A 41,788-nucleotide genomic window follows, 5' to 3' on the forward strand; every position below is an offset into this window, starting at 1 on the left:
CTCAATCTCACCAAATAAACTGTCTATTTTTAGAGGCCGTTTATCTTTATAATGGAAGCGTTGCTTATCACGTTGTTGCATAATTTCTTCGTCATATTCCTCTAGTATGCAGGTCATCACACTTGAGAAGGTTTCCTGTAACTTCCTCCAAACTAGCTGTTCAAGTTCTTTTAAAGTTGGGTATTCTGTGTTATTCTTTTGCATAGGGTTTCTCCTTTGAATCGGGTTTTTGTCGACTATGATTCTACCAAGGAGAGACCCTTTTTTCATGCATTTTGCTTAAACCCTACCGCGCTTTCGCTTGGTGGCCTGCTCAACCAGGTAATGAACTTCCATTACCTGGTTGATCAGGTTATTTCTTCTCCCACAATCATTTTACTCATACCGTAACCAGTCATTTGTTAGTTCTTATTGATCGAGCTTAATTTTAGTGATTCATTATGGTACGTGAAATTATTAATAAAAAAAGAGAAAATGGCCGTCCACTTTCTCAAAACATTGGAGGTACGTGAGGTTTATCAACAATAGGTGTATTGTGTATATACGGTGGAGCTGGACGCAGACGGGGAATACGGCCAAATGCTCCTGGCTCAGCGACATACGTAAATTCAGACAAGCTGTCCATGCTCGGACCGCTCGCCCACCTTCCTGTACTACTTTCATGCCCTTCTGATAAATTGAAAAACGTATGCGCTACTTCTTGCTTTTCGAGGTGAGTTGGGAACGTGCTCGGTACGACGATATTCTCCTTTTCCTCAAGCTCACATATGGCTGCATACCATTGATTTTGATGCATGCGATCCCTCGCGATTAAGAACGATAGCATATCTCGAACTCCAGGATCTGTCGTCATTTCATACAAACGAACCGCCTGCAACCGTCCTTGCGATTCTGCCGTCAAATTCATTCGAAAATCGGCTAATAAATTCCCGCTCGCAATAATATAATCAGCCGTCCATCGGTTGCCTACACTATCGGCTGGCATCGCACCGAGACCTGATACGATCGCATGCTGGGGATTCATTCCTCCTAGGACAGCACCAATAACTGGGTTTTTTGCTGCTGCTTCTTGATCTCCTACAGGAGCCCCATCCAATAAACGAGCGATCATCGTCGCAAGCATTTCCACATGAGCTAGTTCTTCTGTTCCCGTATCCATTAATAAATCTCGATACTTCCCATCCCCTCTCGTGTTCCACCCTTGAAACAAGTATTGCAAGGCGACGGAAATTTCACCGAATTGTCCACCGAGAATTTCTTGAAGCTTTTTAGCATAGACCGGATCAGGTCTTTCTGGCTTCGCATGATACTGCAAATGCTTCACATGATAAAACACGTTACCGCCTCCCAGTTATCATCTTTACCTTTCAGCCTATTCCTTCCCAGCCCGTCTTTATGTCAATTTTCGTCTATTTTTCTCTCGGCTAATTCATTTCCCCATACAGAAAAGCTCGAATGCACATAACGTAAAGAGACACTGTAATGGAGGAGGGAATGTAAATGGATTTAAAACCCATGCTAGAAGTTGTCGTTGATCGGGTGTTAAAAAAACACGGAGTCACAGTACAAAATGTTCAGATCGACGAGCAGGAAAAAGCGAAAATTCGCCAGCTTTTGAAACAAGTCGAGTCTGATGTTGAAACCTTTTTGGCCAACCAACAAAAACGAATAAATAAAACAAACGATAACGACCAAGCTCCAGAAAAATAAGCAAAACAGCTAAAATTCAACGAAATCATCATGACAGTTTGTCCAAACGATTTTCCATTTCGTTCATACATTATCGTAGAAGGAAGAAAGGGGGAATAACATTGGGTAGAAGAAAGCATTACGATTTGCGGCCAGTCGGGCAAGATAAAGTTGCAAACGGCTGGTGTGCTCTCGATCCAAAAGCGAAACATCCATTATGCGATGGCCCAACTAATGACTTTACTCAAGAAGCAACTCAACAAAATAAAATGTTTCAGCTTAGCGATGAGTTGATCGTGATTAAAGATTCCTGTGACGTAAATGTCACAACTACTGATACCAAAGCAGCGGTAAACCTTCAAGCAGCATTACAAGCCGCACTCGTAATACTCATCTCGCTTGCGGTTGGTGATTCGCCACAAACAGAGACCATTGCTCAAGAATTGCTACAAACTTCTCGTACAAAACAACTTTCATTCCAAAAAGTAATTGTTGGGAACTCTCGTAATGTTGATGTACAGACAACTGACACTCAAGCGGTGATTAACATTCAAATTTTATTACAACTGTTAATTGTGCTTGCGATTCGATTAGATATTTTATAAGTGAAAAACAGGCGGATCTTAATGGATTCGCCTGTTTTTTCAATGATTAAAGAACGCGGATATCAAATGATGAATAATTTCGGGCACGTTTTTTGAAAGGCAGCTTTCTTATACATATTGCCTGAGGATTGCGGCATGTTAACAAACATACATATTTCCTTTGAAAGGAGACTTTCCTATGGCGAATAAACACCATGTATATTGGTATCGTCACCATATCGTGAACATCATCATGATTGTTGACTCCAAGACTTCCGATTGGATTCTCATCGATACAGGTCTGTTTTACTCAGAGGCCTTTATTTTAAAAAAGATTCGTCGTGTTTTGGGAGAGCTTATTCCCCCAAAAGCCATTATTCTGACCCATGGCCATTTTGACCACGTTGGGGCTCTTCGTCCATTGCTACAGCGCTTTCCTAATGTTCCTGTTTATGCCCACGAACTTGAGCTCCCTTTCCTTACCGGACAAAGACACTACGTGAAACCTGACCCGTCCGTTCCCGGAGGGCTGATGGCAAAGCTCGCCTGGCTATATCCATATCATGCCTATGACTTTTCTCGCATTATTTGCCCGCTACCGGATGATGGTACACTGCCATTCTTTACGGATTGGCGATGGATCCATACACCAGGTCATACAGAAGGACACGTTTCCCTCTTTCGCCCCAGCGATCGATTTCTCATCGCTGGAGATGCGTTTACGACCGTTAAACAAGAGTCTCTCCTTTCCGTTTTGGCCCAGAAAAAAGAAATTCACGGTCCGCCTGCTTACTTCACACCTGACTGGGAGTTAGCAAAAACGTCAGTGGAGACCCTTCAGAAGCTCGAGCCTGCCTTTGCTGTGACCGGACATGGACAAATGATGGAAGGAAGCTCTTTGCATTCTGGGTTAAAACGGTTAATCAGCCAGTTTGAACAAGTGGCCGTTCCAGACCATGGAAGATATGTTCCTGAATAGTTTACTTACTCTTTTGCTTTCTTTTGCAAAAAAGAGAATACCACTCGATCAATTGTTTGAGTTCCTGTGCCCATCCGCCCTTCTAAATTCTCAGTGGCAATAAATTGCTGGAGGGCATCTCGCCAATGCTGAGTTAACGACAGGTAGCCCAATGAATGAAGGGATGATTTAATAATAGAAATCCGATCGTCAGTTAATGGTAATTGATCTTGTTCTTTAGGCTTGGCGAAATAAAGCTGCTGCAATTCAAATATTCTTTTCAGCTCTTGTATCGGCTCAGGATGATCGTCTACGCGTAAATCAATCAATCGGTCATTAAACCCACAATAGCCTCCTTTTTCCTTCACAATGAGGAGCGCAGCCGACTGTTTTCCTCGTCGATCCCCTCCTGCGCACTGCCCTGCCTCCAATGTAAGAAGGAGGCGTTCCGCCAGCGATCCAGTCGTCTGAACAAACTTCTGGGCCATTGTTTTCACGGTCTCCTCGCTCACGAGGAGATTCCCTTGCACCGCAAAACAGGGGCCTGTCATACTTCCAGCCCATTCGTAGCATCCTTGACCTGTAAAACTCGCCGCTCGTCCTTTTGCATCAACGATTCCAACTTGCCTAAGATGTCGATCTGCATCTTCATTGATTAACAGTGCCAACGTTTCCTCAGCCGTTTTACCACGGGCTAAAAAATCAAGCCCTTTAGATCCATAGCTCGTATTTGCATAGGATTGAGTGGCAATAGCCCCTACGCCTGCCTTCGCCCAAGGCACGATGGCACCTACGCCTAAAAACTTCGATTGTACGGCTATCCCCAGTTCATCCGATTTAGGGTCATAGCCGACAATGGAAAAAGTAGATACAGACTGTTCCTTTCTACTCGTGTTCACGCCATCCCTCCATTCACCATGCCTAAGAAAAGTAAGATTTTAACTTCTTCAATACGGGTGCCGACCGTTCAATTTGTTCCATCGAAACACTGTAGGATAGCCTGAAGTGACCAGCCCGCCCAAAACCAATACCAGGTACAACAAGGAGCTGGAACTCTTCGGCTGCCACTTGACAAAACTTCGTATCATCAGCAATCGGTGACTTCGGAAAAATAAAGAATCCACCTTTCGGATAGACGAACTCAAACCCAGCATCTTCGAGGACTTGAACCATGGCATCGCGACGCTTTTTGTATTCGTGCTGCTCCTGTGTCAACGTGTCCATTTTGCTTATCATACGTTGCACAGTGACGGTGGCATTTCCAAAACCGAGCGTGCGATTCGCAAAAACGAAGGCTGCCATATATTGCTCGACACTAGGAAAATCAGGTCTAATCGCGAGATATCCTAGCCGCTCCCCAGCCAAGCCTAGATCCTTACTGAAAGAAGAAATATAAAATAGGCGCTCAATTGCCGCAAAAGGATTTGGCACGTTACCATCGTAAATCAATTGACTATATGGATCATCATAAAGAACATGGATTTCCGTTCCCCATTCTTGCTCTTTTGCAACTAAATATTGATTTAATCGCTCTAGGTCAGATTGAGGGATTAGCTGCCCCGTAGGGTTGTGGGGGTTGTTCAAGATGATCGCCTTAGTTTTCGGCGAAATCGCCTTTTCCAGTTCATTAAAATCAAAGGTGAAGTCTTCTGCTAGCGGACAGTAAACAGCAACACCATTCGCATTTCCTACATAGAATTTATATTCGGCAAAATACGGGGTAAATATAATCACTTCATCCCCCGGATTCATAATACTTTTTAAAGCAACATTTAAAGCTCCAGCTGCACCTGACGTCATTGTCACGGTTTGGGCGGTTATGTTTGTGTTAAAACGACCATTCATATGCTCTGCCACTTTTTGTCTGGCTTCTGGTAATCCTTGATTCGGTATGTAACTATGACCACCTGGGATCGGAGCATTGGCATACGCCCGAAGTTGCTCAAAATAAGAAGCAGGCGGATCAATAATTGGATTCCCGAGTGAAAAATCAAAAACATTTTCCGTTCCATGGATCGATTTAAGGCGTTGACCTTCCTCAAACATTTTTCGAATCCATGAACTTTGTGTTAAATTTTGTTCGATCTCTTTTGCGATCATGTAAGCACTCCCTTTACTTATCCTTTCATTCATTATAACGTGACTCCCTTAGAGTGTCATTGTTCATACCGAGCAACAAAAAAGATTTCAAAACAGTAAAAAAGCAATTGAATACGGACAAAGCGCTCATGTATAATGAAAAATGGAGATTGTTAAAATCCTATTTTCTGTTAAACTAAAAGTATAGTAGCTTGTCTTCTAAAAGTAATTCTCTCATCACCGAGTTCCTCATCGACTATTTCACTCATAAAAAAGGACCAAGTATGGCAGTACTTGGTCAATACCCAGCTAGCTTGATTTTCAGTCGGGACTGACCTTTTAGTCGTCGCCTTCACAAATTGAAATAACACCTCATCCTACAGGCAAAACAGTGAAGGTTACTTCTTTTTGTTAAAAAAGACGACTATACTGAGAACAAACGTCAACGTCGCAAGCAAAATCGAGTTGACTTGCACGACGATGCTTAACGTTTCATAAACGGTCATTGAACCACCCCCTTCTAGGAAGTGGTCAGTCCCTGCGCTTTCAACCTAACTGTTAATTAAATTTTAACAGAAATTTCCGACCTTTACTACGCAGCAACACTGAAAGAATGCCATTTAACTGAAAATAATGAAAATTACCTAAATTTTCATATCCTTCATTTAATCTTCCACGATCATGCATAAAAATGAACTCTCTTTCTGTCGAACCGATAATGAATTAGCCCTACTATAATGAAATTTTTTCCTATGTACGAGCCTTACGACTGATATTGTACCACAAAAAATCAGCCCCTTCATTATGAAGGAGCTGTCTCATTAACGGCTAGTCTATGGTAAGATCATCAAAAAAAGCGGGCATATTTACCTTCCATTCCATTCGTTCGCTTTCCACCAAATTGGTTTACATAGCCCAATAAAATAAGGAGACCAATCAAAGGAGTACGTTCTGGTGCCTCAATTTCCAATCCTATAAAGCCTTTACTTTTTGCCACTTCCTCAGCGGCATGAATAATGGATAAAACCAGTTCTCGATTCGTCCAATCAATGACATCTGCTACTGAATAGCTGATGCAAAGTGTCTGTCTCGCACTTGCTTTAAAATGCACTGTTCCCTTTTCAAGTGTAACCGCAACACATGATCGTTCCTCTTCGATGTTCGTTGCTTCATTTGGAATTAAGCGTATGATGGGTTCTATATCTTTTCTAAAAATAGGAATAAACATATCATCACCTTTATACCTTTCTATCTTTAAAGCGAACCATATGTATTATTTAAATTCGTCATGTTTTGTCTCCATCCTCCTAAAATCGACAATCAATTTATTTAAATATAAATATATTGCTTTATCTATTGTAGCAACTCTTATTTGTTATGCCAACTTGTAGCAACTCTTATTTGTTATGCCAACAAAATTTTAATTCCCCCCCTTTTTTCACGGAATGTATTTTTATTCAATTTCGTGTTTTTTTCATTTACACATATTTCACTGTCATTGCTGCAAACTAACGATACAAACCATACTTCCCGAGGTGAAAGCAGCAAATGAATTTATCAATTCAACAAAAAAATACGATTTGTGTCATTATTTTACTTATTTTAATGTTACTCCCTGTTTGGGCAGCAATGGTGTCTCCTCTTGATTTCCAAGGTGCCTTGAAGCTATTCCCATTAGACTTCTCATTGTTCTTTGCCTTTTTAATGGGCGGAATCATCGTAAATTACACATTACGATCATCCAAGTTTATGATCGTCATTATGATTGTCGCTGCAATTGGACTTGCCGTTATTGCCTACGGCTTTATCGTTTAACACCTTTAATTACCACTGATTTTTGGGCGACCAAACATGGGTTTCAGCTTGTAGAGGCTTTAAGATACAACGGCCAAACCATCATGCACCCTTTTTCTACAATAAGTTCCATTTATCCCCCGTTGCAAGTAAAGAGCGCGGAAAAGAATAAAAGACAGGGGGGACGACCTCTCATCTCGCTTTTTCCAATACCATCTCTCTGTTATCAGCTTCCCCTAGTCAATCGAGTGCTACTAATAGGAATTATCGATAACATCGATGATCACTTCAACTTCTGGAACGGCTTTCATAAACGTATGTACAAGGGCCGATGATGCCGTAACTACTAGGAAAAGATCTGTCCTCATGACCCGTAATTGTTTGTTATCTTGAGAATCTTTTCATTCAAGAAAACTCATGTCCCATCCCTCTAGTTTTCGTTCTAGCCAGACAGCATAAGCATATGGAACGCACAAGCCATCCATGAAAATGTTCTACTTAAGGACTACAATAAGATTCTCACCCATTCTGACTTGCATCCTCTCACTTTATTTATCACAATCATCCCTTCTTTAAATAAAAGCACTCCCTCCTTCTTTTTCAGCTTATACTAAAACATATTAAAGAAAAAGAGGAGGAAGTTCATATGACTTTTTCACCTGCAGAAAAAGAAGTTACGCAAACAAAGACATCAATTATCCATATTGCTAGTTAAAAAGACGCGAATCTTGATTGGAATAAATCTTCCATTAACCTTATCCTCCCCCACTCATTTGAAGAGTTTCCTAATTTTTATCGGTTGGAAAATAATTAACAGCTGTTTTTTGTTCTTAGTAATAGATTAGGATGGTATGATTAAAGTCAGTATTTACTCATCGATCATAAACAATCGAACAATTGGCGCCTATGGCTCAATCACTTGTATTCTCTTAATACATATAAAAACCAATCGCTTCTCGCACCTCTTGAATCGTTTGCTGTGCTGACACTTTCGCTTTCTCTTTGCCCATTAATAACAAATCGTGGATATCTGCATCAGTCAATTGCTCGTAGGTTTGGCGAATAGGTGCTACTGTCCGTTCAATGGAGGTTGCAAGCATTTGTTTACATGCTACACAACCGATTTCGGCTGTTTGGCATCCTGTTTGAATGGATTGCTGCTCCTCTGGCTCTGAGAAGTATTCATGAAGATGGAACACGTTGCAGCCCGTTCTCGTCGGATGACCAGGTTTTACTTTATGGGTACGAAGCGGATCTGAATAAGCCCGTTTTACTTTTTGCTCGATCACCTCTTTTGGATCTTTAAGGGAAATCGTCGTCCCTTTCCCATCAGACTTGCTCATTTTCCCTTCACCTGTTAGTGATGGGACTCGGGCGCTTTGGTTTTCTACAGGTTTTGGTTCTGGAAATAACGGACCATAGTGAGCCGAAAATCGCCGAACAATCGCACGTGCCATTTCTAAATGAACGAGTTGATCCTCTCCTACAGAGACGAGCTCTCCTTTATGAATCAAAATATCGGCAGCCATAAGGACTGGGTACCCCGAGAGACCATAATGGACGTGATCAGGGTGTTTTTTCGCTTTTTCCTTAAATGTGGGACAACGGAGAAGTTCTCCTAACGGCATGACCATCCCTAAGTAGGTGGCTAACTCTGTTATTTCTGCGGCAATAACCGATTGAGTGTAAAAAGTCGCCTTATGAGGATCGAGTCCAGCAGCTACCTATAACTTGGCTGCATCAATCGTTCGTTTCGCTAAGGATGTTTCATCAGAATGAGTCGTGAGTGAATGAATATCAACAATAAAAAAATGAGCATCCGTTGTTTCTTGTAAATCGATGATGTCGCGCATCGCACCAATGTAATTACCGATATGCACATCTCCTGTTGGTCTAATTCCTGATGTAAGGATAGGTTTGCTAATCATAAAAAGTCCTCCTGTTTCGAAAGGTTAATTGATTGAAGATCATCAACAAATCGCTTTCCCACCAACCGTCTTCCATAGTCGTCACCTCTTCCTTTATATTTACATTTAGTTCTGACAAGGTGTAGGACCACCAAAAAAGCTCCCCCATCCTTAGAAAAGGACGGGAGAGCCCGCGGTACCACCTTCATTGGTCAATAAATAACCCTGCTTCCTTGTCATCACAACTCGAGAACAAGTGTCTCATGTAACGACGAGACCTATCGCCAAAGCCTACTAAGGATCCATTCCCGTTCGGTTTGGATGCTCCGAAGCCCATTCTGCATCGTTTCTGTACTGATTTCCACCGACCATCAGCTCTCTAGAACAGGATACGATTCATACTCTTCTTCATCATTGCAAACATATGCATTCTCGAACTACCTTCATTCTATACTGGGGACCTCGTCAAAGCAATCGTTTTTTCCTTTTAGGAATGAAGGTGATCTCGATACGTATCAAGGACGAGGCGCCCTTTTGAATCAAGAACGGCATAAAAGACGTCTTGTATTCCGTACCCCCGCCTAAGAATTTCTTGTTTTAACCACTCTTCAGACAGGTCATTTTCCAATAGATTTTCTTTATTTACCTCACCATCGATGATGAGCTCGATCGGGCGATGCCGTTTCGCTACAGGAATGTTAAGGTCCTTTCTTGTCACTGGCAAGTATTCAGGTTTTTTTAATACCGTTACCGTTCCATCAGTTTCAAGGATGGCGGTTTCAACTTCCTGCCAATCAAAGATTTCCTTTTCGCGGAGCGCTTGTTTAAACATATCAATTGAGAAGTTTTCCTTTTTTAAATTGTGCTCTAATAGCTTCCCATCCTGAATGAGAAGGGTTGGTGTACCGTCTAACCATTTACGAATCGCCCGGCTTTTCCAACTTAAACGAGTAGTGAAAAAGCCTAAAACCGCAATTAATAAGAGAGAGGTTGTCATCAGCCAAAAGTTTAACGATGAATTAAACGCAAGATTGGCTGCGATCGCCCCAAGCATGACCATCGTAATAAAATCATGATTTGTCATCTGGGCCATCGAATGCTTCCCTAGTATACGATTCATAATTAGTAAAAAGCCAAACGACCAAATCGTGCGGAGTATGGTTTGAACGAGCTCCTGAACCACGGTGCAAACATCCCCTTAATCATTTATTCAAATGATTCCCATTACTTGTATTTTTATTCTAATGGTAAACAGGGGCACTTCTTTATAAAATGCCAGATTGTTCATTTTCCGTTTTCAAACGCTTGCTCTTCTCTCGTCTTTTCTTATAAAGCGTTAAAAGTGTAACGAGTAGGAGCAGAGCTAGCACCGCAATCATTCCGTAGGTTTCAATAAAATTTCCAACATAGCTGATCGATTCATGGAAGGAATAGCCGATCAAAAAATAAACCGAGCTCCAAATTACTTGTGAGGGAGCGGCGGCGACTAAAAACTGGTGAAATCGATAGTTTGATAGCCCAACCGAAAATGGAGTGGCATGGCGAAGGAATGGTAAATAGTAACCGAAAGCTACAGCCCAAAGGCCGTATCGGTTAAGAAAAGCCTCCCCCTTCTCCACCCGAACGACAAAGAGACGGGTATCTTTTAATTTTTGCAAGGAAGGTTTGCCCCCCCACTGACCAAAACCATACAGTAAAATTCCATGGGCGATTACACTAGCGATGATCGTGAAATAGGTTGGGATTGGCTCTAACATCGAAGTAGTGGAAAGGAAGCCTCCTGTCATTAGAAGTATTTCATTGGGGACAGGAAAAAGAAACAAACCGATCAAAAAAAAGACGAAAATGGCACAATAACTCCATTCTTGTACAAGGACATTGATCGTCTGAATATCCAACTTACCTAGCCCCCTCCCTTTGACTTTTGTAGTTGTAAAATAGTATACCATGAAAAAGTTGAAAAAGTTTGAAATCTTTTTTTGCTTTATTCACGTTTTTCTTACTGCTAAAACTTAAGCCGCCTTTCATTTTGACCAAAGGCGGCTCGCTCATTATGTATTAGAAAAGTACTCTTTGAAATAACCAGCGACTTTTCCCGTATTATCAACAATAAAATAAAATTCTTCCGTTTCATTTTTGACTTCATACGTTTTTCCTGGCGTTAATACTCCACTCACTTTAAATTTCTTTGCGTCCGTATGTACGCATGTAACGGTCTTCAATGTTTCTTTTGTCGTCCACGTTTCATGAATCACATCGTTCACTCCCCTTAAATACACTTAACTCCATATCCATTATATAACGAATGGGCCAATAAAGAAAACTCACTCGGCGCACCAGTTAGTAAAACTAGCTTGCCACCAAAATCCTTTAACCTAAGCTGTTATTTAACAAAAAGCCCTAGAGATTCAACTCTAGAGCTTTTCATAGAACCATTAACTATCTAAGAGCAACGATTCTGGATCTTCTAGCATTTCTTTGACTCGTACGAGGAAGCTTACCGCTTCTTTCCCATCTACAATTCGATGATCGTAGGAAAGGGCAATGTACATCATCGGACGATTTTCAAAGTTTTCTTCGTCAATTGCCACAGGGCGCCATTGAATCTTATGCATTCCTAAGATCCCCACTTGAGGCGCATTTAAAATCGGTGTTGACCAAAGAGAGCCAAACACGCCGCCATTAGTGATCGTAAACGTTCCTCCTTGCAATTCTGAAAGGGAGAGCTTATTCTCACGTGCTTTCTTTCCAAGGTGCATGATTTCTCTTTCTATGCCTGCGAAACCGAGGCGATCTGCATCGCGGACAACAGGAACAACAAGGCCCTCGTCTGTCGATACGGCGATGCCGATGTCATAATATTTTTTCAGTAAGATTTCATCTCCTTGGATCTCGGCGTTAAGAAGCGGGAACTCTTTTAATGCGCCGATAACTGCTTTTGTAAAGAAAGACATGAATCCGAGCTTCACATCATGCTTCTCAAAAAATTGGTCTTTGCGGCGCTTTCTAAGTTCCATTACCGCCGACATATCTACCTCATTAAACGTTGTAAGCATGGCTGCTGTTTGCTGTGCTTCGACAAGACGCTTGGCGATCGTTTGACGGCGACGGGACATTTTTATTCGCTCCACTGGCTTTCCTGGTGATTCAACGTTAGCTGCGGCAGGAGCCGCTTTTTTCTCAGGTGCCTTCGCCGGAGCAGAAGCTGCTGGTTTCTCTTCATATGAAGCCACATCCTGCTTGCGCAAACGTCCTAACGGGTCAGCTGTTGGCACAGCTTCCAAATCAATCCCTTTCTCCCGCGCAAGCTTTCGTGCCGCTGGTGACGCGACCGGACGATTCCCAGGGGCAGGGGCTGCTTCCTCAGAAGCTACACGAGAAACCTTCTTCTCTTCTTTCGGAGCCTCTGCTTGTTCGGTTGAAGCCGTAGGAGAGTCGCCTTCCGCTAGAACGGCGATCACTTCTCCTACCTCGACTGTGTCACCTTCTTCTCTTTTTAGTTCTTGAATGACACCCGAGTGCTCTGCCGTAATTTCTACATTGACTTTATCTGTTTCAAGCTCTGCAATGTATTCCCCTTGGGATACGTGGTCCCCAACCTTTTTCAACCATTGCGCGATGGTTCCTTCTGTAATCGATTCTGCTAGTTCCGGTACTTTAATTTCAATCACGATGATGGCCTCCCTTTGCGTTATCGAGTCAAAGTTTCTGTTACGATGCGTTCTTGTTCTTGTTTATGAATGATAGGGTCGCCTTCCGCTGGACTTGAGCGATACGTGCGGCCTTCGTAGCGAACATTGATTCCGTTAGGAGCAGCACGGCGAATTTTCGACTGAACAAACGGCCAAGCTCCCATATTTCGTGGTTCTTCTTGCGACCAAACGATTTCCTTTACGTTCGGATAGCGGGCAAAGATTTCTTGTAGCGGCTCTTTCGGGAATGGATATAACTGTTCAACGCGAACGATGTGCACCCAATCCCAATCTTTATCCGCCTCTTTTTCAATCCGATCTTGCAAATCAATGGCAATCTTTCCACTACAAAGAACAATCCGTTCTACCTTCTCATGGCTTTCCCCTAAATTTGGTTGCTCCAAAACGGTTTTAAATCTTCCTGTCGTCAGCTCTTCCACGGAAGAGGCAACCTTTTGGTTTCGCAACAAGCTTTTTGGCGTCATCATTATGAGTGGGCGCACAGAATCTGTATTTAATATCGCTGCTTGGCGGCGAAGAATGTGGAAGTATTGCGCTGCTGACGTACAGTTTGCAATCGTCCAGTTATTCTCTGCTGCTAAGACGAGGAACCGCTCGAGCCTTGCACTTGAATGCTCAGGTCCTTGCCCTTCGTAGCCATGTGGAAGCAAGCAGACTAGACCTGATTTTTGTCCCCATTTTGCTCGGCCGGCAGACACCCATTGGTCAAACATAACTTGGGCTCCGTTCGCAAAGTCGCCGAATTGAGCTTCCCAGAGTACGAGCGTCTCCGGAGCAAATACGTTATAGCCATATTCAAAGCCGACAATCGCCATTTCACTTAACGGGCTATTGTGGACCGCAAACGAGGCATTCGCATGACGGAATGATTGTAAAGGCGAGTGCACATCGTTTGTGCGAGAATCATGCAATACAAGGTGACGGTGGGCGAATGTTCCACGTTCAGAGTCTTGACCCGTCAAACGAATTGGCGTGCCGTCATGTAAAATCGTCGCAAAAGCGAGAGTCTCAGCTAATGCCCAGTCGACCTTTCCATCACCATCAAAAACGTTCAGGCGCCGCTTTAAAATTTTCTCTAGCTTTGGATTCACCGAGAAGCTCTCTGGCCATTCGAGCAATTCATTATTGATCGCCTTTAACGTTTCACTCTGAACTCCTGTATCGAGTTTCGGAAGGCCATTCACCACTTCGACTGGAGGCGTATCTGGTAGATGTTCATCTGTGCGATTTCTTAACGTCTCCTCGTATACGCTTTGCAGTTTGTCTTGCACCTCATCATCAAGCTGCTTGACTGTTTGCTCGTCGATCAAACCTTTTTTAACTAGCTGCTTGCTATAAAGCTCGCGAACAGTCGGATGCTTGCGAATGATTTGATATACCCCAGGCTGTGTCACAGCCGGCTCATCCATTTCATTGTGTCCGAAGCGGCGATATCCAATTAAATCAATCAAGAAATCCTTCTTGAAGCGTTTCCGGTATTGGAAAGCAAGATGGACAGCTGCCAAACAGGCTTCCGGGTCATCGGCATTAACGTGTACAATCGGAATCTCAAACCCCTTGGCAGGATCACTCGAATATAGTGTTGAACGTGAATCGAATGTTTCTGTCGTAAACCCGATGTTGTTGTTCGCAATGATATGCAACGATCCACCTGTTTGATAACCGGTTAAGCGGCTAAGGTTCAATGTTTCTGTTACAACACCTTGACCAGGGAACGCGGCATCTCCATGAATTAAAATCGAGTAGGCTTTCATGATATCCTGCTCAGGAGCACCAGGTGATGTCCGATCCTCTTGGGCCGCTCGGGCGTACCCTTCAACGATTGGGCTTACGAACTCTAAGTGACTTGGGTTGTTCGCAAGCGTTAACCTTGCTTCGGCAGTATTTTCATCGCGAATTTGCCTGTCAGCTCCAAGGTGATATTTCACATCTCCCGTCCAGCCATAGTTAATTCCAATCGAGCCTTCCGATGGGAATAAATCTTTATTTAGCGAGTGTAAAAACTCAGCGAAAATCATTTCATATGGTTTGTTTAATACGTGTGCAAGGACATTCAAACGGCCGCGATGGGCCATGCCAATCATCACGTTTGTCGTTCCTTCATGAACAGCTTCTCGAACAACTTCATCTAGCATTGGCACTAAGGTATCTAAACCCTCGATCGAAAACCGTTTTTGTCCAACGAATGTCCGATGCAAAAACTTTTCGAATCCTTCTACATCAGTTAAGCGCTTAAGTAAGGATTTTCGTTGTTCAGTCGATAAGTTTGGTAAGTAGAGCCCAGATTCAATCATACGATTCAACCATTTGCGCTCTTCTTCATCGGTAACGTGTACAAATTCAAAAGCAATCGTCTTTGTATAAACTTCTTTTAAATGATTGATCGCATCTAACCCATTCTTAACATGGGCAGGTGCATATGGACAGAGTAAGTCCACAGGTACGGAGCGAATGTCACTTTCTGTTAAGCCAAAACGATCCAAATCGAACATATCTTCCCTGCGCTGCTCTTTGAGAATTGGTTGAATATCCGCTGCTAAATGACCGAACGCACGAATATGATCAGCTAATTTCACTGCACCCACGAACTTCTTAATGACGTCTGGGTCAGTGATTGATGCTGCTGTAAACGTTGATTGCGTACGCTCTGGTGCTGTTGCCGGCGGTGGTCCCCATTTTTCAAATGCTTCTCTCAATTCATCATCGACCGCATTGGGATCCTTTTGGTACTCTTCATAAAGCTCTACTGCTACACCAAGGTTAGGACCATAAAATCCTTGCCAAGGCTCTTCCGACGTGTGCTCCTTGCTGGACATGAAAAAACCCCCTACTTTCTAGTCAGTCAAAAACTATCAAAGGTTTGTTTTATAACGCTTTCATCAAGTATTTTAACATGTTTGTCACATTTGCTCAAAGGTAATCTGAATTTACGATTTTTCGCATAATTACGCGGGAAACTATTGGTCTATTAAGGTTTTTAAGTAGCAACGCGTTGCCGAATCAAGGCAAAACGACAAACTTAATTTAAGTCTTTAAATTCTGAAAATAAAGTCTTTTTTACTTCCTTTCATTTTCTTCCCTTGCATCCCTCTTCTTTTCATAGTATGGTGTGCTTAGTTTCAATGGGAAAGGTGATGATGATGACCGCTACTGTAGACCAGCAAAACAACCAGATCCTCTCACCTCTTTGCTCAAACTGTCCAGAACCTTATTTCAAGAAAGCTCATCCAGATCTTCCGAATGCCGGTTGTTGTAGTTATAGCCCGACCTTTTCCTTATTCGAGCTATGGAAAATGGTTCAGAAAGATGAGCGCTTTGTCCGAAGGTTATTCGAACTCCCGACAGCTGAGGTGCTGGAAACAGAGGTAAAAGTACATGCCCACGTTCATGAAGGATACTCTGATCGTGATGACCTTTCCAGTCTTTCGCCGATTGAGCAAAGCGATTTAATTGAACGGTACTCTGTCTGTGTTTTTTTACGTAACGGCAAAGGCTGCATGCTGGATGCTAGCTTTAAAAATGCCGTTTGTCGCTCCTTCATCTGTCCTTCTGTTGAAGCGACCTTATCCAACGAATTACTACACGAGATCCAAGCTGCGATTCATGCCATTCAGCACGAAGCAAAGCAATTCCATACAACGTGTAAACAAGTTTTACAAGAGCTCGGGCTCTCCTTAAAAAAAGACCATGATGAAGTGATTCGATTTTTAAAACAATATTACCCAGAGCCAGACCTTCATGAAAAAAGGAGCTGATCTAGGCTCCTTTTTTACTACGTATATTACGCATTTTTCTTCGTTTTGGCGTTTGTTCGCTTGCGTGGCGTTTTCTTTGCCCCTGCTTTTTTTGTTTTATCGATCGACGCTTGGAGCGCCTCCATCAAGTCGGTTACATTAGAAGCTGCTGGTTCTTTCTCCTTCGCTGTTACTGTCTGTTTTCCTGCCTTTTTGTTTTCAATCATTTCCATCAGTGCTTGTCGGTAGTCATCCTCATACTTATCAGGGTCAAACGTTGTCGTCAGTTGATCAATAAGCAAAAGGGCTGTATCGACTTCCTTTTTCGTTACGTCTACCTTCTCAGGTACATTCGGCACTTGATCTACGGCTCTCACTTCATCGGGAAAATGGATCGTTTCCATAAGAAGCGTATTTTTGTATACACGAATAACAGCCAGATGCTCTTTGGCACGAATGATGATTTTTGCAACACCGATTTTTTCCGACTCCGCTAGGGCTTCTCGTAATAACGTATAGGCTTTGCCCCCGCCATCTCCTGGAGACATGTAATAGCTCTTATCAAAGTAGATCGGGTCTATTTCCTGTAGTTTGACAAAGTCAATGATTTCTACCGCCTTATCTTCCTGCTCTTTTTTTAAAGAGGCAAGCTCCTCCTCATCAAGCTCAACGAACTTATTTTTCGCGTATTCATAAGCTTTCACAATATCATTTGGCTCCACTTCAGCATCACAGTTGGGGCAAACCTTTAAATAATTAATCGGGGTCTTACATTCTTTGTGAAGCTGTCTTAAACGAACATCTTTATTTTCTGTTGCAGCATGCAATTTGATGGGGATATTCACAAGGCCAAAACTGATCGTTCCCTTCCACATCGTGTGAATCGTCATCACCTTCTTTCCTTCTTCCCTAGCCTTCATAATGTGTGATGAAACCGGATTGATTATGTAACGGAAGTTTTTCTGAAACAGCATGTATCGGCCTCATTAAAAAATAAAAAACGGGTATTCGGATTTCATGGTGGAAAAGGGCTTATAAATCACCCTTCTCCAAATTCTTAATAAGTGTGGAAAAATCGACACCAAAGTTGTCTGTAATGTCGTGATCATTCACTTCATACCAATTGAAAGTATCGTATAACATAGCTTTATTGAAAGCACTTGAATTAAATCGTGGCTTACGCTTTTTATGGAGCTTCTCATTGAAAAGGATTTTGGCTCGTAAGGCATCAAACGAGTAACCTCTACCCATTCGCTCTACCTGCCTAATAATGCTGTTAATTGACTCCGTATAAGCATTAGTGAGCCTTTTATCAAAGTAGTTGAATATTTCGACATGCCAGTTGTCTACGGCTCTCACGAGGTCTTTATATGCGTCTTTAGAGTTGCTGGACATACAACGGTGTCTCCATTGACTATAACGAAGATGACCTTCATCTGGATCAGGAGTATCCCATATCCAGTAAAACTCTTCTTTGAGTTCATAGGCTTCTTTTAAAGCAGGAAGATTACCTAACCAAGTATCTAAGAGGAATGATTCACGTTCATTTAGATCGTGTTTACGCTTTAGAAGGATAAACCTTTCACGCATAAGGGTACGTCTTTCTTTTTGGCTCATATGGGCTTTCAAAGACTTTCTGACGTTATCTAAGGCTTGATTAGCCATTCTAACTACATGAAACTTATCTACGACAACTTTAGCGTGTGGAAGGATAGTGTTCACTGCGTCTTTGTAGGGCTTCCACATATCCATTGTGACGTACTCAATGTAAGTCCTGTCACTGATTTCTGAAAGACGTTGGATGACTGTTTCCTTGTTACGGTTAGGCTTGATGTCATAAATAGTCCTGCGTTCAATATTAGTCAATACAAGCCGAGGTCTACGGATAATATGTATCTCGTCTATCCCAAGCCACTTAGGAGTTTCAAACTGGTATTCACGTTCTTTGAGTGCCACATAGTCCTTAAAAACGTTCCTAATGGTTTTCTCGTCAACACCAACGCTTTCTGCGACTTCTACAAAGGTCTTAGACATGGATTGCTCTTGAATGGACTTTAAAAGCCTTTTGGTCATACTACGCTTTTCATCTACAGATATTAGGCGTTCCCAGAAGGTAGATCCGCATTCACGACACTTGTATCGTCTACGGTTCAATTGTAAGCCCACTCGCTTTAAACGAATGGGCAAATCCATAATTAGTTGATTTCTTGAACTGTGTTTGTACAACTTGTCAAAACCACATTCAGGACAACGTTCAGGTGGTCCGACTGCTTCAACTTTAAACATCATATCGGTTTCATTTTCTTGTGGCGGTTCTATTGTTTTAATGTATGGTAGGGATAATAAGTCTGACATATTATTCATCCTTTATTACTCTGCGGTGTTAAGGTATCAATTATAGATTTGATGTCGAAATCATCAGTGTTAAATTATTTTTGTGACCACAAATGCACTTAGAAAATCCCTTAAAGCATTAGCTGGTTCACTTGAATAGGGAGTTGTAAAAAAGTTCCCTTAGCCTGCACAACAAGATAATTTCGAAATATCTTTATCGAACGTAAGTGCAGCTAATTTTAGCCCTTCAGCCATTGTTAAATATGGTGCTAGGGTTTCTGTTAAATCTTCTATCGTTAAGCCAAATTTAACAGCTAATGATGCTGCATAGATGACATCTCCTGCATTCTCAGATACAATATGAACCCCTAATACTTTTAGTGTTTCTGCATCTGCTACTAGTTTAAATACACCGGTTGTTTCACGGTTTACAATTGCTCTTGGAACAGCATCTAAAGGTAATACAGATGTCTTCACATCATACCCTTTCTCTTTTGCTTGTTCTTCTGTTAAACCAACCGTTGCAACCGTCGGATTCGTAAACGTAACAGCAGGAACTACCGATAAATCTATTTTTTTGTTTAATCCACCAATAGCATTATCAGTAATAATTCCACCTTCATAGGCTGCTACATATACAAATTGTGGTCCTAAAGTCACATCTCCTGCTGCATAAATCTTTTCATTACTTGTTTGACCAAAATCATTGATCAGGATTTCATTATTTTTTCCAGTTTCAACACCTGCTGCACTTAAATTTAAAGAATCCGTATTTGGTTTTCTTCCAGTGGCAACAAGTAACTGATCTGATTCAATGACTTCTCTACTGCCATTTACTGTTACGTAAACCCTTTTTATCTCTCCACTTTGTTCAACACGCTCAAAAGTTGCCCCTTTGACAAGGTTTATACCCTGTTCAATTAACGCTTTTTCAACTGACTCTGAAATCTCAGGATCATACTCCTTTAAAAGTCGCTCACTTCTTTGCATAAGCGTTATTTCTGAACCTAAATGATGAAATAGTTGTCCAAGCTCCATTCCAATGTATCCTGAACCAATTACAGTTAATCGTTTTGGTATTTTCTTTAACTCAAGAAGTGTTGTACTAGTTAAATAGTCCATTTTTTCAAGTCCTGAAATTTGGGGCAACGAAGGCGATGCACCTGTTGCAATTAAAAAGCGTTTTGCAGATAACTTTGCCCCATTGACCTCAACCGTACTAGCATCAACGAATTTTGCTTCACCTTTAATTAAATCAAAATTATATTCATCAATTAAATCCATATATTTTTGATTCCGAAGTTCGCTCACCAATTTATCCTTTTGCGTGATTAAACTAGCTAAATCCACTTCTCCAGCGGATGTTTGTAAACCTATAAACGGATTGTCTTTTGATAAATGATTGATTTCCCCTGCCCTAAGAAGAGTTTTTGACGGAACACAGCCAATATTCACACAGGTTCCCCCAACCGTTCCACGCTCAATCATTCCAACTTTTGCACCGTATTCTATAGCTTTAATTGCCGAAGAAAAGGCAGCAGCACCAGAACCAATAATAAGAAGGTCATAATTGTCTTCATTAATTAACGCCACGTTTTCTAGTGATGATACTTCTTCAATTTCTCCGGCTTGGTAATTTGCTTCATCAATCGCCTTTATTGCACTTTCAACCTCAATATCATCGGGCAGTTCAAATACTGCTTCACCACGACGATAACTAGACTCAATATTTTTAGCACCTATCTTTTCAAGTGCTGATTCTACGTGTTTTTCACAACTCGTACAAGTCATTCCTGAAATGTTTACCTTAAATTTATTCATAAAAAAGCTCCTTTCGTTAATTAATCTCTCATGTTAATGTTTCTATTATTGGACACGAATGTAATTGCTTTTCATCTGGACATCGTTGTTTTAAGTCGTCTAACATAGTTTCAATTCGTTTTAAATCCTCTATTTGTTTTTGCACTTCCTTTTGTTTTTTAGAAACAAATTCGAACATATCTTGACAACGAACTTCATCTTTATCTACAACACCAAGTAATTTATAAATCTCGCTTAAAGAAAAACCAAGTTCCTGTATTCGTTTAATAAACCCAACACGCTTAACGTCATCATATGAATATATCCGATAACCAGCTTCCGTTCGGTGAGGTTCTTGTAATAAATTTTTTCGCTCGTAATATCTGATCGTTTCTTTATTAACTCCACATTTATCTGCAAACTCACTAATGCGATAAATCATCTTATTTCACCCCATGAATATTATAAACCGTGTACCATAGTACACGGTCAAGTGAATTGGACTATTTTATTTTTTTCCCAAAGTATCACTCGTATGTGATTGATACTTTTATATAATACTATTGATTATCCTAACATCCCACCAGAAAATCCGATTTAAACACCAGTTGTTTTTAAACTATTAAGAAAGTAATTCCACTATATATTCCGAAGACCCTAAAAAACTAAAGGTGTGAGGTGACGATTTAGTGAAACCAATGCTTTTACAGACGACGACCGATTTACCGACAGGCGATAACTGGCGCTATGAAGTGAAGTACGATGGGTTTCGTACGATCCTCTTTTGGACAAAGGAGACGATTCGCCTTGAGAGCAGAAATGAACGACTTTTGACCGATCAGTTTCCTGAAATACACGATTTTTGCCAACGAATTTCCAATAAAGTGGAAGCCTGGCTCCCTATAACGATTGATGGTGAGCTTGTCCATCTTGTTAGCCCGTACCGAGCCCACTTTGCCCCGATTCAGACGCGATCGTTTATGCGTAAGCACGAAACGATTGCAGCTAGTAGCATTAAGACACCTGCTACTTTATTGGCGTTTGACATCCTTGAACTAAAAGGAAAAACGCTTGTAGACTTACCGTATGATGAACGAAAAAAACAACTTAAGGCCCTCCTAAAGGCGATCGATGTTCCGTTAGAACCAACGATCCAATCGAATGCGTGCTTGCAAATGATCCCAGCACAAACCGATGGTCAAGCCCTTTGGCAAGCCGTAGAGCTCCATCACGGGGAAGGAGTCGTCGCTAAGGATAGGTTCTCCGATTGGACAGAAGGAAAACGCACAAATCGCTGGTTAAAAAAGAAGAATTTTCGACAGGTGACCGTTTTTTTAACGGCCTATGATCCTGTGAACGGCTATTTTCATTTTGCTGTCTATCGGGATGGAACTAGCCTAGAGGTTGGAAATGTCACCCACGGTTTTGAGGATCACGAACGAGAAACACTCATTGCTTTTATGAAACAAAATGGAATGAAAAAAGGGAAAAGATATGTCCTTGAACCGTCCGTTTGCTTTGATGTAGATTGCATCGATTTTGATGGGAAACATTTGCGCGAACCGATGTTCCATCGATTCAGACTCGATGTCAAACCTGCACAATGCACGTGGAAATCGCTGCAAAGACAGCTAGCCCCGCTGCCTCCACAAGTTGAGATAACTCATCCAGATAAGCCGCTTTGGCCGAGACAAATGATTCAAAAGATCGATTATCTTTACTATTTGCAGGAGGTTGCGCCTGCGATGTTACCTTTTTTAAAAGATCGACCATTGACCGTCATCCGTTACCCTCACGGTGTACGAAGCAACACAGAGCGCGAGGCATTCTATCAAAAGAACTGCCCCGATTATGCCCCGTCGTTTGTTAAAACGGTTCGTTTAGACGAAATCCGTTATATTGTATGCAATGATATTCAAACATTAGTTTGGCTCGGAAACCAGCTTGCACTTGAATTTCATATCCCTTATCACCCCGTTCCTTACACAAAGCCGAGTGAGATTGTTTTTGACTTAGACCCACCATCAATTAGTCAGTTTTCACTTGCTGTTAAGGCGGCTCAACTAATGAAAAACATGTTCGATGCCCTTAAATTACAATCATTTGTGAAAACATCGGGAGGAAAAGGGTTACAGCTCTACTTGCCACTCCCAGACAACACGTTCACCTATGACGATACTCGATTATTTTCGAAAACGGTTTGCGAGTTGCTTTGCAGCCAATTCCCTGAAGATTTCACGACCGAACGATTAAAAAAACACCGAGGACAGCGGCTCTATTTAGATTACTTACAGCACGATGAAGGAAAAACGATCGTCGCCCCCTTTTCTCCCCGAGGCAATGAAGGAGGATTTATCGCGACCCCTTTACGTTGGGAAGAAGTGACTAACACCTTATCTCCCGATCAATTTCCGATGAAAGCTGTCCTAGAGCGGTACCGAAACGGCATTCAGCCTTTTGCAACCTTTGCCGAGGCAAAGAAAACTCAGCCTTTTGCCGACGTTTTAAAAAAATTCAAACGTTAATCGCTCGCAAAATGTTTCATCATGCGAGCGATTATTAAGTTTACATAATGAAATTATGGTTTATTAATTTTAACAGGAACATTCGTTCTACATCTTTTGCTGTATGATGTCCAAGACGAATTTCGTAAGCAGCCTCGTTCTTGCTGACGATGAGCGAAAGAAAAAAACTTAATACACTAGCATTGTAACGATGAGTTCACAGCTCACAGTCCTTACAATGAAAGGTGGATAAACGATGAATGATACAAAAGTAGTGATGATAACTGGAGCATCAAAAGGGCTAGGAAAAGCATTAGCGCTCACATTTGCGAGAAACCATTGGTCCTTAGCCTTGTGTGCAAGAAATGAGCAGGCGCTAGAAGCTGTTAAACAAGAGGCGTTAGAATCCGGAGCTGAATCGGTTCTCGCCATCCAAGCAGATGGTGCAGTAGAAAAGGATATGGATCGATTCGTCTCTTTAACGGAATCAACGTTCGGACACATTGACGTACTCATTGTCAATGCCTCCATTTTCGGCCCTGGGCCGGCATGGCTTCTCGATTATGATCTCTCTTCATTCCAAGACGTTTTGCTGACGAATGTCCTCCATTCGTTTATGATTACGAAACGTGTGCTACCAGGCATGCTTCAACGAAAGAAAGGAACCATTTTACATGTCACATCAGAGGCAGGAAAAACAGGCTTTGCCGAATGGGGGGCTTACGGGATTAGCAAATTTGCGCTGGAAGGCTTAGCTGAGACATGGGCTAATGAGCTAACGGAGACGGATATTGCTCTTAGCTGGATCGACCCTGGTGAAATGGATACAGACATGCACGCCATCGCTGTTCCTGATTGCGATTACCCTCTTGCAAAACCAGAAGATGTAGCAAATGTATTTTTCGCGATTGCTAGCCGAAAGCGAGAGGAAGTTCACGGCAAACGTTTTGAGGCGCAGGCATTGATGACAAAAGGAGGGGTAAGCTTATGAATCACGCACCGACGTTCTCCATCCCTGATCATCTAAACGCAAGTGAACCGATTGAACGGCAAGGGAAACAGCGAAGTGATGTGAGAATGCTCGTTCTCGATCGAGACTCTCACCGAACATTCCATGAGCCTTTTACGGCAATTGCGAACTATTTACAACAGGGGGATATCCTCGTCTTAAATCGAAGCCGTTCGATCCCTTCCCGATTAATCGGGTCGCTACACGGGGAAACCATTGAGCTCCGGCTGTCCCATGAACGGAGGGACGGCCTATGGGATGGATTAATTCTTAGTTCTAGTGAGCTACACGCCGGTGATAGGATCTTTTTATCTTCAAGTCTTTCGGCCACACTTATAGAGAAAGATGAACATACCCCATTATGGAGGGTGGCGTTTAGTAAAAGAGGCGCTCAACTACTTGAATATGTTTATCGTTATGGAGAGCCGATCGGCTACGAGTATATTAAGAGCTCCCTTTCGATCCAAGACTATCAAACCGTCTACAGCTCCGCTCCTGGTTCTGTGGAAATGTGCTCTGCGGGAAGACCGTTTACGTGGCAGCTGCTAGCGCGCTTAAAACAAAAAGGTGTCCGCATCGCCTTTTTAGAGCTTCATACTGGGTTAAGTTATTATGAAAACGACGTGTGGCCAGATCCTGCACACCATCCTGAACATTACCATATCCCGAAGGAAACAATCGAGGAGCTAAAGAAAGGAAAACGTATAATTGCCGTCGGAACAACGGTCGTCCGAGCATTAGAAACATACGCCCAAACAAATCGTTCACAAGGAACAACGACGCTATCCATTGATGCTGGCTATGAACTGCAGTTAGCAACTGGCCTATTGACAGGATTTCATGAGCCTCAGGCTAGCCACCTTCATATGCTAGCAGCCTTCGTCCAAGAACAAGAGCTATTTCGCGTGTACGAACAGGCGATCAGGCAAGGCTATCAATGGCATGAATTTGTGGACGTGAACTTCATTCTCCCGCTAGGAGATATGTGATGAACTGGGATCATGTCGGAATGGAAACAAGTCGCCTTGATGAGACACTGAAGTTTTATGAAACGTTCTTCAAGTTCGAAGAAGAACAAGCGATTACATTTCAAGAGGAGAACATCCTCTTCATCCGCCGAGGAGTCATCCGACTCGAATTAATTGAAAATCAGCAAGCCTCTCCCCCTTCTCAACAGCTTCATATATGCTGGCGAGTCCCTTCATTGAAAAAGGAAATGATTCGGCTTCAGAAGCTCGGCCTTTTACCAGTTGAGGGTCCCTTCGCCTTCGACCTGTTTAAAACGGTTTTCTACAAAGGCCCTAACAATGAAATCATTGGACTGATTCAAAGGTGACACTCTGTCTCACCTTTGAATCAGGTTAAAACCGATCATACTCAGAGATTCCATACTTTATCGCAAAAAGGGCTGCCTGCGTCCGATCATGAACATCCAACTTCCAAAAAATATTTAATACATGGGTTTTCACCGTCTTTTCAGAAATGTGCAACTCGCTCGCAATTTCTTTGTTACTTTGCCCTTTGGCCAATTCTCGTAATACGTCTTTTTCTCGATTCGTTAAGTCTCTTAACCGCTTCTCTTCCTCAGACTCGTCCCCGTTCATCCTCGTCAGCACATGCTTGGTCACTTTCGGGTGTAAACGGCTCTCTCCTGAGCAAACGGCACGAATCGTTTCTGCAAGCATTTCCGGGTCTACTTCCTTCAATTGATAACCATTTGCCCCTGCTTGCAGTGCAGGAATCACCGACTCTCTTTCTGCACTACTTGATAAAACGACAACATGTACAGTTGGCCATTTTTGTTTAATTTTCTTCGTCGCTTCTATCCCATTTATTCCTGGCATGATGACGTCCATTAATACAATGTCAGGTTGGACTTTTTCAACTAAGGTAAGGGCTGCCTCACCATCTTCAGCTTCCCCTACAATGGTAAAATCGTGATAGGTTTCTAAAAAGTAGATCAACCCTTTGCGAACGACATGATGATCATCCACTACTGCAATCCGAATACTCATCCTTGCTCCTCCTCATCAAACGGGACATGAATGGAAATAACCGTTCCCTCACCCGGTTGAGAGCGAACATGTATCATTCCCCCTATTTGCTTCGCCCTCTCTTTCATATGTTTCATTCCGAATCCTTCTGCATTGGTTTCCTTTATTCCACAGCCATCATCCTGAATTGAAATAATCCCCGTCCCTCGATTCTTGTACATGTGTACGACAACGTTCGAAGGATTGGCATGCTTTTTACAGTTGTTTAACGCCTCTTGAACAATCGGAAATAGCGCAGCCTCTTTTGCCTTTGACCACCGGATTACTTCACAGCTTGAGAAAGAAACCGGCAGTTGAATTTGACCTGCATACGTTTCAATTGCGAAAATCAACCCTTTTTCAAGCCCGAGTGGTCGCAATTGCCAAATGAGATGACGCATCTCCACCATTGCTTCGGAAGAAAGCTGTTGAATCATCGCAAGCGGTTTTTTTAAAGTATCGTCCTTCGTCCGTTGCTCCCCTCCTTTAGCTGTTAGCCCGATCGAAAAAAGGAGTTGGTTAACCGAATCATGTAAATCTTGGGCGAGCCGTTGCCGCTCTTGGGAGATTAATACGTCCGTTGCCACCTCTTGTAATCGCTCTCTTTCGATGAATAATGCAAGATGATTCGCAATTCGCTCAATCAATTTTGCTTCTATCTTTGAAAATGATGGCGCGTATACCGTTAGACAAATCTTTGTATCACCCATCTGCTCATTAGTGGTTCGTGCTTTTTCATCGCTTTTCCCATAAAAGATCGTAGCCCCATTTGTTAGCGTAAGTGATAGTCCAGACCACGAGAAGTAATCGAGAAGGGATTGGGAGGTCTCCCTTTCAATTCCCTTTCTTCTACTTTTATTTACGTAGGTAACCCATTGATTAAAATTTTCAAACAGATTCGCCCGGAGCTTTTCTTCTTCTAACAATTGAATCCGATGAACTGCCGCTCCCATTTGATAAGCAATCACTTCAAGAATCTCTAATTCTTCTTCTTGAAAATGAAATTTTTCAGAGGCCGCTACGTTCATCAAACCGTATGTTCGATCCCCAGCACGAATCGGGATCGTCGCATGGTGAGTAATTTGCGCGGTCGATCCCCAGTTGTTGAGCTTAGCCCGTTCAAGACGACGACACTCTAAAATATTGACCGCCCCTTGTAGCTTGCCATGGTGTAAACGATCGACACACCAACAGCTTCCTTCGCACATGGGCCGAAACTGATCGTGAACGAGTCCTTCCGGTAAGTTTGAATGGGCCACTAAATGTTGCTTCTCTCCTTCCACCATAAAGATCCAGCCAGTGTCAAGCCTCGTTAATTCTAACGTTTTCTCAAGCACACGCTGGAACATTCTTTGGAGATTTTCACCTTCGTGTAAGGTTTTCGAAAGTTCTTTTAAGATGTGAATCGATCTCATCCTCTGTCTCCATTTCAGCTTTTACATTCATTGTAAAAGGACACTCCCCCAGTTGTAAACTTTCTGGCCCATAAACGTCTTCACCTTTTTCCTATGTTCCCCATACCATACAGTAGCTTTGAATTGGAGGAAGGCGTTTATGAAACGATTCTGTTTACAAGGCATTGTCCTATTAACAGCGTTTTTATTAGCCATTTCTAGCTTTGTCCTTTTTGTCGTCCGAGATGATTATGAAACGGGACAACTTATTCATAACGAAAAACCTAGTTGTTCGAAAAACGTGTTTATTTACCATACGGAAAAACAGGTGGAAATTACCAATGAAGAAAACGACGACCAAAAGGAGAATGGCAACGGTGAAGAAGACGGAGTGCAGGAAGAGGAGCCTAGTGGAGAAAATGAAAATGGCGAGGAGAAGGAAGGGCAACGAGATGGTGACGACTTGCCCGAAATCGTATGGGGTGTTGATTCGGTGAATGTAACTGATTCCTCATTTCTTGATTGTGTCACGACAAACTTTGGCTCCCCTACCATTTGGGGGCGCTATTTAGGCGATAAAGAAGATGTATCATACGGACTGACTCCAGAAGAAATTGAGCTGTTACATGATCATGACATTTCGATTCTCATTATTTACAACCAATTTATCGATGCGACTGGATATGAAACAGGAGTAAACGAAGCGGAAGGAGCGCTAGCGTTTGCTGAGGAGCTAGGCATACCTGAAGGGGTTGCTATTTTTGCAAACGTTGAGCCTGAATACCCTGTTGATGGTGCCTTTTTAGCTGGTTGGTACGATACGTTAACGGAAGCGAACTACCCGCCTGCTTTATACGGATTGTTTGACGACGATAGCAATGTTACGATTGCACTCGAAGAAGCAAGAGAAGAAAACGAGACGATATTCGAAGAATTAATTTTATGGTCGAATCAACCACAAGTCGGTATTACGTCAGAAGAAAATGCTCCTGATTCCTTCGACGTGAACGCTCCAGATGGCAGCCGCCCTCTCGGTTGGCAATACGGGCTTGAAGCGGATACGTGCAACATTGATACGAACCTATTTGTTGGAGAAATGCTAAATTATACGTGGGGAAGCGCTGAATAACACGGTTAAAACCCCATGAAACGTATGATTTCATGGGGTTTGCTCTGCCTATGCAGCTTTGCGAATTCGAGCATATAGATACGTTAAGACAAGCGGTAAAATGAAGGCGATCACCATGCCGATAAAGAACACTCCCCAGAAGCCTGCCTGAATTGAGAAAATTCCAGGAAGCCCTCCTACACCAATTGAGTTCGCTAAAACGCCATTAACCGTAATGAACGCACCCCCAATGGCAGCACTAATAATCGCGCAAACAAATGGGAACTTATAGCGAATGTTCACTCCAAACATGGCCGGCTCCGTAATGCCTAAATAGGCGGATACCGCGGATGAGAGGGACAGTCCCTTGAGCTTCTCGTCACGGGTTGCAAACATCATGGCGAGAGCTGCGGACCCTTGTGCAATATTTGAAAGAACTAAAATCGGCCAGAGGAAGGTTCCACCGATCGTACCGATTAACTGTAAGTCAACCGCAAGGAACGTATGATGCATCCCAGTGACTACGAGGGGAGCATAAATGAGTCCATATAAGAAGCCGCCGACGAGGGGAACAGCTGCAAAGATCGATGTGAATACGTTTGTAATCCCATTCCCAATCGTAAAGGTGATTGGCCCAATCGCAGCAAAAGCAATAAATCCTGTAATAAGTAAGGCAACAGGTGCAACAACAAGCAATTGAATGGAATCAGGTACACGTTTACGCAAGAAGATTTCAATTTTTGCTAAGATCCAAGCCGAGAATAAAATCGGCAACACTTGGCCTTGATAACCAACTTGTTCAATCGTTAAGCCAAACAAATTCCATGTGGGAATCTCCCCTTCTAACTGTGCTTGCCCGTACCCCCATGCGTTTAAAAGATCAGGGTGGACGAGCATGAGCCCGAGGACAATCCCTAGCAATTCACTCCCGCCAAACCGTTTGACGGCAGACCAACCGATCAGACCAGGCAAGAAGACGAAGGCGGTGTTCGCGATTAAATTAATAATGCCAGCAAAATCTGCCCATTGGGGATGAATGTCAATGACAGAGGCACCGTCATAAAAAATCCCTTCCGCCGTTAAAATATTGTTTATCCCCATAAGTAAACCAGCAGTTACAATGGCCGGTAATATCGGGATAAAAATATCAGCAAGCGTTTTCACAGCACGTTGAAAAACATTCGTATTTTTCGCTGCCGCATCTTTAACATCTTCTTTCGTTGCTTCGCCGATGCCAGTTTCAGCCACGAGTTCCTTATACACTTTATCCACGGTCCCTTGACCGATGATCACTTGAAACTGACCGTTCGTGGAGAATGATCCCTTTACAATGTCAAGGCTTTCAAGTTTTTCTTGATCAACTTTCCCCTCATCGCGAAGGACAAAACGAAGCCTTGTAACACAATGAGTAGCTGTCTGAATATTGTCCGCACCGCCAATGGCTTCGACAATTGCGTTCACTTCTTTTTTATATTGAGCCATGGTGTTCTCCTCCTGTTATCGTTTTCATGTTGCGTTTTCTTATTAAAATTTGTATATACAAGTTCAACTGCTACTTGTATTTTATCTTGTATATACAAGTTAGTCAATCCTTTTATGTCTGCTTCCTGTTATTTTCTACTTCTTCTCTCATTCTATAATCGAGACCTTCCCTTTGTACGAATGATTTCTGTTACGTTAAACAAAAAAGGCATACACGGATGATAGAGATGAATCTCTACCGTTTCAGAATCGCGGAAATTTTTAACGATAAAGCTTTACCGAAATTTAAGTTGTTTATAAACAAAAAAGGTTAACCAGTGTTAAACCGGTCAACCTTATCCATCACTTGATAAATCTTATTACTTCAGCTACTCGCTCGGAACCAGCGAATCAGTTGCTCCTTTTCTAATTCGGTAAACTGATAGTTAGGAGAATCACAGCCCTCTTCGTATAAAACAACTTGAAGTACGTCGCCACTTTCACTAAGGATGAGAAGGGCTTCTGGATCGATGATGTCTTCCGGCATCGCATCACATTGAAAAGAAACAACTACGTGCGTCCAGTGCTGAATCTCGTACGTGCGGACAATCGCAAAGTTTGTTAAAGTTGCTTCTGTATAGCGTTCAAAATTTAAATCAATCATTGTTAAACTCCTTTATGGCAAAAATCCTTCCTGGCTCAGTTTAACACGACTTTCGTCAAAATGGGCACAGAACTGCCGATGAACTTTTTCAAGCGCCGCTTCTTCATACCAAGTTTCATAACCGAGCTCAGTCAGTCTCTCCGGCATCCTGAGAGCTCGCGAACGCTTCCCATTAGCCCCGTCACCAAGCTCAAACGTATCGATACACACTTGGTCAGCAATCGAAACGTAGGATTCAGCAAAACGATCACTTGATGGAAGGATTGGCGCGACTGTTAACTGAGTCGGTATCCCCGCTTGATATAGAGCATGGAGCGCTCGCTTTCTCCCTTGGATTGGTGGTGCTTTCGGCGCAAATGCTTTCCGAACCGACTCTAAATCAGTTTCAATGGTCAGGCTCACGCGAACGCGCTTACCAAGCTGCTGCAGAATGTCTACATCTCTTGTTACAAGCGGACTACGTGTTTGAACAAACAAAAAGTCCGGCGGATTGTCTGCCATTACTTCTAACAACGAACGGGTTACCTTTTCCTCCACTTCAACTGGCTGATATGGATCTGTGCTAGAAGACATGAAGAGATGGACTCGCCCTCTTTTCTTTGCTCGTACTAGCTCATTCGAAAAGGTTTCTTTTACCCCTTGTTTTATATCAACCCAGTCCCCCCACTCACCTTTATGGAAAAGAGCGACCGGCATTTTTCTTACGTAACAATAGGAGCACGCGAACGTACAACCAACGTACGGATTTAACGAATAATCATAGCCTTGTAAAAAGCCAGATGTTTTCGTTAACCACGCTTTAGGTGTTCGGTAGGATCGATCCATCGAATTCCTCCTCTATCCCCCATGTCAGGATCTTTTCCTATCATATCGTGTGAAGGCAAAGGCAGTAAAGAACAGATTAAGGTCCTGTTTGCTTTCACGAGCAAAAAAAGAACCCGGCATGTCGGGTTATGTTGCAATCGTTTCATTTTTCGTCGTTCCGCGTATGATCAGCTCTGGGGTATAGAGCACTTTCTCATTTGTTAGCGCTTTTGTTTCAATCGCTTCAAGCAGAAGATCGACAACCTTTCTCCCCATATCGGCCACGGGCTGAGCGACTGTCGTCAATGCAGGCACCGTCGTTGTTGCGAGAATGGTATTATCGAAGCCAATGACAGATAGATCTTCAGGAATCCGAATGCCTAACTCTTTTGCACCATGAATAACACCGATCGCGATCAAATCGTTACAAGCAAATATCGCGGAAGGGAGCAGACCTTTTTCATGCATTGTCAAAAGACAGAATTTCCCGTTTTCTGTAGAGGCGGTCGTTTTGTAAATTTGCTCTTCAACAAACGGGATGCCGTGGGAAGCATGTGCTTCCTTGTATCCATAAATCCGCAACCGACTGCTACTCACGTGTTCAGCAATGATCGCAATCCGCTCATGCCCAGAAGTGATAAGATACGATGTCGCTTCAAACCCACCCTTATAATCATCAACTGAGATAGAGGGGACCCCAAGTCCACCATCATCCTGGGTTAACATGACGATCGGCGTTCCCTGTTCCTTTAGTCGTTTTAATCCTTCCCGATCATGAAAGCTCGACGCGATAATAAAGCCGTCCACCCGTTTTTGCTGCAACAGTTCAAGATATTTTTTTTCTTTTTGTTCATTTTCGTCCGTGCTGCAAATAATCACACTTAGGCCTGCTTCATGGGCGCGATCTTCAATCGTTCGTGCCATTTCTGAGAAGAACGGGTTAGAAATATCCGGAACGAGCAAGCCGATCGTTTTTGTCGCTTTCCCAGTCAAGGCAGTGGCCATCAAGTTTGGTCGATAGTTCAGACGCTCCATCGCTTGTTTAACTTTCAACCGCGTTGCTGGCCGCATATTCCCCGTATGATTGATCACTTTAGAGACAGTTGCGATCGATACCCCGGCTTCTTTCGCTACGTCATATATCGTTGGTTTCATTATATTGCCTCTTTTCTGACTCTGTTGCTTATTCCCATTCTACCATAGAGGCACACCACTTTTGCACGGAGAACACTTCTTTCATCGACACTTCCTATTAAGCTAGGATGACTTCTTGAACATTGATTAATGTTTTTGTTGTAAACGATTGTTTGCATGCGTAACCAAGCTTCGTAGACTCCACACCATCCTTTACGGTCACATCCGGCTTCCGTCCTTCAAGAATACAGCGAATGAACTCCTCGGCTTCCGCTCGGTATGCTTGCTCGAAACGCTCAATAAAACCTTGAACACATTCATGAATCACCCCGTGCTCATTCATCACGATCGCTTGATTCCGCTCGGGAATGGAACCAATTCGAATCGTCCCTTTCGTTCCGATGATTTCGGTTTCAATATGGTACCCATGGGCACAGTTTCGACCAGCTACAAACAAACCGATCGCCTGATTGTCAAAGCGAACCATTGCTGCCCCAGTTTCAGCATCGCCAAGCTCAGCAAATTCAGGCCTTGAATAACTTCCACCGATCGCCCACGCTTCAGACGCCTCAGCCCCTAAATACCAGCGAGCTAGGTCAAAATCGTGGATCGACATATCTAAAAACAAACCACCGCTGTCATTCGCTTTTGCGAAAGCAAGAAAACCGTCAATTTGGCTTGCCGGATCAAGTCCGTAGCATCTGATCATCACTGGCTCTCCTATCTCTCCACGGTTGATTTTTTCTTTTGCTGCTTGATACGATGGATCATAACGGCGCATGAAGCCAAGCATAAACACTTGGTCTTCGTGGCGATTGACCGCGTTCTCCACTTCCCTAACTTCAGCCAAATGAAGGCCTAAAGGTTTTTCGCAAAAAACGTGGAAGCCTTTTTCGAGCCCTTTCTTGATTTGTTCACAGTGAAAACCTGACGGTGAGGCAATGAAAATGGCATCTAATTCTTCGTTTGCTAGCATCTCCTCGTAGCTCGTATAACCGTAAGGCACGCCCCACCGTTCCCTTGCTTGTTTTACCTCGGCTTCAACGACGCTACATACAGCAGTGAGCTCGCAACGAGGAATGCGAAATGCTAGATTGTCCCCATGCTGCTGCCCGAGCCGTCCGAGTCCGACCAAGCCTACCTTGACACTTTTCAACTCTCCTAGCCCCTTTCTCACTCCGATTTAGCGTGTTCCTCCAATACTTCTACATCCTTCACAGCAACTGGACGATTTTCTAACCAAGACTGCTTTGCCGCCAAGGCGAGCAATTCTGCTTTGTATCCATCTTCTCCTGTGCAGCGCAACGGCTGATCCTCTAAAATCGCTGTTGCAAACTCAGCTACCTCGTCTTTATACGCTTGCTCGTAACGATCAAGGAAGAAGTGCTTTGGCAAATCGAGTGTCACTGTATCTTTTGTGCTAATTTGTACATTTGTTTTACGCTCATTATCCGCAGATACAGAGCCGAGGGAACCGAACACTTCGACGCGTTGATCGTAGCCATAGGCCGCTTGTCGACTATTATCGATGACCGCAATCGCACCATTTTCTAACATTAGCGTAATGATCGCTGTGTCCACATCCCCGACTTCTCCGATCCGAGAGTCCACAAGATTAGCCGCTTTGACGGATACTTCTGTCACCTCGCTCCCTGATAAGTAACGAACCATATCAAAATCATGGATCGTCATATCCATAAACATTCCACCTGATCGTTCCACATAAGAAAGGGGCGGAGCTTCTGGATCACGAGAGCTAACACGTATAATGTGCGGCGCACCGATCGCTCCTGCTTGCACGCACTCTTGCACACGGCGAAAGTGTTTGTCATAGCGACGGTTAAACCCTACTTGAAACTTCACTCCTGCCTCGTTCACGATATTTAAGGCACCCTTCGTTTCCGTTACATGAAAACTGATTGGCTTCTCGCAAAAAATATGTTTGCCCGCTAAAGCAGCGGCCTTGATGAAAGCGGCATGGGTATCTGTTGACGAGCAAATAAAAATCGCATCAATGTCCCGATTGGAAAAAAGCTCGTCAGGGTTCGTCGTCATTATCTCGACAGAACGCTCAATCTCCGTCCCTTTTAAATGATCCAACTGTACATCTGATACCGCTTTCAACTCCATGTAAGGTGACGAGATAATATTCCTTGCATGAAGCTGTCCAATTCGCCCTGCGCCAATTAATCCAATGTTTACTGTTTTCATGTTTGTTCCCCTCTTTTCGTTAACCTGATTTTTGATTGAATGTGATTTAATGGGACTCTTCCACCACGGATACGGTCTGTTTTCTTCCAGAACAAGACGACCCCTCCCATGAATGCAAGAGTTACGATAAAGAAAATGAATTGATAGATCGTGTAACCACCGGAAGACTCCGCCACACCAAGAGGTGAAAAGAACGTGTACACACCGAGCATGGTTAGTAAAATGAATGCTGAAAAAGGCTTCGCATACTTCCACGGCGTTAGATCGACTTTATTGGCAGTCGGAAGGACAAACGGCGTTTCCCGCGGCTTCAGACGACCGACGATCAACATGACGAGTACATTGATCGGGAATAGTACACTTAAGACATATAAAAAGTTGACTTCGCCTAAGACAACTTTTGATCCGGCGTATAAAACGACATGAACGGCAACTAACACTTTTGGTGCCGATGCCGGGACATATTTACTGAAAAAGCCGACAATCACCATCGCGATGATAGGCAAGCTATAAAAGCCATTCATCTCCTGTAAAAAGTAATACAGGCCTTGAGGTGCATAAAGAATAAAGGGTGCAATTACGACAGCGGTAATGGCTAAACATGCCGCAAAAATTCGTCCGGCCTTGACGAGCTCAGGTTCTTTCGCATTTGGTTTAAAGATCGGCTTATATATATCCAGTGTAAACAACGTAATCGAGCTGTTTAACACATTATTAAACGAACTTAAAATCGCTCCGAATAACACTGCGGCTAAAAATCCTGAAAGAGCAACCGGCATAACGTCGATGACAAGGCTCGGATACGCCATATCTGCATTCGCTAGCACATCCCCATAGAGAAGATAGGCAATAATCCCTGGCAACACGAGAAAGGCGGCGCCGAAAATTTTAAACATACCTGCAAACAGGACACCTTTTTGACCTTCTGCTAAATTTTTCGCTGCAAGTGTCCGTTGAATAATCGATTGGTTCGTGCACCAATAGAACAAATTGTTAAATAGAAGCCCTGTTAGGAGAACCGCCCAAGGAACGGATGCCTGATCATTCCCAATAGCATTAAGTTTCGTCGGATTCGCGCTTACCAGTTCACCTACACCACTGGCAAAATCGCCCCGTCCAAGGACAAATAAGGCTAGAATGGGAATAAGTAACCCTCCGATAATCAACCCAATTCCGTTAATCGTATCACTCATGGCGCACGCTTTAAGTCCACCTAAAATAACATAGCCGCAACTAATGATACCAATCGCAATCGAAATGCATAGCACAATCATAAAGGGGCTTATATCCATAACGCTTGATAAAGAAAAAATGCTATCGATCACTAGAGCACCGGAATAGAGAACTGTCGGAAGGAAAACGGTTGCATAACCGAGTAGAAACAAAACGGAAACGATTTGCCGTGTCCGCAAATCAAAACGCTGTTCCAAAAAGTCAGGGATGGTCGTAATGCCAAGCTTTAAGTAGCGCGGCAAAAAGACAAATGCCATTAAGATTAAGGCAATGGGTGCTGTTACTTCCCATGCCATGACGACCATGGATTCCCCAAATGCCTAGCCGTTTAACCCTACTACTTGCTCAGTTGATAGATTTGTTAAAATAAGGGAGCTAGCGATGACGATTCCTGTCAGGCTGCGCCCACCAAGAAAATACCCGTCGGAGCTCGATAGATCAGTGCCTCTTGTTTTATACCAAGAAAACCACATAACAAAAATAGAATACGTTAAAAAGGATGCAAGAATGATCCAAATCAAGCCGTTCACTCCTTTAGAGGCATAAGTTAAGCGCTTAACTAATTTGTAAAAAAATAAACAGAATACTATAATTCTATTTAATTCCTTCTAAGGGAAAAAGATAAAGTAAGCGCTTTCCTTATGCTGAGTATAATATAGGCTTGATTGGAAATCAATCTTTTTTTTGATTGATTTGAAAATTCATTTAAGAACGATCGCCGTTAATGGCGATCGCTCTCGATTCTTTTCAGTTTAAAAACGTACGATTGGAAATCCCCTGATTGCTCATCCTCTCTTAAAGCACTGGCCCCCGAAAATTCATTCGGCAATTGCAGACCAGAATGCATCAGCTCATCTCCGCCATACGTTCCAGTCATGCCGTCAATTTGATATAAGCCACATTCCTGTAAGCCGGTAAGCTTCAGCTGACGAAACCCAGTATTCACCTTTGCTAGTGTTTGGTAATAGCCGACGAGCGCTTCTGATTGATCCTCTGACACGACGATCCAACTCGTCACATTTCCATCCCCTACAAATGGACTACGTAACCGATAAAACGTACCAAACATGATCAGCTCACGGTGTTCTTTATAAAAAGCGATTTGCTTTTTCATGTTTTCTTTTTCTTCGTCTGTCAATTGGGTCACGTCCAATTCGTAGCCAAACGCTCCGAAGAAAGCGACGTTGCCGCGAGTCTCAAGGCTTGTTACTCGACGTACCTGATGGTTAGGAACTGCCGATACGTGTGCACCGATTGAGCTCAACGGATAAACCATTGATGTACCGTATTGAATTTTCAATCGTTCAATCGCATCGGTGTCATCGCTCGTCCATGTTTGCGGAGCATAGTAAAGCATACCAGGGTCAAAGCGGCATCCACCGCTCGCACATGATTCAAATAAAACGTCAGGAAATTCCGAAATGAGCCGCTCGTATAAGTCGTAGACACCAAGAATATATCGGTGGGCAATCTCTTGCTGCCGCTCTTTCGGCCACGCAGGTGAACCGATCTCTGTTAAATGACGATTCATGTCCCATTTGATATAGGAAATCGGTGCTTTTCTTAGAAGCTCCGCCATCATCTCATAAATAGCATCCACCACTTCAGCCCTTGAAAAATCTAGGACATATTGGTTGCGACCATGGGACTGGCTACGGCCTTCCACATGGATGATCCAATCTGGATGTTTCTTAAAAAGTTCACTCTCTTTATTGACCATTTCCGGCTCAAACCATAGCCCGAAAGCTAGACCGAGCGCTTCTATTTTTTCAGCTAATCCTTCAATGCCATTCGGAAGCTTTTCGGAATTTACGAACCAGTCTCCTAACGATGTCGTATCATCGTTTCTTGTTCCGAACCAGCCGTCGTCAAGAACAAACAGCTCTACCCCAAGCTTTTTTCCTTCCTTCGCAAACTCGACTAGAGAGTCCTCTGTGAAATCGAAATAGGTGGCTTCCCAGCTATTTAATAGAATCGGTCTTGGCCGATCTCTCCAATTCCCGCGGACGAGACGAGACCGGTATAAAGAATGGTAGAGCTGACTCAAATGATTTAATCCCTGATCGGTATAGACCATAACGACTTCTGGCGTTTGGAACGACTCTCCAGCTTCAAGAAGCCATTGAAAATCGAAAGGATGGATTCCCATCTGAACTCTTGAAACATCATATTGGTCCACTTCCACTTGAGCTAAAAAGTTCCCACTATAAACGAGACTAAACCCATAAACCTCACCATGGAATTCTGTTGTTTGTGGTCTTTTTAAAGCTATAAATGGGTTTTGCTGACTACTGCTCGCCCCTCGCGTGCTTGAAATTTGATGAATCCCTGGAACGAGAGCACGCTCCTTCACATATCGCTCTCTTGACCACGATCCTGAAAGTTGAAGCATTTGAAAATCGGCATCAGGAAGATCAACCGACATGCTTAGAGCGCGCATGAGCTGAACCGGCGACGAATGATGGTTAATGAACCGCGCATGCCGTGTAATCACGTTTGTTTCTGCAAATACGGTATAGGTCAACACAAGCTCAACATCAATGAGTGAATCATAGAGGAACACCTCAAGCGTTGCGGCTTCCTCTTCCGATTCGACGTACGTGGCCGGAAGTCCCTTCAATGGTTTCTTTCCGCTGGAGATCACATGGTTTTTATACTCAAAGTTCGTAATTCGGCTCCCATTTTCCTGAAGAATTTGGAAGGCGGGCTCACGATAATCGGTTGTGCCATATGAAGGAAATTCCTGCTTAATCAAATCGAGGGAAAACTCTAAGTTTCCTTCAAACACACATGAACTTGTCGCCCGTCGTTGAAATCGAAGTAAATGGGTAAAAGAATCCCGGTGTTCAATCTTTTTCCCGTAATACAGGTGCCCGAGTTGCTGATTGTCCAAAACCGTAAAAATATAGCTGCTTCCTTTTGTTTGTAAATGAAACTCCTTTGTTTGTTCTGTATAAAAAATAGGCATGGGCTCCCCCTCCACAAACTAAGTCTAGTCTCTTTAACGTTTATCCTTTTACCGAACCAGATGATAAGCCGGCAATAAAATATTTTTGTAAGAAAAGAAACAAAATCGTCATTGGCAACATTGCCATGAAGGCCGCCGCAGCGACGAGGTTCAAATTGCTTTGGTTTTCTCCAAAAAAGCTCGCTAAAGCAACGGTCAGCGTATGAACATCTTTGCTTTGCAAAAAGAAAATCGCAAACTGATAATCGTTCCAAATAAACACGCACGAAATAATGAGCACTGAAGCTGTGACAGGCTTAAGCAACGGAAAGACGATTCGGAAAAAAATACTAATGGTGTTACACCCGTCAATTTTCGCTGCTTCTTCAAGCTCTTTCGGGATTGTTGAACGAATGAACCCTGCGTAAAGAAAGATCGTTAGCGGTAAAAATGCAGCTAAATTGTTTAAAATCGCAATCGTTCTCGTATTCAGCATCCCTAAATTCACGACCATTTGGTAAAGCGGAACAAGGGCGGTTAACGGGGGAACGACCATAATTGCGACAAAAAAGAGCAAAACGAATCGATTTAATTTCGTCTCACGTCTCGCTAAAGGATAGGCTGCCATCGACCCAAACAAAATGAGGAGCACCGCTGCACCAGCCGTAATCAACCCAGTATTAATAAACGCATTTCCTAGGTTGGCACGCTCCCAAGCTGTCGCGAAATTTTCAAGCGTAAAATAGTCCGGTAATGCCCAGCGTGAGCTAAAATCTCCCCGTTCCTTTAGCGCCATCGTGTTAGAGTAAAATATTAGTGGGCAGAAAAAAGGAATTAGAGGAAAAATGTGTAAGCTTGTTGGTGAAGGGGGAAGTGGATTTCTTCCCCCTTCACCAACAAGACACCAAGCGGAAGCGCGGTAGATATAAGCATTTTACATGAAAAAAAGGACCTCTTTTTGTATAGTTGATAACATCTAAACCACCAACATACAAAGAAAGGGTCCTCACTATGAAAGATACCATATCTGAGATCACAATGAAAGCCTTAGAACAACTTACCTTCCGTGCATTACAGGAAAGTTTTACTCAAGTAATGACCGAGATATTAGTAAAGCTGGATGAAGAAATCGCTGAAAAAAGAGATAAAAAACGCTTCCGTTTTCACGATAAGAAAAAGTTAAGCTTTGAATCTGTTTTTGGTCGAATTGAATTAAAGCGCGCTTATTATAAAGACCGTGAAAAAGGGCAGTATGTTTACCTTCTCGATCAATATTTGGATTTTGACGGCTCAAAAGGGATGAGCCCTGTAATACAGGATGTGGCTATGGAGCTCGCTGTCACAGGCGTGTCCTACCGGCAGGCAGGAAAGGCTTTAGAAAAGCTGTTAGGGTATCAGGTAATCAGCCACGAAGGTATCCGCCAACAAGTCTTGAATACAGACATCCTTCCAAAGGAGCCGGAAACTGTAGAGCGGGAAGTCCTGTTTGTGGAAGTGGATGGGCTATACACAAAAAGCCAGGAGAAAAACAGGAAAGGCAGAGAGGTTAAAATCGCCAGTATCCATCAGGGGTGGGAAGTCAACGGAAAGCGAACCAGGCTGAAGAAAAAGCGCCACTTTATCCACAAAGGAAAAGGTCCTTTCTGGGAAGCTTTTGAGGATTTCCTGGTGACGAATTATGAGTACGATCCCACAAAGCACCACCTAGTCATTAATGGCGATGGGGCGCCCTGGATTACAGCGTGCCGCGATTACTTCCAGCACAATGCGACCTTTGTGATTGACCGGTTCCATATCGCCCGCGATGTGCAAAGAATCTTCCGGGATCACCCGCGTTACCGTTCGATTCGAAAGAAACTGGCAGCCTATGACACAGATGGATTTATGGTGGAGGTAAACAGTGCGGTCGGCACGATTGAGCAGGAAAAGAAAGAGCAGCGTCTGGAAGAGTTAATCGCCCAGTTATCCCAGTATCCGGAGGCACTGGGGGATTACCGGGAGAAGCTGAAGAAGAAAGGCATTGAGACAGAAGGATTTCGCCCAATGGGCAGTGCGGAAGGTATGATGAGTGTGTTTGCCAAAAGGCTAAAAAATGGCCGAAGCTGGAGTGCTAAAGGGCTTGATAAGTTTATCGACTTGATGGTTGCATTGAAAGACCGCCTGGAAGTGAAAACCTTAAAGGGCTCCTTAAATCAGAGCCTCGAACTGGAAGAAGAAAAGAGAACGAAAAAGGATACCAAACCTCCAAAACACTTTGTAGAAAAGCTTAAAAGCAGTGCCGCAGAGGCAACGCGCAATAACATGGCTTACTTGCAAAACGCTATTGGAAAGCCGATTACAAACGCATTAAAAGGATTGAGAGGATTTTAAAAAGGCTGATTTACGGAGCAAAAGAAAAGCAAAAAGTAAAGAAAGCGCTATCATTTTCAAACATGTTTGAAAATGAAAACGGAGCGTAGTGGGACGGAATCAGGGAGACTCCTGCGGAAAAACGGGCCAGACGAGACCCCGCAAGGTGCTTTTCCTGAGGAGGCTCGGCGGTTCGTCCGCGGAAAGGTATGAGTAAAATGTTTGTGGGAGAAGAAACAACCTGCTCAACCAGGTAATGGAAGTTCATTACCTGGTTGAGCAGGCCACCAAGCGAAAGCGCGGTAGGGTTTAAGCAAAATGCATGAAAAAAGGGTCTCTCCTTGG

The 41,788-nt window shown here is 43.1% G+C and carries 36 protein-coding genes, 2 pseudogenes and 1 other annotated feature; of the genes and pseudogenes, 11 read left to right on the forward strand and 27 right to left on the reverse strand.

From position 1 onward, the window contains the following. Window positions 1-204, reverse strand: a 204-nt coding sequence (locus E2L07_RS02060; protein ID WP_208401959.1) for a UPF0236 family transposase-like protein, incomplete at its 3' end; no start/stop codon positions are given. A gap of 286 nt (window positions 205-490) precedes the next feature. Continuing rightward, a complete protein-coding gene (locus tag E2L07_RS02065; RefSeq protein ID WP_010898347.1) occupies window positions 491-1,336 on the reverse strand; it encodes a manganese catalase in 846 nt (281 codons plus the stop codon). Window positions 1,337-1,500: 164 nt separating this feature from the next. Between E2L07_RS02065 and E2L07_RS02070 the strand changes: the two genes are divergently transcribed. The 3 genes from E2L07_RS02070 (at window position 1,501) to E2L07_RS02080 (ending at window position 3,252) form a co-directional block, all read left to right on the forward strand. Continuing rightward, window positions 1,501-1,710, forward strand: coding sequence for a spore coat protein W (locus tag E2L07_RS02070; RefSeq protein WP_010898348.1), 210 nt, complete (start codon window positions 1,501-1,503; stop codon window positions 1,708-1,710). Window positions 1,711-1,811: 101 nt separating this feature from the next. Further along, window positions 1,812-2,294, forward strand: coding sequence for a spore coat protein (locus E2L07_RS02075; RefSeq protein ID WP_010898349.1), 483 nt, complete (start codon window positions 1,812-1,814; stop codon window positions 2,292-2,294). A 178-nt stretch (window positions 2,295-2,472) separates the two neighbouring features. After that, entirely contained in the window at window positions 2,473-3,252 is a 780-nt protein-coding gene (locus E2L07_RS02080) for an MBL fold metallo-hydrolase (RefSeq protein WP_010898350.1), read from the forward strand. A 5-nt stretch (window positions 3,253-3,257) separates the two neighbouring features. Here E2L07_RS02080 and E2L07_RS02085 read toward each other — a convergent pair whose 3' ends face one another. The 3 genes from E2L07_RS02085 to E2L07_RS02095 all read right to left on the reverse strand — a co-directional run bounded on the left by E2L07_RS02085 (window position 3,258) and on the right by E2L07_RS02095 (window position 6,538). Continuing rightward, a complete protein-coding gene (locus E2L07_RS02085; protein WP_134228711.1) occupies window positions 3,258-4,130 on the reverse strand; it encodes a DUF1028 domain-containing protein in 873 nt (290 codons plus the stop codon). 22 nt (window positions 4,131-4,152) lie between these two features. Further along, window positions 4,153-5,364, reverse strand: a complete 1,212-nt coding sequence (locus tag E2L07_RS02090; RefSeq protein ID WP_134228712.1) for a pyridoxal phosphate-dependent aminotransferase — start codon at window positions 5,362-5,364, stop codon at window positions 4,153-4,155. A 793-nt stretch (window positions 5,365-6,157) separates the two neighbouring features. Beyond that, the gene (locus E2L07_RS02095) at window positions 6,158-6,538 is read right to left on the reverse strand and encodes a hypothetical protein (RefSeq protein WP_010898354.1); all 381 of its coding nucleotides are present in this window, start codon (window positions 6,536-6,538) and stop codon (window positions 6,158-6,160) included. A 320-nt stretch (window positions 6,539-6,858) separates the two neighbouring features. Between E2L07_RS02095 and E2L07_RS02100 the strand changes: the two genes are divergently transcribed. Next, a complete protein-coding gene (locus tag E2L07_RS02100) occupies window positions 6,859-7,125 on the forward strand; it encodes a hypothetical protein (protein ID WP_010898355.1) in 267 nt (88 codons plus the stop codon). 908 nt (window positions 7,126-8,033) lie between these two features. Here E2L07_RS02100 and trpS read toward each other — a convergent pair. The 6 genes and pseudogenes from trpS to E2L07_RS02130 all read right to left on the reverse strand — a co-directional run bounded on the left by trpS (window position 8,034) and on the right by E2L07_RS02130 (window position 15,540). Then, window positions 8,034-9,032: pseudogene (gene trpS, locus E2L07_RS02105) on the reverse strand (tryptophan--tRNA ligase). A 153-nt stretch (window positions 9,033-9,185) separates the two neighbouring features. Beyond that, window positions 9,186-9,435: a binding site (T-box leader), on the reverse strand. Between the two features lie 63 nt (window positions 9,436-9,498). Then, on the reverse strand, window positions 9,499-10,194 hold the full coding sequence (locus E2L07_RS02110; RefSeq protein ID WP_134228713.1) for a DUF421 domain-containing protein: 696 nt from the start codon (window positions 10,192-10,194) through the stop codon (window positions 9,499-9,501). Window positions 10,195-10,276: 82 nt separating this feature from the next. Next, entirely contained in the window at window positions 10,277-10,909 is a 633-nt protein-coding gene (locus tag E2L07_RS02115; RefSeq protein ID WP_134228714.1) for a DedA family protein, read from the reverse strand. Window positions 10,910-11,062: 153 nt separating this feature from the next. Next, window positions 11,063-11,266 carry a DUF6501 family protein gene (locus tag E2L07_RS02120; RefSeq protein ID WP_010898360.1) on the reverse strand — a complete coding sequence of 68 codons (204 nt, stop codon included), beginning with the start codon at window positions 11,264-11,266 and terminating at the stop codon, window positions 11,063-11,065. A gap of 180 nt (window positions 11,267-11,446) precedes the next feature. Beyond that, window positions 11,447-12,682, reverse strand: a complete 1,236-nt coding sequence (gene sucB / locus E2L07_RS02125) for a dihydrolipoyllysine-residue succinyltransferase (protein WP_134228715.1) — start codon at window positions 12,680-12,682, stop codon at window positions 11,447-11,449. Window positions 12,683-12,702: 20 nt separating this feature from the next. Continuing rightward, the gene (locus E2L07_RS02130) at window positions 12,703-15,540 is read right to left on the reverse strand and encodes a 2-oxoglutarate dehydrogenase E1 component (protein WP_010898362.1); all 2,838 of its coding nucleotides are present in this window, start codon (window positions 15,538-15,540) and stop codon (window positions 12,703-12,705) included. A gap of 306 nt (window positions 15,541-15,846) precedes the next feature. On the opposite strand from E2L07_RS02130, the gene E2L07_RS02135 reads away from it, so the two are divergent. Next, a complete protein-coding gene (locus E2L07_RS02135; RefSeq protein WP_041820608.1) occupies window positions 15,847-16,479 on the forward strand; it encodes a hypothetical protein in 633 nt (210 codons plus the stop codon). Between the two features lie 26 nt (window positions 16,480-16,505). On the opposite strand, the gene ku is transcribed toward E2L07_RS02135, so the two are convergent. From ku to merR, 4 genes are all read right to left on the reverse strand, one after another. After that, complete coding sequence (gene ku, locus E2L07_RS02140) at window positions 16,506-17,342, reverse strand: non-homologous end joining protein Ku (RefSeq protein WP_134228775.1); 837 nt, start codon at window positions 17,340-17,342, stop codon at window positions 16,506-16,508. 148 nt (window positions 17,343-17,490) lie between these two features. After that, window positions 17,491-18,813 (reverse strand): ISL3 family transposase, encoded by a 1,323-nt coding sequence (locus E2L07_RS02145; protein ID WP_029336138.1) that lies wholly within the window; start codon window positions 18,811-18,813, stop codon window positions 17,491-17,493. Between the two features lie 159 nt (window positions 18,814-18,972). After that, the gene (merA, locus tag E2L07_RS02150; RefSeq protein WP_029336139.1) at window positions 18,973-20,613 is read right to left on the reverse strand and encodes a mercury(II) reductase; all 1,641 of its coding nucleotides are present in this window, start codon (window positions 20,611-20,613) and stop codon (window positions 18,973-18,975) included. A 28-nt stretch (window positions 20,614-20,641) separates the two neighbouring features. Then, complete coding sequence (merR, locus tag E2L07_RS02155) at window positions 20,642-21,034, reverse strand: Hg(II)-responsive transcriptional regulator (protein WP_001863748.1); 393 nt, start codon at window positions 21,032-21,034, stop codon at window positions 20,642-20,644. Between the two features lie 256 nt (window positions 21,035-21,290). Here merR and E2L07_RS02160 point away from each other — a divergent pair, with 256 nt between their 5' ends. The 4 genes from E2L07_RS02160 (at window position 21,291) to E2L07_RS02175 (ending at window position 25,441) form a co-directional block, all read left to right on the forward strand. Further along, window positions 21,291-23,117, forward strand: coding sequence for a DNA ligase D (locus E2L07_RS02160; RefSeq protein ID WP_243854888.1), 1,827 nt, complete (start codon window positions 21,291-21,293; stop codon window positions 23,115-23,117). A 235-nt stretch (window positions 23,118-23,352) separates the two neighbouring features. After that, window positions 23,353-24,087 carry an SDR family NAD(P)-dependent oxidoreductase gene (locus E2L07_RS02165; protein ID WP_134228717.1) on the forward strand — a complete coding sequence of 245 codons (735 nt, stop codon included), beginning with the start codon at window positions 23,353-23,355 and terminating at the stop codon, window positions 24,085-24,087. Continuing rightward, entirely contained in the window at window positions 24,084-25,094 is a 1,011-nt protein-coding gene (locus tag E2L07_RS02170) for an S-adenosylmethionine:tRNA ribosyltransferase-isomerase (protein ID WP_134228718.1), read from the forward strand. The genes E2L07_RS02165 and E2L07_RS02170 overlap by 4 nt, the downstream gene beginning before the upstream one ends. Beyond that, window positions 25,094-25,441 (forward strand): VOC family protein, encoded by a 348-nt coding sequence (locus E2L07_RS02175; protein ID WP_134228719.1) that lies wholly within the window; start codon window positions 25,094-25,096, stop codon window positions 25,439-25,441. The genes E2L07_RS02170 and E2L07_RS02175 overlap by 1 nt, the downstream gene beginning before the upstream one ends. A 25-nt stretch (window positions 25,442-25,466) precedes the next feature. On the opposite strand, the gene E2L07_RS02180 is transcribed toward E2L07_RS02175, so the two are convergent. Together E2L07_RS02180 and E2L07_RS02185 are read right to left on the reverse strand one after the other, a co-directional pair. Continuing rightward, window positions 25,467-26,120, reverse strand: a complete 654-nt coding sequence (locus E2L07_RS02180) for a response regulator (RefSeq protein WP_134228720.1) — start codon at window positions 26,118-26,120, stop codon at window positions 25,467-25,469. Next, a complete protein-coding gene (locus E2L07_RS02185) occupies window positions 26,117-27,553 on the reverse strand; it encodes a GAF domain-containing sensor histidine kinase (protein ID WP_134228721.1) in 1,437 nt (478 codons plus the stop codon). The genes E2L07_RS02180 and E2L07_RS02185 overlap by 4 nt, the downstream gene beginning before the upstream one ends. 139 nt (window positions 27,554-27,692) lie before the next feature. On the opposite strand from E2L07_RS02185, the gene E2L07_RS02190 reads away from it, so the two are divergent. Next, window positions 27,693-28,661 carry a glycoside hydrolase domain-containing protein gene (locus tag E2L07_RS02190; RefSeq protein WP_134228722.1) on the forward strand — a complete coding sequence of 323 codons (969 nt, stop codon included), beginning with the start codon at window positions 27,693-27,695 and terminating at the stop codon, window positions 28,659-28,661. Between the two features lie 48 nt (window positions 28,662-28,709). Here the strand turns inward: E2L07_RS02190 and treP are convergent, their stop codons facing one another. From treP to E2L07_RS02235, 9 genes and pseudogenes are all read right to left on the reverse strand, one after another. Beyond that, window positions 28,710-30,122, reverse strand: a complete 1,413-nt coding sequence (treP, locus tag E2L07_RS02195; RefSeq protein WP_010898372.1) for a PTS system trehalose-specific EIIBC component — start codon at window positions 30,120-30,122, stop codon at window positions 28,710-28,712. Window positions 30,123-30,486: 364 nt separating this feature from the next. Then, on the reverse strand, window positions 30,487-30,765 hold the full coding sequence (locus E2L07_RS02200) for a hypothetical protein (RefSeq protein WP_010898373.1): 279 nt from the start codon (window positions 30,763-30,765) through the stop codon (window positions 30,487-30,489). Window positions 30,766-30,777: 12 nt separating this feature from the next. Then, window positions 30,778-31,590 (reverse strand): SPL family radical SAM protein, encoded by an 813-nt coding sequence (locus E2L07_RS02205; protein ID WP_134228723.1) that lies wholly within the window; start codon window positions 31,588-31,590, stop codon window positions 30,778-30,780. A 126-nt stretch (window positions 31,591-31,716) separates the two neighbouring features. Then, window positions 31,717-32,724 carry a LacI family DNA-binding transcriptional regulator gene (locus E2L07_RS02210; RefSeq protein ID WP_134228724.1) on the reverse strand — a complete coding sequence of 336 codons (1,008 nt, stop codon included), beginning with the start codon at window positions 32,722-32,724 and terminating at the stop codon, window positions 31,717-31,719. Between the two features lie 97 nt (window positions 32,725-32,821). Continuing rightward, entirely contained in the window at window positions 32,822-33,859 is a 1,038-nt protein-coding gene (locus E2L07_RS02215) for a Gfo/Idh/MocA family oxidoreductase (RefSeq protein WP_134228725.1), read from the reverse strand. Between the two features lie 17 nt (window positions 33,860-33,876). Continuing rightward, on the reverse strand, window positions 33,877-34,914 hold the full coding sequence (iolG, locus tag E2L07_RS02220) for an inositol 2-dehydrogenase (RefSeq protein WP_134228726.1): 1,038 nt from the start codon (window positions 34,912-34,914) through the stop codon (window positions 33,877-33,879). Between the two features lie 170 nt (window positions 34,915-35,084). After that, a pseudogene (locus E2L07_RS02225) lies at window positions 35,085-36,668 on the reverse strand (solute:sodium symporter family transporter); the annotation flags it as partial. A gap of 200 nt (window positions 36,669-36,868) precedes the next feature. Then, window positions 36,869-39,115, reverse strand: coding sequence for an alpha-galactosidase (locus tag E2L07_RS02230; protein ID WP_134228727.1), 2,247 nt, complete (start codon window positions 39,113-39,115; stop codon window positions 36,869-36,871). Window positions 39,116-39,155: 40 nt separating this feature from the next. Beyond that, the gene (locus E2L07_RS02235) at window positions 39,156-39,941 is read right to left on the reverse strand and encodes a carbohydrate ABC transporter permease (protein WP_420897782.1); all 786 of its coding nucleotides are present in this window, start codon (window positions 39,939-39,941) and stop codon (window positions 39,156-39,158) included. Between the two features lie 164 nt (window positions 39,942-40,105). Here E2L07_RS02235 and E2L07_RS02240 point away from each other — a divergent pair, with 164 nt between their 5' ends. Then, entirely contained in the window at window positions 40,106-41,464 is a 1,359-nt protein-coding gene (locus E2L07_RS02240; RefSeq protein ID WP_134228729.1) for an ISLre2 family transposase, read from the forward strand. A gap of 10 nt (window positions 41,465-41,474) precedes the next feature. Here the strand turns inward: E2L07_RS02240 and E2L07_RS21015 are convergent. Further along, on the reverse strand, window positions 41,475-41,788 hold a 314-nt coding region (locus tag E2L07_RS21015), incomplete at its 5' end, for a hypothetical protein (RefSeq protein ID WP_208401963.1).

Source organism: Halalkalibacterium halodurans, assembly GCF_004376175.1.
GTDB classification, from domain to species: domain Bacteria; phylum Bacillota; class Bacilli; order Bacillales; family Bacillaceae_D; genus Halalkalibacterium; species Halalkalibacterium halodurans.

What these genes read in the sequence shown, in the direction of transcription:
- E2L07_RS02090 (WP_134228712.1), bottom strand. Translation starts at nt 5,364, where the DNA reads ATGAATGAAAGGATAAGTAAAGGGAGTGCTTACATGATCGCAAAAGAG.
- iolG (WP_134228726.1), bottom strand. Translation starts at nt 34,914, where the DNA reads ATGAAAACAGTAAACATTGGATTAATTGGCGCAGGGCGAATTGGACAG.
- E2L07_RS02130 (WP_010898362.1), bottom strand. Translation starts at nt 15,540, where the DNA reads ATGTCCAGCAAGGAGCACACGTCGGAAGAGCCTTGGCAAGGATTTTAT.
- E2L07_RS02160 (WP_243854888.1), top strand. Translation starts at nt 21,291, where the DNA reads ATGCTTTTACAGACGACGACCGATTTACCGACAGGCGATAACTGGCGC.
- E2L07_RS02080 (WP_010898350.1), top strand. Translation starts at nt 2,473, where the DNA reads ATGGCGAATAAACACCATGTATATTGGTATCGTCACCATATCGTGAAC.
- E2L07_RS02180 (WP_134228720.1), bottom strand. Translation starts at nt 26,120, where the DNA reads ATGAGTATTCGGATTGCAGTAGTGGATGATCATCATGTCGTTCGCAAA.
- E2L07_RS02145 (WP_029336138.1), bottom strand. Translation starts at nt 18,813, where the DNA reads ATGTCAGACTTATTATCCCTACCATACATTAAAACAATAGAACCGCCA.
- E2L07_RS02200 (WP_010898373.1), bottom strand. Translation starts at nt 30,765, where the DNA reads ATGATTGATTTAAATTTTGAACGCTATACAGAAGCAACTTTAACAAAC.
- E2L07_RS02070 (WP_010898348.1), top strand. Translation starts at nt 1,501, where the DNA reads ATGGATTTAAAACCCATGCTAGAAGTTGTCGTTGATCGGGTGTTAAAA.
- E2L07_RS02165 (WP_134228717.1), top strand. Translation starts at nt 23,353, where the DNA reads ATGAATGATACAAAAGTAGTGATGATAACTGGAGCATCAAAAGGGCTA.
- treP (WP_010898372.1), bottom strand. Translation starts at nt 30,122, where the DNA reads ATGGCTCAATATAAAAAAGAAGTGAACGCAATTGTCGAAGCCATTGGC.
- E2L07_RS02190 (WP_134228722.1), top strand. Translation starts at nt 27,693, where the DNA reads ATGAAACGATTCTGTTTACAAGGCATTGTCCTATTAACAGCGTTTTTA.
- E2L07_RS02095 (WP_010898354.1), bottom strand. Translation starts at nt 6,538, where the DNA reads ATGTTTATTCCTATTTTTAGAAAAGATATAGAACCCATCATACGCTTA.
- E2L07_RS02170 (WP_134228718.1), top strand. Translation starts at nt 24,084, where the DNA reads ATGAATCACGCACCGACGTTCTCCATCCCTGATCATCTAAACGCAAGT.
- merA (WP_029336139.1), bottom strand. Translation starts at nt 20,613, where the DNA reads ATGAATAAATTTAAGGTAAACATTTCAGGAATGACTTGTACGAGTTGT.
- E2L07_RS02210 (WP_134228724.1), bottom strand. Translation starts at nt 32,724, where the DNA reads ATGAAACCAACGATATATGACGTAGCGAAAGAAGCCGGGGTATCGATC.
- E2L07_RS02100 (WP_010898355.1), top strand. Translation starts at nt 6,859, where the DNA reads ATGAATTTATCAATTCAACAAAAAAATACGATTTGTGTCATTATTTTA.
- merR (WP_001863748.1), bottom strand. Translation starts at nt 21,034, where the DNA reads ATGATTTATCGCATTAGTGAGTTTGCAGATAAATGTGGAGTTAATAAA.
- E2L07_RS02240 (WP_134228729.1), top strand. Translation starts at nt 40,106, where the DNA reads ATGAAAGATACCATATCTGAGATCACAATGAAAGCCTTAGAACAACTT.
- E2L07_RS02175 (WP_134228719.1), top strand. Translation starts at nt 25,094, where the DNA reads ATGAACTGGGATCATGTCGGAATGGAAACAAGTCGCCTTGATGAGACA.
- E2L07_RS02230 (WP_134228727.1), bottom strand. Translation starts at nt 39,115, where the DNA reads ATGCCTATTTTTTATACAGAACAAACAAAGGAGTTTCATTTACAAACA.
- E2L07_RS02135 (WP_041820608.1), top strand. Translation starts at nt 15,847, where the DNA reads ATGGGAAAGGTGATGATGATGACCGCTACTGTAGACCAGCAAAACAAC.
- E2L07_RS02185 (WP_134228721.1), bottom strand. Translation starts at nt 27,553, where the DNA reads ATGAGATCGATTCACATCTTAAAAGAACTTTCGAAAACCTTACACGAA.
- E2L07_RS02205 (WP_134228723.1), bottom strand. Translation starts at nt 31,590, where the DNA reads ATGGATCGATCCTACCGAACACCTAAAGCGTGGTTAACGAAAACATCT.